Source organism: Collimonas antrihumi (assembly GCF_018304965.1).
GTDB classification, from domain to species: Bacteria; Pseudomonadota; Gammaproteobacteria; order Burkholderiales; family Burkholderiaceae_D; genus Collimonas; species Collimonas antrihumi.
Map to the genome: position 1 here is coordinate 1 of NZ_JAGQED010000024.1, position 56,665 is coordinate 56,665.

A 56,665-nucleotide genomic window follows, 5' to 3' on the forward strand; every position below is an offset into this window, starting at 1 on the left:
CTGGAAACCGATTCAAGCCGTCACGCTCAATCCAGAACGGGATTCAGTCGTCGCAGCTGAATTGGCCAACCTTTCTATAGATCGATTGGCTGCATAAGTCAGGCGACAACTATCTTGACACGCGCCGATTCCTTCTGGCTTTGACTCTGACATTATCTTAAAACTGCTCGTCCGCCCCCAGGTAACGCCATTGCCCCTCAGGCAAATTCCCTAGTTTCACACCACCAATCCGCACCCGTTTCAACCCCAGCACCTTAAGCCCAACCATATCGCACATGCGGCGAATCTGGCGCTTTTTCCCTTCGCGCAAAGTAAAGCTCAACTGATCCTCATTCTGCCATTTGACGATAGCCGGCTTGAGTTTCTTACCGTCCAGCGTCAGGCCATGATTAAGACGCCGCAACTCAGCATCGGGCAGCTTGTCGCCCTTGGTATAGCGCACCCGCACCAGGTACTCCTTGTCGACGCTGGTTTCTTCGCCGATCAGATGCTTGGCGATGCGGCCATCCTGGGTCAGCACCAGCAAACCGACTGAATCGATATCGAGCCGGCCGGCTGGCACCAGGCTGCGCAGCTGAGTGGGGTGGAACAAGGTCGGTGAGCGGTCTTCACTCCAGTGATTGGCTTCCTTGACCAGCGCCACAGCCGGTTGATAACCGTCTTCAGCCTGGCCGCTGACGTAGCCGACCGGTTTGTTGATCAGAATGGTGACGCGTTTCGATTGCTCGGCCGCGGCTTGTCGTTCTACGCTGATGCGCTGGCTCGGCAGTACTTTACTGCCGAGTTCCGATACGACGATACCGTCAACCCGGACCCAGCCGCGAGCTATCCACTCGTCGGCCTCGCGGCGCGAGCATAGCCCGAGTTCTGACATGCGTTTGGAAAGGCGTAATGGTTCGGTCATGGAGTGCAAAAAATAAGAAAAATATAAAAAACAAAACTACAGGGCAGACTAGATATGTATGTAGTTAGATATGTAATGCATCCAGCAAATCCGTTTCAAGCTGGATCTGCAAGCGCGCATGATTAAGCGCATTACCGTCGACCAGGAACACGTCTTCGACCCGCTCGCCGAGCGTCATGATCTTGGCGGTGTGCAAATTGATCTTGTGCTTGGCGAGCACGCTGGCAACCGAAAACAGCAGTCCGGTGCGGTCGTTGGCAGTAATCGACAGCAGGTAATACTGGCCGCGCTCGTCCGGCCGCAGATCGACCGTCGGCGTCACCGGGAAGGTGCGCGACAGACGCGACAGGCGGCCCTTGGATGGCGCCGGCAGGGGAGCGTCGGCTTGCAGCAACAGGGTCAGTTCATGCTCGATCAGATTGATGATGTCGCGATAATGCTTGGCAAACAGCGGTGCGCTGATCAGGAAAGAATCGAGCGCGTAGCCATGCTTGGTAGTCTGGATCTTGGCGTCGAGGATGCTGAAATTCTTGCTGTCGAAATAGCTGCAGATACGGATGAACAGGTCGCTCCGGTCCCTGGTGTAGACCGCAACCTGCAAACCTTCGCCGATCGGCGCCAGGCGGCATTTGACGATCGGCACGGCGCTGTCGGTCTGGTTGTAGAAGGAACGGGTTTGCCAGGCGATGTCGGAGGCGTCGTGGCGCAAAAAATAAGCGACGTCGAGTTGCTGCCACAAATGTTCGTGGGCATCCTGCGGCAAACCGTACAGGCGCAGGGTTTTCAACGCTTCTTCCTGGCGATTTTTCAATTCGCGATCGGCCGACGGCGTTTCACCGCCAAGTACCCGCAACGTCATACGGTACAAGTCTTCCAGCAACTTGCCTTTCCAGGCGTTCCACACTTTCGGGCTGGTGCCGCGTATGTCGGCCACGGTAAGCAAATACAGCGCAGTCAGATGACGTTCGTCCTTGACGGTATTGGCAAAGTTGAGGATTACTTCGGGGTCCGACAAATCCTGCTTTTGCGCCACTTGCGACATGGTCAGATGATGCTCGACCAGGAACACCACCAGCCCGGTATCCTCCGCCGACAAGCCATGGTGCTGGCAGAAATGCAGGGCGTCGGTCATGCCCAGTTTAGAGTGATCGCCGCCGCGGCCCTTGGCGATGTCGTGGAACAAGGCGGCTACATACAGCAGCCAGGAACGCGGGAAATTGGCGATCAGCTGGCTGCAAAACGGGTATTCATGCGCATGTTCGCTCATCGTGAAGCGCCGCACGTTGCGCACTACCATCATGATGTGCTGGTCCACCGTGTAGACATGAAACAGGTCGTGCTGCATCTGGCCGACGATGCGCCGGAAGTTAGGCAGGTAACGGCCCAGGATACTGGTGTCATTCATGCCGCGCAGTGCGTGGGTAATTCCTTGCGGCGCCTGGATGATCTGGATGAACAGCGAGCGGTTCACCGGATCGCGCCGAAAACTGTTGTCGATCTTTACGCGCGCATGCCACAGGGCGCGCCGGGTGCGCGCGGTCATGTCTTTCAGTTCGCTATGCTGGGCCAGCAACAGGAACACTTCCAGCATTGCCGACGGCGTGGTTTTAAACAGGTTGTCGTGGGCGATGTCGATCAGGCCATTAAGCTGGTTGAAACGGTCATTGATGCGTTGCGGCACCATCGGCTGCGGAAACAACTGTACTTCAATGTTCTGCAGCAAGATGGTGTTGAGCTGGGTCACTGCCTTGGCGGCCCAGTAATAGCGCTGCATCAGGTATTCGCTGGCGCGGCGGGTTTCCGTGGTCTCGAAACCCAGCGATTCGGCGATCGGTGTCTGGACATCGAACACCAGGCGATCTTCGCGGCGATTGGTGTAGATGTGGAGGCGAATCCGGATATCCTTGAAAGCGCGCTCCTGGCGCGACAGCTGCCGTGCTTCGGCCGCGGTGATCAGGCCGCGCTTGGCCAGCTTGGGCCACGATTCGCCAAGGCCGGCAGCCTTCGCTACCCACAGGATGACTTGCAGGTCGCGCAAGCCGCCCGGGCTTTCCTTGCAGTTCGGTTCCAGGCTGTATGGCGTATCTTCATACTTGACGTGACGCTGGCGCATTTCCAGGATTTTTTCCTGGAAAAAGGCGCAGGGATCCATGGCGGCGTTGCAGCGTTCCTGCAGTTGCGAGAACAGCGGCTGATTGCCGCTCACCAGCCGGGCTTCCAGCAAGCTGGTCTGGACCGTGATGTCGATAGCGGATTCGCTCAGACATTCGTCCACGGTGCGGATACTATGGCCGATTTCGAGGCCGATATCCCAGAACAGCTGTACCAGTTGTTCCAGTGTTGCGCGTAATTCGGCGTCAGGGCTGGCATCCAGCAGTATCAGGACGTCAACGTCAGAATGCGGGAACAATTCGCCGCGGCCATAACCGCCAACTGCTACCAGCGCCGCGCTGGGCGGCATTTCCAGCATTTTCCAGGCTTGTGTCAGGGCGATGTCGACGCTGCGCCGTAACGCCGTTAACAGCTCACCTGGTTTGCCGTCTGCCAGGAAGGTAGAGATGATGGTTTGCCGCTCGGTCTTAAGCTGATTTTTGAGAGTCGCGGCAAGGGTCGTCATGTCTTCTTTGGCTTAGGCGGCGGTTGCTTGTTGGATAAAGGCAGGCGGTGGCGGCGTACCCGCGGATACGGTCAGTATTTCGTAGCCGGTTTCGGTGACCAGCACGGTGTGCTCCCATTGCGCCGACAGGCTGCGATCCTTGGTCTTGATGGTCCAGCCGTCGCCCATTTCGCGAATGTCGCGGCGGCCGGCGTTGATCATCGGCTCGACCGTGAAAATCATGCCGGCCTCAAGTCGTTCCAGCGTGCCGGGACGGCCATAGTGCAATACCTGCGGCTCTTCGTGGAATACCTTGCCGATGCCGTGGCCGCAGAATTCGCGAACCACGCTGTAGCCGGCTTTTTCAGCGTGCTGCTGGATCACATAGCCGATATCGCCCAGATGCGCGCCCGGTTTGATCTTGGCAATACCCAGCCACATGCACTCATAGGTGATGTCGCCCAGGCGCTTGGCCATGATCGATGGTTCGCCGACATAAAACATGCGGCTGGTGTCGCCGTGATAGCCGTTCTTGATCACGGTGATGTCGAGATTCACGACGTCGCCGCTTTTCAGTACCTTGTCGCCAGGGATGCCGTGACAGATGACGTCATTGACCGAAGTGCAGATGGCTTTCGGATAAGGCGTATAGCCAGGCGGACAATAATTTAGGGGAGCGGGGATGGTATTTTGCACATTTGTCATGTATTCGTGGCACAGGCGGTCCAGCTCGCCGGTGGTAACGCCGACTTTGACAAAGGGCGTGATGTAATCGAGCACTTCCGAAGCAAGCCTGCCGGCGACGCGCATGCCGGCGATATCTTCAGCAGTTTTTATGGAGATAGAGGTCATAAGATAGGGAAATCGAGAAAATTCGGTGAATTCTTTAGCAAAAGGCGCTGCAAAAGCGGCAAAAACGCCTGGATTCGGTCAGGAGACGATTATAAACGACGCCAACAAGATGCGCTTAAAGATATGCCTCGCGGCGCTTGAAGAAGTCCGGGGTTTTAGGGTACAATCTTGGGTTAGCTCGAATTGTTGTTGGGCTATATCGTTGTTTGTGTTGTTAATTCTATGTTTTAAAAGCGCGAATCCGCTCGAAAAGGGTGCTGTTTTTTGCCAATGTGTAATACGGCAACTACGGTGACTGGGCGGGTTCCAGACCTAACCCTGGAGAAAATTATGTCGTCAGTAACAATGCGTGAAATGCTGGAAGCCGGTGTCCATTTCGGTCACCAAACTCGTTTCTGGAACCCAAAGATGGCGCCGTTCATCTTCGGTCACCGCAACAAAATTCATATCGTCAACCTGGAAAAGACCCTTGGCATGTACCAGGAGGCGATGAAGTACATTCGCCAATTGTCATCCAACCGTGGCAACATCCTGTTTGTCGGCACCAAGCGTCAAGCGCGCGAAATCGTTGCTGCCGAAGCAGCACGTTCGGGTTCGCCTTTCGTTGACCAACGCTGGTTGGGCGGCATGCTGACCAACTTCAAGACCATCAAGACATCGATCAAGCGCCTGAAAGAAATGGAAGCTTCGATTGAAGACGGTTCGGTTGAGAAGCTGAGCAAAAAAGAAGGCCTGATGTTCCAGCGTGAGCTGATCAAGCTGCAAAAAGCTATCGGCGGCATCAAGGACATGGGCGGCATTCCTGACGCAATTTTCGTGATCGACGTCGGCTACCACAAGGGCGCAATCACTGAAGCCGCCAAGCTGGGCATCCCGGTTATCGGCGTGGTCGATACCAACCACTCACCAGACGGCGTGACTTACGTTATCCCTGGTAACGACGACTCGTCCAAGGCAATCGCCTTGTACGCTCGCGGCGTTGCCGATGCGATCCTGGAAGGTCGTGCCAATGCAGTGAACGACGTGGTCGAAGCTATCAAAGGCGCGGCAGGCGACGAATTCGTTGAAGTTAACGATCAGGCTTAAACCCTGAATCTGAGGTCTTGGAACCTGTTTAGGATCTGTAGCGAGCGGGCGTCAGTTGGTGATAAACGGCGCGGAGAAACCGGAATGTACATCAGTACATGAGGATTTCGAGCACCGTTTAGCGCCAAATCACGTCCGCGCAGTAAGATCATGAACAGGTTCTTATACTTCAGAATAAAAAGGGGGCGTTGCCCCTTTTTTTGTATCAGCATTACAGCATTACTTGCTTATTTTTTACCCGAATATATTTTGAATGATGGTGCTGGAAAACTGATGATTGGGCGCACTGTACAGCGGTGACCAGGTCGGCAGAACAGCATCAACTGAGCTAGGAGAATAGTATGGCGGCAATTACAGCAGCACTGGTAGGCGAACTGCGCGCAAAGACTGATGCGCCTATGATGGAATGCAAAAAAGCGCTGACCGAAGCTGGCGGCGACATGGACAAAGCAGAAGAAATTCTGCGCGTAAAACTGGGTGGCAAGGCTTCCAAGGCTGCTTCCCGTGTTACAGCTGAAGGCGTAGTTGCAGCTTATATCGCCGGCGGCGTTGGCGCCCTGGTCGAAGTTAACTGCGAAACCGATTTCGTTACCAAGAACGACGATTTCCTGGGCCTGGCAAATGCTTGCGCCAAGCTGGTCGCAGAAAACAACCCTGCAGACGTAGCTGCCTTGTCGGCTCTGCCACTCGACGGCAGCACCGTTGAAGCAACCCGTGCTGCCTTGATCGGCCGTATCGGCGAAAACATGTCGATTCGTCGTTTCACACGTTTTGACACTACTGCCAAGCTGGTTTCCTACCTGCACGGCACACGTATCGGCGTGATGGTTGAGTTCGACGGCGCTGACGAACAAGTCGGTAAAGACGTAGCCATGCACATCGCTGCGATGAAGCCGGTTTCGTTGTCGTCGGATCAAGTACCTGCCGATCTGATCGAAAAAGAGCGTTCGGTAGCAACCTTGAAGGCAGCTGAATCCGGCAAGCCGGCAGACATCGCAGCCAAGATGATTGAAGGTTCGGTACAGAAATTCCTGAAGGAAGTTTCCCTGCTGAACCAGACTTTCGTCAAGAACGACAAGCAAACTGTTGAGCAAATGCTGAAGGCAACTAACACCAGCGTTAAATCGTTCACCATGTTTGTAGTCGGTGAAGGCATCGAGAAGAAACAAGATGACTTCGCTGCAGAAGTTGCAGCGACGGTTGCTGCGGCCAAGCAGGCGTAAGCAAGAATACGGGCCGAAAGGCCCGTTTTTTTGGTTCTGAGGAATTTTCTTCCCAGGCCAAAGACTAAGGAATGCCCTGAATCTCCGCTCCATATCCGGCGCGGGGGAAGTCGCAGGAATCGGCGCCGATTATTCTAAATCGCGCTGATAGTGGATTTTGCTGCGGTTTGGCCTGACAATGGCGCTGCAGTCCAGGCATTGACCAATACAAATGTGAATCAATCGGAAAGCCACAAGGGGCCCAGACCATGACAAAACCAGCTTATAAGCGTGTTCTCCTGAAACTCTCCGGTGAGGCCCTGATGGGCGATGACGCCTATGGCATCAATCGGGCGACGATCGACCGTATGGTTGCCGACGTCGCCGAAGTGGCCGAGTTGGGCGTTGAACTGGCGATCGTGATCGGCGGCGGTAATATTTTCCGCGGCGTAGCGCCGGGCGCCCAAGGCATGGATCGCGCCACCGCCGACTATATGGGAATGCTGGCAACCGTGATGAATTCGCTGGCATTGGCAGACGCCATGCGGCAAAAAGGCCTCACGGCCCGTGTCATGTCGGCGATCAGCATCGAACAGGTAGTCGAGCCTTATGTGCGGCCTAAAGCCCTGCAATATCTGGAAGAAGATAAAATTGTCATCTTTGCAGCGGGTACCGGCAATCCGTTTTTTACAACCGATACTGCAGCGGCATTGCGCGGTTCGGAAATCGGCGCGGAAATCGTCTTGAAGGCGACCAAGGTTGATGGCGTGTATAGCGCAGATCCAAACAAGGATCCAACGGCAACCCGCTATTCGCACATCACTTTCGATGAGGCGATCACCAAGCATCTGCAAGTCATGGATGCCACCGCATTTGCCCTGTGCCGCGACCAGAAACTGCCGATCAAGGTATTCTCCATCGTCAAGCCGGGCGCGCTGAAGCGGGTCATCATGGGTGAAGATGAAGGTACTTTGGTGCACGTTTAAATTATTTGTGTAATTTATAATGTTTACGTAAATAAGTTACGTAAATGAGTTACGCAAATAAGTACGAAGTAATTAATTTTTAAAGTTTGTTTTAAAGTTTCGTTTTAAAGTTTTCGATTAGGAGAGCAGCATGAGTATTGCTGATGTTAAAAAGAATACCGAATCAAGAATGCAAAAGTCGCTTGAGACTTTGCGCGCCGATCTGGCAAAAGTACGTACCGGCCGTGCCCACACCGGGATTCTCGACCACATCACCGTGGAGTACTACGGCAGCCCGACCAACCTGAGCCAGGTTGCCAATGTGACGCTGATCGATGCGCGTACTATCGGCGTGCAGCCATTTGAAAAGAAAATGATCGCAGTGGTCGAGAAGGCCATCCGTGAATCCGATCTGGGCCTTAACCCATCGACCCAAGGCGAGATGATCCGGGTACCGACACCGCCGCTGACAGAAGAGCGTCGCAAGGAAATGGTGAAATTGGTCAAAGGCGAAGCGGAAGATGCAAAAATTGCAATTCGCAATATCCGGCGCGATGCCAATGAAGGCTTGAAGAAACTGGTCAAGGACAAGGAATGTTCAGAAGACGACGAGCGTCGTGCACAGGACGAAATCCAGAAACTGACTGACAAGGCCGTGGCGGAAATTGACAAGCAAGTGATCGATAAAGAAAAAGAGATCCTGACGGTGTAGTCGGAGCTGCGCTGCCGCTCTCCACGTCGTTCTCTATTTTTTTACTTCATTATTTATGGCCCACACAAGTTCAACGCAAGCGCTGCCAGCCAGCCCGACGGTGCCACGGCACGTTGCCATTATCATGGACGGCAACGGCCGTTGGGCGACCAGTCGCTTTTTGCCGCGTGTTGCCGGTCACGGCAAGGGCGTCGAGGCAGTGCGCGCGGTGGTCGAAGCTTGTGCCGTGCGCGGTGTCGAATACCTGACGCTGTTCGCTTTCAGTTCTGAAAACTGGCGCCGGCCCGCCGACGAAGTATCGTTGCTGATGCGTTTGTTCATGGTGGCGCTGGAGCGCGAAGTCGGCAAGATGCACGCCAATAGCATTCGCCTGAAAGTCGTCGGCGATTTAAGCCGTTTCGATACCAAGCTGCAGGCAATGATCGACAACGCCGAACGTAAAACCGCCGGCAACACCGCAATGACAGTCACAGTCTGCGCCAACTACGGTGGCCGTTGGGATGTGATGCAGGCGGTGCAAAAAATGCTGGCCGCCCGTCGTGCAGCAGGTGCAGCAGGGACTGCCGCCGCCGAACAAGATCCCGATGTGTTTTCCGAAGACGAACTGGCGCAGCACCTGGCCATGGCCTATGCACCTGAGCCGGATCTGTTTATCCGTACCGGCGGCGAGCAGCGTATTTCCAATTTCCTGCTGTGGCAGCTGGCGTATAGCGAGCTGTATTTCACCGATACCTATTGGCCGGATTTCGGCGCTGAAGAGCTGGACAAGGCAATAGCCTCTTATCAGCAACGGGAGCGCCGCTTCGGGCGCACCAGCGCGCAATTGCTGGAACAGGCTTCCTGATGCTGAGGACGCGTGTCATCACGGCCTTACTCTTGTTGGCAGTCTTGCTGCCGATTTTATACTTCAATTATTTTCCGGCATTCGCCGTCGTCTCGACGCTCTTTTTTGCTGCGGCGATCTGGGAAAGCGCCAGGATCTTCGGCGCTTCCGGCAAAGCGGCTCTCGCCTGGGGACTAGCTGGCCTGGCCTTGTTCACGGCTATCATGGCCTTCGGCAGCGGCCCCGATATTCGTTTATTGTTTGTACTGTGCGTGGCCATCTGGTGCTTGCGCTTTGTGCCGTCGTTAGGCCTGGGCTTGCCGCCCCTGGCGAGCGTGGGCAACCGGCTGGTCGCCGGCAGTTACGCCATCGCGATTTTTGGCTGTTTCCTGGCGATTGTGGTGCTGTTTCATCATTCGCCCATGTATTTGTTGTCAGTCCTGGTGATTGTCTGGGTGGCTGATATCGGCGCCTATTTCTCCGGCAAAGCCTTCGGCCGCCATAAGCTCGCGCCTTCGATTTCCCCAGGCAAGTCCTGGGAAGGGGCGCTTGGCGGCTGGATTCTGGTATTGCTCATGGCGTTCGGCTTCAGCCTGGCGCCGGCGCTGGCAGAGACTTTCCCGATGCGTTTGCTGGCAACCTGGGGCTGGGCCGGATTACTGGCAGCGATGACCGTATTGGTGGCTGCCAGCGTGGCCGGCGATTTGTTCGAATCCCTGCTGAAGCGGCGGGCCGGCATCAAGGACAGCAGCAATCTGTTGCCTGGCCACGGCGGCGTGCTGGATCGCGTCGATGCATTGATCCCGGTGCTACCCTTGGCCGCGTTATTGAGTTTTTGGTTTTAGGTCAGTATGCAAAATATTACTATTCTCGGCTCCACCGGATCGATCGGCATGTCGACGCTGGATGTGCTCGCGCGCCATCCCGAACGCTATTCGGTGTATGCCCTGACTGCACACAGCCGGGTCGAGCAGCTGGCGGAGCAATGCCTGCAGTTCAAACCGCAGGTAGCGGTGGTCGGCAGCGCGGCAGCGGCCCGGCAGCTGAGCGCCTTGCTGCGCACAAAGGCGCCTGCGATTGAAGTGCTGTATGGCGAAGCCGCGCTATGCCAGGTTGCCAGCGCCGAGGCTTGTCATTCTGTGATGGCCGCTATTGTCGGCGCTGCGGGTCTGGCGCCTACGCTGGCCGCTGCCAGGGCCGGAAAAAAAATCCTGTTGGCCAACAAGGAAGCCCTGGTCATGTCCGGCCAACTGTTCATCGATGCGGTGACGCAGAGCGGCGCTTTGTTGTTGCCTATCGATAGCGAGCACAATGCGATATTCCAGTGTTTGCCGCATGGCTATCAGCGCCAGCCGGCCGCGCTCGGCGTCGAGAAAATCCTGCTGACTGCATCTGGCGGCCCGTTTTTGAACAGGGCGGTGGAGACCCTGGAATCAGTTACGCCGGCGGAAGCGATCGCCCATCCGAACTGGGTCATGGGGCGCAAGATTTCAGTCGATTCGGCGACCATGATGAATAAAGGCCTGGAAGTCATCGAGGCGCATTGGCTGTTCGGCGCCACTGCCAGCCAGATCGAGGTGGTGATCCATCCGCAAAGCGTGATCCACTCCATGGTTTCTTATGTTGACGGCTCGGTCCTGGCGCAATTGGGCAATCCCGATATGCGCACGCCGATTGCCCATGCGCTGGCCTATCCGGAGCGGATGGCGTCCGGCGTCAGTCCGCTCGATCTGACCGTGATCGGCCAGTTACAATTTTCCCGTCCCGACTTGCAGCGTTTTCCTTGCCTGAAACTCGCGTATGATGCGTTGCAAGCCGGCGGTTCTGCCGCAACAGTATTGAACGCGGCGAATGAAGTTGCTGTCCAAGCTTTTCTAGATGGAAAAATCGGCTTCCGCATGATCGATCAACTGATAGCGCGTACCATGGATATGGTGCCGCTGTGTGCTGTAAGCGATATTGATTTGTTGCTTGAGCAGGATCGTCTTGCACGCCAAACGGTACATTCCCTGATTTCCTGATTTCGTAGCAACTACCTGGCAACTCATAGTAATTAATGGCCTTCCTGCAAACAATCCTCGCATTTGTCGTCGCACTTGGCTCTCTGGTCATCATCCATGAGCTGGGCCATTACTGGGTCGCACGTTTGTGCGGGGTCAAAGTGCTGCGTTTTTCGGTGGGCATGGGGAAGATCGTTTACTCGCGCCGTTTCGGTCCGGATCAAACCGAGTGGGCCGTTTCCATCCTGCCTTTGGGCGGTTATGTAAAGATGCTCGATGCTCGCGAGCAAGACGTAACCGGCTTGTCACCGCAAGAGCTGAAGCGCGAATTTACCAACCAGTCGGTATGGCGGCGCATGGCGATCGTGGCAGCCGGGCCTTTGGCCAATTTTGCCCTTGCCATTTTGTTATTTGCCGGTTTGTACATGTATGGCGAGATGGAGCCGACGCCAAGAGTACGCGCCGTTGCCGAGCAGACCGCGGCCTACCAGGCCGGTTTGCGCGGCGGCGAATTGATTACCGCCGTGAACGGCGAACCGATCCAGGCCTGGTCCGATCTGCGCTGGAAGGTGTTGCAGGGAGTGATCGACAAGACGCCGATCAAACTCGACGTCCGCCGCTCAAATCCCGGCCCTTCGGGCGGCGAACTGCTCGACACGGTCAGTTTGCCGATAGATGCTCTGGCGGCGCAAGATCTTGAAGGCGATTTTCTCGGCAAGCTAGGCATCAAGCTGGCGCGCGCCAAGGCGGTTTTGGGCAAAATCATCCCGGACGGCCCTGCCATGAAGGCTGGTTTGCATGAAGGGGACCTGATCACCAGCGTCGATGGCGAGCCGGTTGCCGATGGCATCGCCTTCATCGACAAGGTGAAGGCAGCGCCGGGCAAGGCGCTGAGCCTGACAGGTTTGCGCAACGGCGCTAGCTTCACCCTGAGCGTGACGCCGCAAGCGCAAGCAGGCAAAGATGAGCAAATCGGCGTGATCAAGGTCGAAATGCCTATGATGCCGGAAATGATCCTGGCCAGCAGTCCGCCGCTGCAAGCGCTTGCCAAGGGAGCAATGAAGACCTGGGATAGCAGTATCTTGACCCTCAAGATGCTGGGTAAAATGGTGATTGGCGAGGTTTCCTGGAAAAATATCACCGGTCCCATTACCATCGCCGACTACGCAGGCCAGACTGCGCGTATCGGTGCATTCAGCTATCTGAGCTTTATCGCCTTCATCAGCATCAGTCTGGGCGTCATGAATTTGCTGCCCATTCCGGTTCTAGATGGTGGCCATTTGCTGTATTATTCGCTGGAAGTTTTGACTGGACGTCCCATTCCCGAGCGAGTTGGTGCAATTGCACAGCGCGCGGGTATCGGTATTTTGATGACGTTAATGATAGTCGCCATGTTTAACGACATCGTTCGGCTCATATTTTAAGTTCCGCTCTCTTGTCTGACAATCGTGGCAGACAAGGACATTGATAAAAAACGATCGCTAATGAAATTACATTCCGAGCACTTCCCTTTGTCGATTCTTCCCCGTCGTTTGATTGCTGCTGCAGCCTTTGCCGTGTGTTCCGGCCAGGCGCTCGCGGTGCAACCGTTTGTGGTCAAGGATATCCGCATTGAAGGTATTCAACGTACCGAGGCAGGCACCGTTTTCAGTTACCTGCCAGTGCGCGTCGGTGAAACCTTCACCGACGAAAAAGGTACCGCGGCGATCAAGGCTCTGTATGCAACCGGCTTCTTCAAGGATGTCCGGGTCGAGTCTGAAGGCGACGTGCTGGTGGTCATGGTGGAAGAGCGGCCGTCGATTGCCGGTGTCGATTTTTCCGGCATCAAGGAATTCGATAAAGACCAGCTGACCAAGGCCCTGAAAGAAATCGGCGTTGGCGAATCGCGTATTTTCGATAAGGCGCAGGTTGATCGCGCTGAGCAGGAATTGAAGAAGCAATACCTGTCACGCGGACTGTACGGCATGAAAGTGACCACTACCGTCACGCCTATCGAGCGTAACCGGGTCAATGTGACGTTTGCGGTGGATGAAGGCGAAGTATCGCGCATCAAGGAAATCCGCTTCGTCGGCAACAAGGCATTTTCCGATAGCACCCTGCGCAACCAGATAAAATTGCGTTCGCCAGGCTGGTTTACCTGGTACACCAAGGCCGACCAGTACGCTAAAGAAAAACTCTCGGGCGATATCGAAACCCTGCGTTCGTATTACCTGAACCGCGGTTATATCGAGATGCAGGTGGAGTCGACCCAGGTCTCGATTACGCCGGACAAGAAAGATATCTACATCACCGTCAATATCAATGAAGGTGAGAAATACACGGTTTCCGACATCAAGCTGGAAGGCGAGATGTTTGGCCGCGAAGCTGAACTGCGGTCGCTGCTTATGCTGAAAAAGGGCGATACCTTCAACGGCGAAAAACTCAACAACAGCACCAAGAAGATGTCGGAACGCCTGGGTAATTTCGGTTACGCATTCGCCAACGTCAACGCCAATCCGGAATTGAACCGGGAAAAGAAAGAAGTGGCGTTTACCATTCTGGTCGACCCCGGCAAGCGCGTGTATGTACGCCATGTCAACGTTACGGGTAACACCAAGACGCGCGATGAAGTAGTGCGCCGCGAATTCCGTCAGTTTGAAGATTCCTGGTACGACGGCTCGAAGATCAAGCTTTCGCGCGACCGGGTTGACCGCCTTGGCTATTTCAAGGATGTGGCGATTGAAACGCCTGAAGTGCCAAACACTTCCGACCAGGTCGATATCAACATGGCGGTCACCGAGAAACCGACGGGCAATATCCAGGTTGGCGCCGGCTTCTCACAGACAGATAAATTGAGCTTGTCAGGTTCGATCCAGCAACAGAATGCTTTCGGCAGCGGCAACACCATTGGCCTCGACGTCAATACCAGCAGCTACTCGCGGGTGATTGCGCTGTCGCAGACCAATCCGTACTTTACCGATGACGGCATCAGCCGTACCTACGACGTTTACTACCGTACCGTGCGGCCATCGCAATACACGACCGGTGACTACAAAGTACGGACCATCGGTAGCGATATCAAATTCGGCGTGCCGTTCTCGGAACTGGATACGGTATTCTTCGGCGTCGGTGTGGAAAACACCAATGTCAAGGCCGACGCGACCAGCCCGCTGCTTTACCAGCAATTTGTCACCGACTTCGGTAACGGACATCTGGTCCCGAGCGGTTTGGGTTATAACGTGCTGGCCAACCCGGCATCGGCATCCACCAACAGTTTCCCGCTGACGGCAGCGTGGCAGCGCGATAGCCGCGACAGTGCGCTGGTGCCGACCAAAGGACGTTACCAGCGCGCCTCTCTCGAAGTTTCCGCAGTCGGGACCTTGCGCTATTACCGCGCCAGTTATCAGCACCAGTACTTCCAGCCGTTGTTCAGCAACGCCGTGACATTGGCGATGAACGGCGAACTCGATTATGGGCGCGGTATAGGCGGCAAGCCTTACCCTGTGTTCAAGAACTACTATGCAGGCGGCATTGGCACCGTACGCGGATTTGAAGGCTCGACACTGGGCGTCGGCACCAACGTCGACCAGTACGGCGATTCGATGGGTGGCGCCTCGCGGGTATTCGGTAACCTGGAAGCGCAATTCCCGTTCCCGGGTTCCGGCACCGATCGTACCTTGCGCTGGTTCACCTTCCTCGATGGCGGCCAGGTGTATGCCGACAAGGCCCCGATGAAGTTGAACGAGTTGCGTTATTCTACCGGTATCGGTTTGAGCTGGGTGTCGCCTATCGGTCCTTTGAAGATCAGTTACGGTAAGCCTTTGAATGCAAAGCCGACTGACAAGCAGCAGTCGTTCCAATTCCAGTTAGGCACGGGCTTTTAAATCGTCGGGATGCTGCACAATTGCAGATCCCGGCAAGCGTGGCATAATGCACAAGTTGCATCATTTGAATTGCGGAGAATAGTGTTGAAATCTCTAATAAAACCATTTATTAAATTATTACCATCGGCCGGTTTGATGGCGATGTGCTTATTGTCGGCAGCGCCGGCGCATGCAGATGAAGGTTCAAGAATCGCCTTCGTCAGCAGCGAGCGCATTTTGCGCGAAGCGATTCCAGCCAAGACCGCACAAACCAAGATCGAAGCCGAGTTTTCCAAGCGCGACAAGGATCTGCAAGATCAGGCTACCCGCCTGAAAAGCATGGCAGACAAGCTCGACAAGGATTCGGCCGTGATTTCGGAATCCGAGCGGATCAAGCGTCAACGCGAGTTGAGCGATCTGGACAAGGATTTTCAACGTAAGCAACGTGAGTTCCGCGAAGATCTGAACCAGCGCCGCAACGAAGAACTGGCGATTGTTCTGGAGCGCTCGACCAAGGCGATCAAGCAGATCGCTGAAGCCGAGAAATACGATATGGTGTTTCAGGAAGGCGGAGTGTATGTCAGCCCGCGTATCGATATCACCGATAAAGTATTGAAAATCCTCAATAAATAACCATTCTGAAGTGAGTTAATCAGGGCCACTATATGACCATTCAGCTAAAAGAACTGGTCGAAAGCTTGGGTGGCCAACTGATCGGTGATGCGGATACCCAGGTATCCGGCATCGCGCCGTTAAGCGACGCCAGCGCATCACAGATCACCTTCCTGTCCAATCCCAAGTTTCGCCCCCAGGTGTCGCAAACGCAGGCGGCAGCTATCATTTTGTCTGCGGCGGATGATGCCGTGGTCGGCGCCGACTTTCATGGTGTACGTATTGTTGCGGCCAATCCCTATGCGTATTTTGCGCGGGCGGCGCAGTTTTTTGCTGCAAAAAATGCAATTCCTGTGATTCCCGGCATTCATCCCGCAGCCAGTGTCGATCCTGCCGCCCGAATTGCCGCGACCGCCTATATCGGCGCCAATGCGGTTATCGGCGCTGGCGCCTCGATAGGGGAGAACGTCCGGATCGGCGCCGGGTGCGTGATCGGCCGCGATGTCAGCATCGCTGCAGAAAGTTGTCTGTATCCTAACGTCACCATTTATGACGCTTGTCAGATTGGCCAGCGCGCCATCATCCACTCGGGCGTAGTGATCGGCGCCGACGGCTTTGGCTTTGCCAACGACGGTGGAACCTGGGTCAAAATTCCTCAGACCGGCCGGGTACTGATCGGCGACGACGTCGAAATCGGCGCCAATACCACCATCGACCGCGGCGCTTTAGCCGATACCGTGATTGAAGAGGGCGTCAAGCTGGATAATCAAATCCAGATCGCTCACAATTGCCATATCGGCGCGCATACTGCGATTGCGGCGTGCGCCGGCATTGCCGGCAGCGCCCGGATCGGCAAATATTGCTCGATAGGCGGGGCTGCCATGATCCATGGCCACATTACCATCGTCGATCATGTGCACGTGTCAGCGGGTACGCTGGCGTTGCGCTCGATCTCCGAGCCGGGCCAATACACCGGCTTTTATCCGATCGCGAAACATGGCGATTGGGAAAAATCTGCCGCTTTGGTACGCAATCTGAATACAATGCGTGAGAAAATCCGGTCTCTGGAAAAATCCGTCAAACAATTGTCGCAACCGCTTACCCAAAAAGATAATGAATAGTCCAAACCAAACGCTAGATATCAATCAGATCAAAACCTACCTGCCGCATCGTTATCCGCTGTTGCTGGTTGATCGCGTATTGAATTGGGAAAGTGGCAAGTCGATCACCGCGATCAAGAATGTCACTATCAATGAAGAATTTTTCAACGGCCATTTCCCCAACAAACCGGTAATGCCTGGCGTCCTGACCATCGAGGCGTTGGCGCAAACTGCCGCTTTGCTGTCGTTTCTGACCGAAGGCCGCAAGCCGGATGAAAATACCGTGGTGTACTTCCTTGGCATCGACAAAGCCCGTTTCCGCCGACCGGTCGAACCTGGCGACCAGATCAAGCTGCAGGTCGAGATCGTGCGCGTAGTGCGCGGCATCTGGAAATACAAGGCGGTCGCCAGCGTTGACGGCGAAATGGCGGTGGAAGCCGAGTTCATGTGCACCATGCGTAGTGCTGTCAGCCCCGGCGCGGCACCGTCTGTCGTGGATGCCCCTCCGTCAGCGTGATTCGATGACGCGCATTCATCCTACCGCAGTCATCGATCCTAAGGCGGCCCTCGACAGTTCAGTGGAAGTCGGCGCCTATGCGGTGATCGGACCGCATGTCGCCATCGGCGCCGGCAGCAAGATCGGTCCGCACGCCGTGATCGAAGGCCACACCACGATCGGACGCGATAACGCGATTTTCCAGTTCGGTTCAATTGGCGCCGCGCCGCAAGACAAGAAATATGCGGGCGAACCAACACGGCTGGAGATCGGCGACCGCAATACCATCCGCGAGTTCGTCACGCTCAATCTCGGCACCGTGCAGGATGCCGGCGTCACCCGCATCGGCGACGATAACTGGGTGATGGCCTACGTCCACGTGGCGCATGATTGCCAAATTGGCAACAGCACCACCATCGCCAACAACGCAACGCTGGCCGGACATGTCCATATAGGTGACTGGGTGCTGCTTGGCGGCTTTACCACCGTGCACCAGTTTTGCCGTATCGGCGCCCATGCGATGACGGCGTTCACCGCTGCGGTCAGCCAGGATGTGCCACCGTTCGTGACTGCTGCCGGCAACCGTGCCGAGCCCGCAGGGATCAATAGTGAAGGCCTGCGGCGTCGTGGCTTCAGCAGCGAGCAGATCATGGCGATCAAGCGCGCTTACCGGACCATTTATCGTTCCGGCCTGGCGCTGGAAGACGCCATGGCCGCGTTGGCGCAGGAAGAGCTGAAAGTGCCTGAATCCGCTGCCTATCTGAAGCTGATGCGCGATTTCATCGCGGCCTCTTCGCGTGGCATCATCCGCTAACGTGGCTAACGTAGCAGCCGTGGCCGACAACAATCCCGATATGGCAATCGCAATGGTCGCCGGAGAAAGCTCCGGCGATCTGCTAGCCAGCCGCCTGCTGTCCGGCTTGCGTCCGCACCTGCCAGATGCGCGCATGTATGGCATCGGCGGCGCCAAGATGGCGGAATACGGCTTTGTCAGCGGCTGGCCGATGGAAAAATTGTCGGTCCACGGTTTCTTCGAAGCGCTTGCCAACTATCGCGAGATCAAAGGCATCCAGATCGCATTGCGCGACAGGCTGCTGGCGGAAAAGCCGAGTGTGTTTATCGGCGTCGATGCGCCTGATTTCAATTTCGGCCTGGAAGCGCAATTGCGCGAGGCCGGCATTCCAACCGTGCATTTCATCGGCCCGTCGATCTGGGCCTGGCGCGGCGGCCGTATCAAAAAGATCGCGCGGGCGGCATCGCACATGCTGGTCATCTTCCCGTTTGAAGAAGAAATCTATCGCAAAGCCGGGATTCCGGTAACTTATGTCGGCCATCCGCTGGCGCAAGTGATCCCGATGGTGCCGGATGTTGCCGCGGCGCGTAGCGCGCTTGGTTTGCCTGCCGCTGGCAGGGTGGTGGCGATCTTGCCCGGCAGCCGCATGGGTGAACTGAAGCACAACACGATCGCCTTTGTGCAAGCCGCAAAGATGCTGGCGCAGCGCGATCCCGGCATGCGTTTCGTGGCGCCAATGGCGGGAGAGAAACAGAGCAAATTCTTTAGCGAGCTGGTCAGCCAGGCCGGCTTGCAGGATCTGCCGATCCAGCTGTTGAACGGCCAGTCGCACACCGCAATGGCGGCCGCCGACGGGGTACTGGTTGCCTCTGGCACCGCATCGCTGGAAGTCGCGTTGTACAAGAAACCGATGGTGATCGCCTACAAGATGATGCGCGCCAGTTGGGAAATCATGCGCCACATGAGTTACCAACCGTGGATAGGCTTGCCGAATATCCTGGCGCGTGAATTCCTGGTGCCGGAGCTTTTACAGCACAACGCAACGCCGCAAGCGCTGGCGGATGCGCTCTGGACGCAACTGGAAGATCCCGCCCGCCAGGCTATGCTGCGGCAGCGCTTTACCGAGATGCACCATACTTTGCTGCGCGATACCGCCGGTGAAAGTGCGCAAGCCGTTTTGCAGGTTATTGAGCAACATAGTAAAAAGCATCAGCGCTGATTTACAGCCTCTCGTGCTTCCATTTTGCCCCCATTTTCCAAGCCGCCGTGACCATGTCTGATTCCAATTTTTCTCTTTTTAACTACGACGGCGAGATTATCTGTGGCGTCGATGAAGCCGGCCGCGGTCCGTTGGCCGGCCCGGTGTTTGCCGCCGCGGTGATACTCGATCCGGAAAAACCGATCAACGGCTTGCGCGATTCCAAGAAGCTGACCGCCGAACGGCGCGAAGCACTGGCCGGGCAAATCAAAGCCAATGCGCTGGCATGGGCCATCGCCGAATGCTCCGAAGCAGAAATCGACACCCTGAACATTTTGCAGGCAACCATGCTGGCAATGCGGCGTGCGGTGGAAGGGTTGGCCATGACGCCGACGCTGGCGCTGATTGACGGTAATCGCTGTCCGCAGCTCAGCATCCGTTCCGAAGCCATCGTCAAGGGCGACGACAAGGTACAAGCCATTTCGGCGGCGTCGATTCTCGCCAAGACGGCGCGCGACGCCGCGCTGCAAGTATTGCACGCACAATATCCGCATTACGCTTTCGACCAGCACAAAGGCTATCCGACCGCATTGCACATGGAACGGCTGCGCCTGCATGGCGTGTCGCCGGTGCATCGCAAGTCGTATGCGCCGGTGCGGGCTTTGCTGGCAGCGGGCACCGACGGAGCAGCGACATGAAAAGCATCACCTCGTCAGCCAATCCTTTGTACAAGGAGTTGAAGCATCTCGCGACCAACGCGCATGCGCGGCGCAAGGCTGGCCGCACCTTGCTGGACGGGATTCATCTGACCGAAGCGTATTTGCAGCATGGCGGCAAGCCGGTGTTGTGCGTCGCCAGCGAAACTGCGCTGACGCATGCCGAGGCTGCCGTAGTGATCCGCCAATGCCAGGCCGATGCAGTGCAATGCATCGTGCTGCCGGATGGCCAATATCACGCGCTGAGCCAGGTTGAGCATGGTGTCGGCCTGATGTTCGTGATTGAAACGCCGAAAACGGTCGCGCCGCCGGTGTTGACGCAATCCGCCGTGCTGCTCGATAACTTGCAGGATCCTGGAAATCTCGGCTCCATCTTGCGCAGCGCCGCCGCGGCCGGCATCAGGCAGATATATTGTTCCGAAGGCAGCGCATCGGCGTGGTCGCCGAAAGTTCTGCGGGCAGGGATGGGCGCCCATTTCATACTGGACATTTTTGAAGGTGTCGATCTCGCCGCGTTGATGGCGACGACACAGATCCCGGTGCTTGCCACCAGTTCCTATGCAACGCAAAGCATCTATCAGGCCGACTTGAGCGGGCCGCTGGCGTGGCTGTTCGGCCATGAGGGCCAGGGCGTTGCGGAGGATTTGCTGCGGCTGGCCAGCCAGCAAGTCGTGATCCCGCATCGCGGACAGATGGAATCATTGAACGCTGCCGCAGCGGCGGCGGTATGCATTTTTGAGCAGCTGCGCCAGTCGCAAGCAAAATGAGTGCACACGTGGGCACAAAAGCGTGCCCACCCTACCGATAAAATTTTGTTGCCCGCGTTGACAGTAACGCCAAAAACAAGAAAGAAGGGTGGGCATGTATGCCCACGCGGAACCTGAAAGCGCCTAGAAAGTCCGTATATCCGGCTTGATATCCTGCAAAATCGTTGCAGCGATTTCTTCAATCGATTTCGTCGTCGACGACATCCAGCGAATCCCTTCGCGCCGCATGATCTTTTCCGCTTCATTCACTTCATAACGGCAATTTGCCAGCGCCGCATATTTACTGCCCGGACGACGCTCATTGCGGATTTCCGACAAACGGTCGGCGGCAATCGTCAGCCCGAAAATCTTTTGCTTGAACGGCAACAGGCCGCTTGGCAATTTGTCACGCTCGAAATCTTCCGGAATCAATGGGTAGTTGGCCGCTTTGACACCGAACTGCATCGCCAGGTAAAGACTGGTCGGGGTCTTGCCCGAACGCGATACGCCAACCAGGATGACGTCGGCATCGGCCAGGTTCTTGTGCGACTGGCCATCGTCATGCGCCAGTGAAAAGTTGATCGCTTCGATCCGGTTCTTGTATTCGTCGGTGTTGGCGGTGTTATGGCTGCGGCCGATAGTGTGGGTCGATTTGACCCCCAGTTCTTTTTCCAGAGGTTCGACAAAGGTCTGGATCAGATCCATGTGCATCGCCTTGGCGTGCTGGATGACTTTGGACAAGTCGGCTTTTACCAGCGTCGAAAAAACGATAGGCAATTTGCCGTCCGCGGCAAAAGCTTCGTTGATCTTGCGGGTTGCGTCGTATGCCTTGTCCAGGGTATCGATAAAGGGCAGGCGTACTTGTTTGAAGCGCAACTCGAACTGCGTCAGCACCGAGTGGCCGAAAGTCTCGGCGGTAATGCCGGTGCCGTCGGAAACAAAGAATACCGTGCGATTGGCAGGGACCAGTTGGACAGGAGCAGCATCTAGCATGGTGTTATCAAAAAATTAAATAATTAAAATAAAGGAGCAAAAGCGAGGTGGCGCACTAAGGTGGAGTGCCAAAGTGGAACACAAGAACCTTGCGCGCGGCTATGCAGGTGCCCATAGCACCACAGAGCTTTTAACAGAGCGCCAACTCTGGCAAGAGTATCGCTTGTTTCCGTATACGCCTTTTAACGCCAAATTGGCATAAAATGGCAGCCAACTGAATATTTGAAGCTACCTGACGAAGAATAACAAAAAGCAAAGGGCGGCGATGGCAATTGTGAAGATTTCTTATCATCAAACTAGAGGTTGTTATGTCCAATGCAATACAGATGGGTGCTACCCAGGGGGCGGCTTACGTCATCTCCTTTGAAAATCTGCGAATGACGGATGTCGATTCCGTCGGCGGCAAAAATGCATCACTGGGTGAAATGATCAGCCAGCTGGCCGGCGCCGGAGTACGGGTGCCGGGCGGCTTTGCTACAACTGCGCAAGCGTTTCGCGATTTCCTGTCGCACAGCGCCGATGGCGGCCCGGCCCTGGCCGACCGGATTGCCGATCGTCTGGCAACCCTGAACGTTGAAGACGTACGGGCACTGGCGCAAGCCGGCGCCGAGATCCGTCAATGGATTGTGGAAACACCGTTCCAGCCGCGTCTGGAGCAGGAAATCCACGCCTTCTACAAACGCCTGGTTGAAGATTCTTCCAGCGAGATGTCGTTCGCCGTGCGTTCCTCGGCTACGGCTGAAGATTTGCCGGATGCGTCATTCGCCGGCCAACAGGAAACCTTCCTCAACGTGGTCGGCATCGACAACGTGCTGGAAGCCATGAAACACGTGTTCGCGTCGTTGTATAACGACCGCGCCATCTCTTATCGCGTGCACAAAGGCTTTACCCACGCCGAAGTGGCATTGTCGGCCGGCGTCCAGCGCATGGTCCGTTCCGATGTCGGCGCCGCCGGCGTCATGTTTACGCTGGATACCGAATCCGGCTTCCAGGATGTGGTCTTCATCACGTCCAGCTACGGCTTGGGCGAAACAGTGGTGCAGGGCGCGGTCAATCCGGACGAATTCTATGTCCACAAGCCGATGCTGGAACAAGGCAAGCTGCCTATCATCCGCCGCAATATCGGCTCCAAGCTGATCAAGATGGAATTCACCGGCGAAGCCAAGGCTGGCCGTTCGGTCAAGACTGTCGACGTCCCTATCGAGCTGCGCAACCGCTATTCGCTCAACGATACCGAAATCGTCGAGCTGGCCAAATACGCCACCATCATCGAGAAACATTACGAGCGCCCGATGGATATCGAGTGGGGCAAAGACGGCCGCGACGGTAAGTTGTACATTTTGCAAGCGCGTCCGGAAACCGTTAAATCGCAGGAAAAATCGACTGACGCTCAGCAACGTTTCAAACTCAAGGGTATCGGCAATGTGTTGACCCATGGCCGCGCCATCGGTCAGAAAATCGGCGCCGGCCGGGTCCGCGTGATTCATGACGCGTCCGAAATGGAAAGAGTGCAGCCGGGTGACGTGCTGGTGGCCGACATGACCGATCCTAACTGGGAACCGGTAATGAAGCGCGCTTCGGCGATCGTCACCAACCGTGGCGGCCGTACCTGCCACGCTGCGATCATTGCGCGCGAACTGGGCGTGCCGGCGGTAGTCGGTTGCGGTGATGCCACCGATGTGCTGAAAGACGGCACGCTGGTGACCGTATCCTGCGCCGAAGGCGACGAAGGCAAGATTTACGACGGCCTGCTGGAAACCGAAGTCACCGAAGTGGCGCGTGGCGAACTGCCTAAGCTGCCGTTGAAGATCATGATGAACGTCGGCAACCCGCAACTGGCATTCGATTTCCAGTCGATTCCAAATGGCGGTGTCGGTCTGGCGCGTCTGGAATTCATCATCAACAACAATATCGGCGTACACCCGCGCGCGATCCTGGAATATCCGAACATCGATGCCGACCTGAAGAAGGCAGTAGAGTCGGTAGCCCGTGGCCATGCGTCGCCAAAGGCATTCTACGTCGACAAGCTGGCCGAAGGGATCGCCACCATCGCCGCCGCATTCTGGCCGAAAAAAGTGATCGTGCGCTTGTCCGACTTCAAGTCGAACGAGTACAAGAAGCTGATCGGCGGTTCGCGTTATGAGCCGGATGAAGAAAACCCGATGCTGGGCTTCCGTGGCGCTGCCCGTTATCTGGCGAGCGACTTTGCCGAAGCATTCGAAATGGAATGCCAGGCGATGAAGCGCGTGCGTAACGACATGGGCTTGACCAACGTCGAGATCATGGTGCCTTTCGTGCGGACCCTGGGTCAGGCAGAGAAGGTCATCGGCCTGCTCGGCAAGAACGGCCTGGTACGCGGCGAAAACGATTTACGCGTGATCATGATGTGCGAAGTGCCATCGAACGCGATCCTGGCTGAGCAATTCCTGGAACACTTCGACGGCTTCTCGATCGGCTCCAACGATCTGACCCAGTTGACCCTCGGCCTGGACCGCGATTCCGGCATGGAGTTGCTGGCTGCCGATTTCGACGAGCGTGATCCGGCGATCCTGGCATTGCTGGAGAAGGTCATTGCGACTTGTATCGCCAAGGGCAAGTATGTCGGTATTTGCGGCCAGGGCCCGTCGGACCATCCGGATTTTGCCGAATGGCTGATGAAGCAAGGAATCGAATCGATTTCACTGAATCCTGATTCGGTGATCGATACCTGGCAGAAGCTGGCGGCTGCGCAATAATCTGGTGATTCTGCGGCACTCAAAAATCCTCCCCCGTTTGTAATCAGGGGGAGGATTTTTTATTTGAGAGGTTGGATCAACGCTATGCCTAACGTAACTGTAGCACTCGTTCGCGTGACGTTCGGACTTGCTATTGCAAGCATGACCCCGCTTGGTCACGCGCATGCCATCGCAGGTAACCGAATCTTTCCGGCTACTATGGCAGTCGACGATCCTGGCGTCGGCGACGAACTGGATTTTCAGTTCGGCCACGTCAGGATATCCAACGATGACGGCAACGCTGTCAGTGTGAATACCTGGTCGGCCAACTATTCCAAAACCATCACGCCGAACCTTGCGTTCAGCGTCGGCGACAATTACACCACCCAGCGCGTCACCGGCAATCCTGCCGTCAAGGGTTTCGATAATGCCGGACTCGGCATCAAGTATCTGGTGTACGTTAATCCCGTACACGAATTCATGTTATCGGTCGGCGTCAATGGCGCCGTCGGCGGCAGCGGCAGCAAGGCCATCGGCAGCAGCTATTCGACCTATACGCCAACGGTCTATGCAGGCAAAGGCTTTGGTGATCTGCCGGATGCGTTGGGCTGGCTCAAGCCATTCGCGATTACCGGCACAGTTGGCCAGCAATACGCAAGCGACAGCAGTGTTTCGAATACCCTGAACTGGGGTATGACGCTACAATACAGCTTGTCGTATTTGCAATCGTTCGTCAAAAACGTCGGGTTGTCGAAGCCTTTCTCAAACCTGATTCCGGTAGTGGAGCTGGCGATGAGCACCTGCACCAGCGGCAGTTGCTCGGGCCGCACCACGGGTACTATCAACCCTGGGATCATCTGGGAATCGCGTACCGCCCAGATCGGACTGGAAATGCAAATCCCCGCCAATCGCGCCAGCGGCCGCGGCATCGGGGTGTTGCTGCAAACTCACTTTTTCTTCGACGACATTTTCCCCAAGTCGATTGGGAAACCAATTTTTTAAAAGCCCATATTTTTTAAAGCCCTTATTATGCGTAAATCACTTTTTCACGGCTCTGTCATCCATGCTTTTTTGCGTTTGTCCGTCATCGCCGGCGTACTCAGCTTAGGCAGCATCGGCCAGGCATGGGCACACGCACAGCCTGAAACGCAGACTCCCGTCGCCGGTGCGGTAGTGAGTGCGCCGCAGGAAGTCCGCATCACCTACAACGAAACACTCGAACCGGCATTTAGCAGCCTGGTCGTCAGCAATGCGCAGGGCAAGCAAGTCAACGGCGCCAAAGCCGAGGTCGACACCACCACTCACAAGACCATGCGCGTAGCGCTGCCAACCCTGCCAGCTGGCGAATATCAAGTGAAATGGATCGCAGTCGCAAGCGATGGCCATCGTACTCAGGGGAGCTATAAATTCACGGTGAAGTGATGAGCCTGGCCGCCGGCTGGATGCAACCGCTATTTGCGGGATTGCTGAATATGGCGCTGGCAGCGGCCGTCGGCGTCGCCGTGCTGCAAGGGGGAGTGTCGTCGGCAGCTGCCTCGGTGCGACTCGCCGGCATTGCCCGGATGGCTTGCGTGTTTCTCGGCGTCGGACTCGCGGCCTACTTGTGCGCCGGCGCCGTTGCCATGACCGAAGCCAGTATCGTCGAGCTGCCTGCGGCTCTCTGGTTGGTACTTACGCAGTCACATTTTGGCGGCATGGTCTGGGTCGCGTTGATTGCGTGGATCATGTTGATGGTGTCCACGGCCAGCTTTGCATCGCCAGTTAGAAGCGCCCTGTTCGTGACTGGCCTGGTTGGATTCGCGCTGGCACGGGCAGCAACCGGGCACGCGGCAGATCAGGGCTTCGCCAGCTTTTCCGTATTGATACACACTGCACATGTGCTGGCAGCCACAGCCTGGGCTGGCTCAGTCGGAATCTGCGTGCTGCTGACATCTGACTGGTCCACCTGGCCGTTGCAGCAGCGCAGCGCATTGGCACATCGCGTATCGAAAATCGCTACGCTGGCGCTGCTGTTGGTGGTCGGTAGCGGTATGTTTAATGTGGCACGAACGCTTGGGCATGCCAGCAATCCCTGGGCTTCAGCCTATGCCTGGATATTGCTGGCGAAACTTTGTGCAGTTGGCATTGCTGCCGGGCTAGGGGCACGAAATCGCTGGCATTGGTTAGCACGGCTGGATCATGATCAGGCGGCCGGCGCCAACGGGTTCAGGCTGGTGTTGCTGGTTGAAGCTGTGGTGCTGTTGGTTGTGCTGGCATTAGCCGCCAAGTTGGGGACTACCATGCCGGCGTAGGATGGAATACATTTCAATTCAACAAAGCGAGACTGGCGATGGCTAAACGGCTGACGATAGAAGGACGAGTGCAGGGTGTCGGTTATCGCGCTGCCTTTGCCGACAAGGCGGTTGCCCTGGGCCTGTCGGGCTGGGTGCGCAATCTCCGGGATGGCTCAGTGGAAGCCTGCGTTCATGGCGAAGTGGCGGCGGTTGAGGCCATCATCCTTTGGGCACGGCAGGGGCCAGCCGCGGCCCGGGTACTTGATGTGACCATCGAAGACGTGGTAGAGCCGGCTCCTTCGGATGGGGCATTCAAGATTCGCTGACGCGGTGAATCATTCAAATCAAGAACCGGGCCGCACGATCAGGCAGGCTGAGTCATTAGCCCAAGTATGGCTACGTTGTTGCTTTTCAATGAGCAGTGGGAACGATCGCGATTCTTACGCCGAGTGAGTTGATCAGTTTCGCGATGGTTTCAAAACGCGGCTTTGCACCCGGTGCGAGTGCCTTATACAAGCTCTCGCGGCCAAGTTTGGCATCCTTCGCAATTTGCGCTATCCCGCGTGCTTTCGCCACGTCACTTAGCGCAGCAATGAACACATCAGGATTGGCGTCCGCCAGTGCTTCTGTAAGATAGGCTGCGATGATCTCATCGCTGTCCAGAAATTCAGCCGCGTCAAATGGCGAAAATGTTTGTTTCATGTTTCACTCCTTTAGTGATTTCGCCATTTGCCTGGCAAGCTTGATGTCCTTTTTCTGCGAGGATTTATCGCCGCCCACCAGCAGTAATATCAACGTTTTGCCGCGCCTGGTGAAATAGATGCGGTAACCTGGGCCGCAGTGAATGCGTAGTTCGCTAACGCCTTCGCCGACCGGTTCAACATCTCCAAGATTGCCGAGGCCGGCTGATCTGATGCGAGTCAGGATTTTAGCTTTACCTTGAACATCACGTAAATCAAGAAGCCAGTCTTTGAAGACGTTCGAGAGCGAAATCTCAAGCATGTCATGATTGTATCCAATCGGATACTTAAGTCAAGGATATTTCACTTTCTCGTGATCTTTGATGGTTGTCAAATTATTACTTTTCCTTGACTCTATTTTGAGGTGATACTTAAAAAATCATTCAGTGCACCGGTCACGCGCTCAATCACCCCCTGCCAGTCCCCGGTCTGGTACTGCCTGAACAATCGCGCGCTCGGATACCAGGGACTGTCTTGGCGATCCAGCAACCAGCGCCAGTCAGGCGCCCACGGCAGCAGAATCCAGACTGGCGTGCCCAGAGCGCCGCTCAGATGGGCGACGGAGGTATCCACGCTGATCACCAGATCCAGGCTGGCGATGATGGCTGCCGTGTCGTCGAAATCTGCAATGTCATTTGCCACTTGCCTGAGCTTTGATGCTTGCAGCAAATATGCCTGATCCGTCTCCCTGATATCCTTTTGCACCAGAAAAAATTCCGCGCCGTCCAATTGCAGTAACGGTGCAAATTCCTGCAGCGGCATGGAGCGCCGGTGATCGTTGGTATTGCCCGCATTGCCGGAACACGCAAGGCCGATTTTCAGTTTTCCGCTGGCGAAATTCTGGCGGCTTTTCCAATTTTCCTTTTTCTTGCTATCGGCCTTGAAATAAAAGGGCGAGGCCGGAATGGTTGCCAAGTCGGTTTTGAATACCAGCGGCAGGCTCATCAACGGCGTTTGATAATCGACCAGTGGAATTTTTTCACCGATGGCGATGACCTTGAAATCCCCCATGGTCCGGGCGATTGTTTTCAGCGCGGGATCGACTTCCAGCACCACCTCAGCCCCTGACGCCGCGACCAGTGCGGCATAGCGGCAAAACTGGATAGTATCGCCCAGGCCCTGTTCCGACCAGAGCAAAATCCGCTTGCCGCTGATAGTTTGCTCGCCCAGCCACAATGGGATGTCGGTATGGCGCGGAAAGTCGGCATTACCTTTCTTCCACCGGTACTCGTAACTTTGCCAACCCGCTTCAAATTGCCCCAGCACCAGTTGCGACAGCGATTGATTCGAGAACACATCCGCGTAATCGGCGCGCAGGTCGAGAGCCCGCCGATAGCTGCCGAGTGCTTGCTCATGGCGTTTCATGCGGCTCAGGGTCAGACCGTGATCGCCCCAGGCTTCGGCATTGCCAGGAGCCAGCGCCAGCCCCATTTCATTGTCGATCAGAGATTCGGCATAGCGTTCCAGCTTATGCAGGATGACGGCGCGGTCCAGCAGGTAGGTGGCGGTTTTTGGCGCTATCGCCAAGGCGCGGTCAATGCTGGTGAGCGCATCCGCATAGCGTTTCAGCTTATCCAGCGCCAGGCTCTTTTTATACCAGCTGTCGGCCGCTGCCGGCTGCAGCGATAGCGCCTTGTCAAAGCAAGCCACGGCCTCTTCAAAATGCCCCAGCTGGTACAAAATGCTGCCTTTGTGCGACCAGCCATCTGCGTACCCGGGCCATTCGGCCAGTGCCTGTTCGATGCAATCCAGCGCTTCCCGGTGGCGCTGCAAATTGATCAGGGCGGCAGTCTTGGCCAGCAGGATCTCCGGTTTGATATAACCCAGGGCAATAATTTTTTCATAGGCACGCAAAGCGGCCTCGAACTGACCCGATTCAAACTGTACCCGCGCAAGTTTGTAATGCAGCGATACGTTCTTGCCATCCAGCGCCAGGGCTTGCCGGAACAGCTGCGCAGCTTCGTCCCTTTGCCCGGTGGCGGCGCAGATTACGCCGAGAATATGCAAGGCATCGAAATTGTTCGGCTGGCTCTTCAAAATATCCTTGAGCGACCGTTCGGCGTGGCCGACATTTCCCTCTTGGAAATTCTTGTATGCTTGTTGGATAAGATTGATCGTGTTCATGGTTGTCTGGCTGGAAGGGGTGCAATAGCCCGCAGCCTATGGAGAAGTGGGGAGGATAGCACTGGATTGAATCGGTTTCAGCAGTTGGCGCTTTGAACGCGAGTTAAATGAGAAGCAAGTTATTGCAACATCAGTTGTCAAATAGATTACACTAGGTGCTCTACATAACGGAGAATGGCATATGGCCGGATGGGTGATGTGGATGTTGGCAGCTGGCGTACTGGTGATGGCAGAGCTATTCACTACTACCTTGTACTTGTTGATGGTGGCGATTGGCCTCGCCGTCGGCAGTGTCGTCGCGCTGCTGGGCTTTGGCGTGGAATGGCAATTGCTGGCTGCTGCCGTGGTAGCTTTGGCCGCCACCTATGTGTTGCGACGGAGTAAGTTCGGCCGCCGCACGAGAGTCAAGGCTGAGCGCGATCCCAATGTCAATCTGGATATCGGCCAGTCGATCACGGTCGAACAGTGGCAGCACGATGCCGGTACCAATGGTGCGGGGGCATATACAGCGCGCGTCAAGTATCGCGGCGCGATGTGGGATGTCGAGCTGGCGCCGGCGGCAAATGCCGATGCCGGTCTGTTTTTTATTCACGAAATACGCGGCAGCCGGCTGATTGTAGGTAACAGCCCGGATCAGCACTAGCACGTATCCTGTCTTTCGCTCTGCAGTAGTGTGGCGATCGATCCTGCTTCGACTCTATTATCAATTCATAAGGAAAAAAATCATGTTTGGAAGCGTCTCGTTAATTTTGCTGGTGATTGTTGTCATATTTATAGCCAAGACGATCAAAGTGGTGCCGCAGCAGCATGCGTGGGTAGTCGAACGTCTCGGTAAATATCATGCAACCTTGGGGCCGGGGCTGAGCATTGTGGTGCCGTTCATCGATCGCGTCGCCTACAAGCACATCTTGAAAGAAATCCCGCTGGATGTGCCGCCGCAGGTTTGTATCACCCGCGATAACACGCAGTTGCAGGTGGACGGCATCTTGTATTTCCAGATTACCGATCCGATGCGCGCTTCCTACGGTTCCTCCAACTATATTGCCGCTATCACGCAGCTGGCGCAAACCACCTTGCGTTCCGTGATCGGCAAAATGGAACTCGACAAGACATTTGAAGAGCGCGATCACATCAACACCACGATCGTCAACGCGATTGATGAATCAGCCGCGAATTGGGGCGTAAAGGTGCTGCGTTATGAAATCAAGGATCTGACGCCGCCTAAGGAAATCTTGCATGCGATGCAGGCGCAGATTACCGCCGAGCGTGAGAAGCGGGCGCTGATTGCTGCATCCGAAGGCCGCAAGCAGGAACAGATCAATATTGCGACCGGTGAGCGTGAAGCGTCGATTGCCAAATCGGAAGGTGAGAAGCAGGCTTCCATCAACCGCGCCCAAGGCCAGGCTGCAGCGATCCTGTCGATTGCCGAAGCCAGCGCCGAAGCGATCCGCAAGACTGCGGCTGCGATCCAGTCGCCAGGTGGCTCGGACGCTGTCAATCTGAAAGTGGCGGAGCAGTATGTGGCTGCTTTCGGCCAACTGGCGAAGACGAATAATTCGATTATCGTCCCGGCCAATATGGGCGATATCAGCGGCTTGATTGCCACTGCCTTGCAGGTGGTCAAGTCCCAGACCAAATCGTAATACTGGTACAAAAAAAACGCGGCCCCGGCGAAATTCACATTTCGCCGGGGCCGTTTTCTATTGTGTCTGACTTAACGGATTAGCGCCGATGCTGCTTCATCGCAGCCTGCACTTCACGTTCACCGTCGCGCTGACGCTCGGTATCGCGCTTGTCATGCTGCTTTTTACCCTTCGCCAGGCCGATTTCGCATTTGATGCGCCCGCGCAGATAGTGCAGGTTGATCGGCACCAGCGTGTAGCCGGAGCGCTCGACCTTCATGATCAGCTTCTTGATTTCCTCCGCGTGCAGCAGCAGCTTGCGGGTGCGCACTGCCTCCGGATGGACGTGGCTGGATGCGCTGAGGAGGGCGCTGATATGGGCGCCAAACAGGTAGATTTCGCCATTGCGGACAATGACATAGGATTCTTTCAGATTGGCGCGGCCGGCGCGGATGGACTTCACTTCCCAGCCGTGCAACTCCATGCCTGCCTCGAAACGCTCTTCGATGAAGTAGTCGTGGAAGACTTTTTTGTTGTCAATAATGCTCATGTATAAGGAAAATCGCGCAGGTCGGTTAAAATTTCAAGTTGTGATTCTATCAAACGGTTGATACTCAATGGCAGTAGTGCATAAAACGGTACTTTTGGGATATAGCGCTGAACAGATGTTTGCGCTGGTCGATCGGGTCGAAGACTACCCGCAATTCCTGCCGTGGTGCGGCGGGGTGGACGTACGTGAACGGGCTGCCGGCAAGCTGGTAGCGACGCTGAACATACATTACCACGGTATCAAGCAATCGTTTACTACTGAAAACAGCAACGCGCCGCCCAGCGCGATGCAGATGCGCCTGGTCGAAGGGCCGTTCAAGCATCTCGACGGCAACTGGAGTTTCAAGGCGCTGCGGGCCGATGCCTGCAAGATCGAATTCGATTTGCATTACGAATTCTCCAGCAAGATCCTGGAAAAACTGATCGGACCGGTATTCAGCATGATCGCCAACAGTTTCGTCGATTCCTTCTGCAAGCGCGCCGACGCGGTATATGGCCATCATGACTGACAAGGCCGCCCCCGAAACACTGATACGTATCCAGGTCTGTTACGCCAGCCCCGGTGTGCAGGCTCTGAAGCAGTTGTCGGTACCGGCTGGGACGCTGCTGCATGACGGCATCAAACGCAGCGGCTTGCTGGAGGAGATACGTGAAATCGACCTCAGCTGCTGGCGGGTCGGCATCTATGGCAAGCTGAAGACGCTGGATACCGTATTGCGCGATCAGGACCGGATTGAAATCTATCGTCCGTTGATTGCCGATCCGATGGAGTCGCGCCGCAAGCGCGCTGATAAAAAAGCCCGCTGAGTGGCGCGGGCCTGTTCTCCGGTTATCGCGGTCCGCGTGGGCATTCGTGCCCGCCCTACGGCGGCGATTTCACGTCATATTCCATTGACAATCGTTCAGCGCCTCTTGAAAAAATGCCGCTGAACGACGGGTACGTAAATACCCGTAGGGTGGGCACGAATGCCCACGCGGAATTCTCTCCATGCACATACCTGTTTCGGTGCTACGCAAGCCCACCCTGCGGCGGCGGTGGCAGGTTTACTTCACTTCTTATTTCATTGGCAGTCGTTCAGAGCCTCTTGGTTCTGCGCGTTTTGCTGCGCTCGCTGCTGATCGGTCATATATGAGCGATCGCCGTTGGCATCGGTCTGGGCAATCCGTGCACCGGAATCCAGGGCGCGCTGGTTAGCGCGGGCGCGGGCGCAATTTTCTGCCTTGTTAGAGGCCAGTTTGGCGTCCTGCTCGGCTTTCTTGCTCTTCTCTGCCAGATCAGCTTTGCGTTTTTGGAATGCGGCATTCTGCTCGGCGACGGTCGGCGCTGCTTTTGTATCCGGTTTGCTGTCGCCGGTAGCGTCCGCAGTCGCTGCGTTAGCTGCCGCATCTTCCGAGCCGACATAACCGGCATTGCGCGGCAGGGTCTGACCCGGTGCTTTCAGGATGCGCTTGTTCGGGACAGAAGGCGGCGGCGGCTGGTCTGAATATTGTTTGACGCCTTTATCATCCAGCCACACGAATTGCGCCAGGGCGGAAGTCGCCAGGCTGAGCAAGACCAGTGCCGCAGTGGCGGAGAAAACCTGTTTCAGGCGAGGTGCATTCATTGCTTGTCCTTGGTGGCGCATTGGAAGTGGAAAAAGTCAAAGGTGGAAAGGTAGAACTAAAAACAGTGCGCAGATTTCGCCATGTTTTACCAGCCATGTCAATTGATGGATAGTGCTTTGTGGAAATATTTTACTTGTTGCGGCTAAAATCGCGCGGCGTTAGGCGACTTGCCTGGATTTCTGTATAATTCGCTTTTGCGCCTATAGGAAAAACTATGCGTCTACTTCAAAAAGCACTCACGTTCGATGACGTGCTGTTAGTCCCCGCTTATTCGGACGTCCTCCCCAAAGACACTACTCTCAAGACACGCCTGAGCCGTAATATCGACCTCAACATTCCGTTGTTGTCGGCGGCAATGGACACCGTGACTGAAGCCCGGCTGGCGATCGCCATGGCGCAAGAGGGCGGCATCGGCATTATTCACAAGAACCTGACCGCGCAAGAACAAGCGCGCGAAGTGTCCAAGGTCAAGCGTTTTGAATCCGGCGTGGTGCGTGATCCGATCACGATTCCGCCGAACATGCGCATCCGTGAAGTGATGGCATTGTCAGAACTGCATGGTATCAGCGGTTTCCCGGTGGTCGACGGCAACCGCTTGGTCGGCATCATCACCAACCGCGATCTGCGTTTTGAAGAAGAGTTGGATGCGGAAGTCAGCGCCAAGATGACCCCGCGCGAAAAGCTGGTGTACGTCAAGGACGGCGCCGATCTGTCGGAAGCCAAGCGCTTGATGAACAAGCACCGCCTGGAGCGCGTGATGGTGGTCAACGACGCCTTCGAGCTGCGCGGCCTGATCACGGTCAAGGATATCCAGAAGTCCACCTCGCACCCGCTGGCATCCAAGGATAGCCAGGGCAAGCTGCGGGTTGGTGCAGCAGTCGGCGTCGGCGCCGATAACGAAGAACGGATCGAGTTGCTGGTGAAAGCCGGCGTCGACGTCATCGTGGTCGATACCGCGCACGGTCACTCCAAAGGCGTGCTGGATCGCGTCAAGTGGGTCAAGCAGAATTTCCCGCAGGTTGAAGTCATCGGCGGCAATATCGCTACCGCTGCCGCCGCCAAGGCGCTGGCTGATCATGGCGCTGACGGCGTCAAGGTCGGCATCGGCCCAGGCTCGATCTGTACTACACGGATCGTGGCTGGTGTCGGCGTGCCGCAGATTTCCGCCATCTCCAACGTCGCGCAAGCACTCAAGGGCACAGGCATTCCATGTATCGCCGACGGCGGCATCCGTTTTTCGGGTGACATCGCCAAGGCACTCGCAGCTGGCGCCTCCACCGTGATGATGGGCAGCATGTTCGCCGGTACTGAAGAAGCGCCGGGCGAAGTGATCCTGTTCCAGGGCCGCAGCTACAAATCGTATCGCGGCATGGGTAGCCTGGGTGCGATGTCGGACGGTTCTGCCGACCGCTACTTCCAGGATTCCGCCAACAAGGCTGACAAGTTCGTACCGGAAGGCATTGAGGGCCGGGTGCCTTACAAGGGCAGCGTGTTGACCATCTTGTACCAGCTGGTCGGCGGCGTACGTTCCTCCATGGGCTATTGCGGTTGTGCGACGATCGACGAGCTGCGCGAAAAAGCCGAGTTTGTCGAAATCACTTCAGCCGGCATGCGCGAGTCGCATGTCCATGATGTGCAGATTACCAAGGAAGCGCCAAACTATCGTACCGATTGATTTGGTGCAGTGTTTCGCAAATGGTGAAACCATATAAGCGGCACCTTTTAGTGTCAGGCGTTGTTGCAAATCCTCGCGATAGTTCCACTATCGCTCCGGTTTACGCCTAGCCTGACACTAAAATGCACCACTTCTATGGCTCCTCCATTCACGAAGCACTACACACGGTCTTGACTCTGTCTCATGAACGCGCCACCTGCGGCATAGTCGCAGGTGGCGCGTGCAGTTTAAAAATTCTCATTTTTTGCTAAATCAGCTACCAGGCCTCCACCATGCACTCAAAAATCCTCATCCTCGATTTCGGCTCCCAGGTAACCCAACTGATCGCACGGCGCGTGCGCGAAGCTGGCGTGTTTTCTGAGGTTTATCCTTACGACGTGTCCGACGAGTTCATCCGTAACTATGGTGCTGCCGGCGTGATCTTGTCGGGCGGCCCGAATAGCGTCACCGACGGCGATACCCCACGTGCACCGCAAGCAGTATTCGAGCTTGGCGTGCCGGTGTTCGGCATCTGCTACGGCATGCAAACCATGGCCGAGCAACTGGGCGGCAAGGTCGAGATGGGCAAGGTCCGTGAATTCGGGTACGCCGAAGTCCGTGCGCGGGGTCATACAGCGCTGCTGAAAGATATCAGCGATTTCGTCACACCCGATTCGCACGCCATGCTGAAAGTCTGGATGAGTCACGGCGACAAGGTCAATGAAATGCCGCCAGGCTTCAAGCTGATGGCATCGACCCCGAACTGCCCGGTCGCCGGCATGGCCGACGAAGAGCGTAAATTCTATGCGGTGCAGTTCCATCCGGAAGTCACCCACACCGTGCAAGGCGAAGCGATCCTGACGCGCTTTGTCATCGATATCTGCGGCTGCACACCAGACTGGAACATGCCGGACTACATCGCCGAGGCGGTTGAGTCGATCCGCAAGCAAGTCGGTAGCGACGAAGTAATCCTGGGTTTGTCCGGCGGCGTTGACAGCAGTGTCGCCGCAGCCCTGATCCATCGCGCCATCGGCGATCAGCTGACTTGCGTATTCGTCGACCACGGCCTGTTGCGCCTCGACGAAGGCAAGATGGTCATGGAGATGTTTGCCAAGAATCTCGGCGTCAAGGTGATTCATGTCGACGCCACGGCACAATTCATGGGCCACCTGACCGGCGTCACCGATCCGGAAGCGAAACGCAAGATCATCGGCCGTGAATTCGTTGAAGTGTTCCAGGCCGAATCGGCCAAGCTGAAGAATGCAAAATGGCTGGCGCAAGGGACGATTTATCCAGACGTGATCGAAAGCGCCGGCAAAGGCAAGAACGCCGCGCACACCATCAAGAGCCACCACAATGTCGGCGGCCTGCCGGAAACCCTGAACCTGCAATTGCTGGAACCGCTGCGCGAATTGTTCAAGGATGAAGTGCGCAAGCTGGGCGTCGCACTCGGTTTGCCGCATGCGATGGTGTATCGCCATCCGTTCCCTGGTCCGGGTTTGGGTGTGCGGATCCTGGGGGAAGTCAAAAAGGAATTCGCCGACCTGCTGCGCCGCGCTGATGCCATCTTCATCGAAGAGCTGCGCAATACCAAGGACGACGAGGACGAGTCCTGGTACGACAAGACCAGCCAGGCGTTTGCGGTGTTCTTGCCGGTCAAATCGGTTGGTGTGATGGGCGATGGCCGTACTTATGAATACGTGGTTGCCCTGCGTGCAGTGCAAACGCAGGATTTCATGACCGCGCATTGGGCGCATTTGCCGCATGAGTTGCTGGGGCGGGTGTCTAACCGCATCATCAATGAGGTGCGTGGCATCAATCGTGTGGTGTACGATATTTCCGGTAAGCCGCCGGCGACGATTGAGTGGGAATGATTTGATGTCTGGCAACTGCTGGCACTCATAGGTAGTAAACTACACATAAGCCCGTGATTTAGCGGGCTTTTTTGTTGTTTTGTTTGGCATTGACTGGCACGAGTTGGCAACGGCAAGCAACATTTTTTCATGGCATTCTTGATGGTATGATAGCGAAGCGATGCCATGATCGGCACTCGATACCATGCCATGTGTCTCATGTGGCGCATGGTATCAAAATTCAATAAACTGTTTGTAATCAGTAAGTTGCATTGTTTTGTCGTGCGATTTTCGATCATGGTATTTCTTGCCTAAGAGGAAGGAAGCCATGCTCACTGATACCAAGTTGCGCAACCTGAAGCCGACAGAGAAACTTTACAAAGTGAACGACCGCGACGGCCTTTATGTAGCCGTCACCACCGGCGGGTCGATCTCCTTTCGCTACAACTACTCGATCAACGGCAGGCAGGAAACCATCACCTTCGGGCGCTATGGCGTAGGCGGTATTACCTTGGCGGAAGCCCGCGAGCAGCTGGGCGAAGCCAAGAAGATGATCGCCGGCGGGAAGTCGCCGGCGAAAGAGAAGGCGCGGGACAAGGCGCGCACCAAGGACGCCGAGACGTTTGGAGCCTGGGCGGAAAAATGGCTGCGTGGCTACCAGATGGCCGACTCCACCCGCGACATGCGCCGGTCGATTTTCGAGCGCGAGTTGAAGCCGAAATTTGGCAATCAAAAGTTGATCGAAATCACCCACGAAGACTTGCGAGCATTGACCGATGCCATTGTGGAACGGGGCGCTCCGGCGACAGCAGTACATGCTCGTGAAGTGGTGTTGCAGGTCTATCGCTGGGCCATCGAACGGGGCCAAAAGGTCGAGAATCCGGCCGAGCTTGTGCGCCCGACGACCATAGCCAAATTCGAGCCGCGTGACCGTGCGCTGACGCCTGATGAAATCGGGCTGATGTACCAGTACATCGAGCGCATTGGCACCACGCCATCGATCCGTGCGGCGGCGAAGTTGCTGCTGTTGACGATGGTCCGCAAAAGCGAGCTGACAAATGCGACGTGGAGCGAGATCAATTTTAGCGAGGCGCTGTGGACGATCCCAAAGGAGCGGATGAAGCGGCGTAACCCACACCTGGTATTCCTGTCGCGCCAGGCGCTGGACATCTTCATTGCGTTGAAGACTTTTGCCGGCGGTTCGGAGTATGTGCTGCCGTCTCGGTACGATTCTGATACGCCAATGAGCAGCGCGACACTCAACCAGGTGCTGACGCTGACGTACAGGCTGGCGCAGAAGGAAGGAAAACCACTCGCCAAGTTTGGGCCGCACGATTTGCGGCGAACGGCCAGCACGCTACTGCATGAGGCCGGCTATAACACCGACTGGATTGAGAAGTGCCTTGCGCACGAGCAGCGGGGAGTGCGGGCGGTTTACAACAAGGCCGAGTACCGGGAGCAGCGCACAGCCATGCTTCAGGATTGGGCCGACATGATTGACGAATGGGCGATCAAGCGGCCACGGCCGGCGGAGTGAACCCTGGACGTATTGGCTGGGCGCTTGATGACTTTCTCGACTCGATCCATTCCTCGATTTCGGCCAAATCCCAGGCTACGTTCCGGCTGGTGAGCACGATACGACGCGGGAAGTCGCCACGCTGTTCCATGTTGAAAATGGTTCGCTCCGAAAGCGGAATCATCGCCAGCAGCTTTTTTCGATTGATCAATGTCTTTTCTTTCCGCATTTCGTCTCATCCTTCCTGTTGATGCCAGAGGATGCCAAGGGATGCGGCATGCTTAAACTTATTAAGTTTTCAAAATGGTTGACATGAAGATTGCAGCGCAAAAGCGATGCGTGTACACGCATCGTAATGAACTCTGCCAGGAGCGATTACACCTCAGTTGGCAACTTGGCAGTGAAGATCTAGCCGATAGTCTGCATGAATGGATTGAAGGGCTTTGGAAATTGCTTGGCGCGACTTCAGTCCAAGTTGTTTCGCTGCTTCAATCTGAGTTATTCCTGAACATAAGAGCGCAACAATTTCCTTTTTCCGATCAGTCATGCGTCGATCTACCATCATGCGGGCTTCCCATCGTAACTTTGTTTCGAGCGTGCCTAACTTTTCTGAATGTTGCTCATGAGTTAAGCGACGATGTACTGACAGTCGCCAAATAAACTCATCTACCAGTGGATTCCCCGATTTTGCGTATGCTGATTTGATTCCCGCCCAGCTTTGGAAATCGAGTCGCTCCAATTCTTGGTCGAAAGCCCCTTGGCTCCGCCTCGCCTTTTGGTATTTTCCGCCAACCGCGTCAGAAAGCACCTTCTTGGGCTTATGTGCGCTGCAATAGAGCGAACTACGACCCAAGCCTGAGTCGTCGTCATTGGCGAGGGCTACTGCAAGCTCCGTCAGCTGGTCGCAGTACCGGCACTTTTCCTTGCCCGGTAATAGCCTCACTTTTCCCAGCCGCTTGGGCTGCTTCGTTCTGCAAGCAATCGCCAGCTCGCGCAGGCTGTCTAGTGTCGGGATTAGGTCGATATCTCTCTCTGCGGCATTGCGTGCGACCGTTTTGAGAAACCAATCAAGCTCGTTGAAGCCAAGATATTGTGCCAGCAGGCTTGGTGGAGATGCTCCCTTCAAGGGCAATTCCTGGCAACTCTGTTGGCCGCGGAAAGCTCGCCCATTCTGGTATCGCGCCCAAGCCTGATTCAATTTTTCGCAACTCAATGCAGATGTGCGCTGGCAGAAGTCGAACCACACAGGGTCGAGCTGCTCGCGTAGTAGCCGAAAAATCGAAAAGCGACGCGATTTTGCCGAGTACGGCCCCCACGCCTGTATGACGGCGTTGATAGCTTCCTCCACATCAGAATCACAGCCCGACCAGATCGTGATTGCTGTCGTCTTCGTCATGTCAACCATTTTGAAAACTTAATAAGTTTAAGCATACCGCATTCCTCGGCATCCTGCAGCAATCGACCGCACGTTACGCAATCTTACGCAAGGGATGGGAAATCATGACTATGGAAGAGAGTTTGGTTGAGCGTTTTGGGCCTTTGATCCCGCTGTCAGGGCTTGCCGTCCTGCTTGACCGCTCGCCGGAAGCCGTGCGGATGTTTCTCCGCACAAATAGCGAACTGGCACAGCACATCAACACTGCCAAGGTGAAAATCGGTCGCCGGTTGTTTTTTCGGACATCGGACATCGCTCAGTTCTTGAGCCGCGACTTCAAGCAATAAGCGAGCGCTACTCATGACCTTGCGTTCGGTAGGCGATGCTTTGCCTTCAAGTCGCACCGACCTTCTGGCGCTTGTCCAGGGCATGGCGGAGCGTGCGAAGGGTAAGCCACGGGCACAGGAGCCGCCGAAGCAACCTATCGCCGTGCAGCTCCCTCTGTGGGGCGACGAAATCCGCTGCATGCCGAACGAAATCCTGCGTTCCGCGCTGTTCAACGCGAGGAATCGCAATCAGCCCCGGCGCTACTTCAAAAACGAAACGATTGCGATCATTGACCAGTCGGCGCGCATCAGCTTCACCGGGGAAGAGCTGCGCCAGACCGATGAATCGGTATGGCTGCAACTGATTCACCTGGCAAAAGAGGTGCCAATCGGCCGTCCGGTCGAGTTCACCGCGTACAGCATGGTCCAGGCGCTGCGGCTCACCAGGTCAAAGCCGAATCCGGGTCACATCGAGCGCTTGTGCGAGAGCCTGCGGCGCATGCAAGCGACATCCCTGGCGATCCATTCCAAACGCCTGGCGCGTGGCGTGAGCCTGTCCATGATCCCGAAATTCGAGTGGCAGGACGAGGCGACCGGCGCTCGATTGCCGAAGTGGCGCGTATTCATCGCACCGGAAATGGTCGAGCTGTTCGGCGACGTGCATTTCACGCATCTGCAATGGACGCAACGGCTCGCGCTGCCCACCGGCGTCGCCACCTGGTTACACGGCTACCTGGCCTCGCACCGCGAGCCGGTGCCGGTCAAGTTGGGCACCTTGCAGCGGGGATGCGGCTGCACTACCGAAACGCCGCGCAAATTCAAACAGCTGGTTGTCACAGCCCTGGCCGAGCTGGTCCATGTTGGCTTCCTCAAGCATGGCGAAATCCGGGGCGAACTGGTGCATACGGAGCGGCTATGAACTACCGACCTATGGAGTACGCCCGCGCACCGCCACTACCGACCTTTGGAGTACGCACTACCGACCTATGAAGTACGGACTACCGACCTATGGAGTACGCCCCAAATCGCCGAAACCCGCATCAGGCTTGTCTTTCCGGCGAATTCGACGGGTCGTTAACCATGTTTTAACCATATATTTAACCCCGGCACCTGTGGACAACCTTCAGCCGAACCACAAGCCGGATGACACCAAAAAGGAAAAGCAAATGATCCAAACAGCAAAGCGCAGGGCGGTGATTGCCGCCTTGGCATGCACCATGATTGTCTCGAACGCACAGGCCGGCAGCGTGGCCGGCAACGGCGGCGCAACCGAAGTCACGCAGATTCTGAATAACGGCGAGTTGGTCATTCAATCGTCGCAACTGTACACGGAGGTTCAGCAGACGCTGCAGACGATGAACGACGTGCATACGCAGCTGCAAAACCTGATCGCGGCCCCGCAGCAGCTATGGGGCCAGGCGCAGCAGGATTTGACCCAGCTCACGCAACTGGTCAGCCAAACCACAGCCATCAGCTACGCGGCCGGCAACATCGACCAGCAGTTTCGCCAGGCATACCCCGGTTACGCGCAAAGCGCTGGCGCGACCAACTACGGCAGTCAGTACAAGGCCCTGATCGGCAAAGCGTTCGACGGTCTGAATTCCGCCCTGCAGGCGGCCGGCTTGAACGCCAGCCAGTTCACCAGCGAGCGGGCCGCCATCCAGCAGATTCAAGGTATTTCCGCCGGCTCGCCTGGTGCGCTGCAGGCCGTCCAGGCCGGCAACATGATCGCCAGCCAGACCATCGACCAATTGCAGAAGCTACGCCAACTGATCGCCGCGCAGACGCAATCGCAGTCGAACTTCCTGGCCGCGCAGGCGCAAATCCAATCCAACCAGACCGACGCCACGCAAACGCTCATGAAGCAGGGCAACGGCACGGTGCGGCAATCCAACCAAAGCGGCTTCAAGAGCTTCTAACCAGGGGGAATCGACATGATGCACACGCTAAACAATCTGACCCGCAACCTCACGCCACCGCAGCGGAAATGGGGTGCGCTCACCGTCGCGGTTCTCATCGTCGCGCTGTTCTCGCTGCTGACTGGTTGCGATAGCAAAGCGGATCAAGAGGCAAGGCAACGCCAAAAAGAACAAGACGACGCCATGAAACAACTGACGCACCAGGGCGACGGCAAAGTACGCAAGCCCGGCGAGAGCGGCTTTAAGGGGTACTGACATGAAGAAATCCAAATGGCTCCTGATGCTCGCCAGCCTGGTCCTGGTGGCATCGCCGGCGTTTGCGACCGGCGAATACGACCTGGGTTCGATCATGACGCAGTACCAGACGGCGGCCACGCAGTTCGGGCAAAACATCACCTCGATTGCGCTCAAGCTGACCTATACGCTGTTCACGCTCGACATCTGCTGGCTGGCGGCAAGCCGCACGCTCAAGAATGCCGACGCCGTTGAAATCGGCACCGCCGTCATCATGCGCCTGATGTGGGCCAGCCTGGTGATTTGGCTCATCAACAATCCCAGCGTGCCGCTCGCCTTCGTCAACAGCTTCATCCAGATCGGCAAGACCGGAGCCGGCACCACGGCCATCAGCCCTAGCGACGTGTTCTGGCAAGGCGTAGACATGGTGAACCTGATGATGACGAAGTTTTCCGACAATGCCACGGTCGCCGGCGTGCCGGTCCCGGCCGGCATCGCGGCGATGAGCAATCCGTTCGCCGCCATCCTGATCGGCATGGCACTGATCGTCATCATCGTTTGCTATTCGCTGCTGGCTGCGCAATTCGCCGTGGCGTGGGTACAGCTTTGGTTCTATCTGGCCGTGTACCCGATTGTGTTGGCCTTCGGCACGCTCAAATTCACGCGAGACATGGCGATGAAGGTCATCACGACGCCGATTGTGTACGGCGTTCGCTTCATGGCGATCTATTTCATCATCGCGGTCGGCACCACGCTCGCGGCTGCCTTCGGCACCGAGATCGGCAACCTATCGTTGACCAACCTCTCGCCAATTTGGACCGTGCTGGCCGGCTCGGTGCTGTTGTTGATGCTGACTTTGAAGGTTCCCACTTTGGCGTCGGACCTGTTGGGCGGGACCGCTTCCTTGTCGGCCGGCGACGGCGTTGGCGCGGGCCTGGTCGCCGGCGGCGCAATCGGAGCGGTGGCGGGTGGCGCATACGCCCTCGGGACCGGCGCGGCCAATGGTGTCGCCGGCGCGATCAAAGCAGGCCAATCCGCTATCGCCCAGGCGCGAGAAAAGGGTGCGACCGGCATGATGGCGACCACGGCCGGCGCTGCCGGCGCGATTGGCAGCGCGGTCGGCGAGGCCGCGATGGACGGGATCAAGGGGTTGGGTGCGGAATCCTCCGGCGGCAAGCTGGCGAACCGGATGGACGCCAAGACGGCAAGCATCCGAGAAGCGAAGGCGGCCGGAAGTCCGGCGGCATCCGTGCCGGGTGGTCAACCGCCAGCGCCGGCGTCGCCTGCAGGGCCAACAAGCCAGGTTCCGCCGGCGACCGATAGCGCCCAACCACAGGCCAGCGACGACACACCGCCGACACCAACCCGCGACACGCCACCAGCGCCAAACAGTGACGCAACCAGCGGGGCTACGCCGGTCGCCGCACCCGCTGCGTCTGAATCGGACAAATCGGCCGCCGCGCCGACCGCGCCGGTGCCGACGACCACGAGCGCTGCAGCATCACCACCCGCACCAGTAGCCGACGCTACCAAGGGGACCGAAGGCGTAAATGCAAGTCCTGCGCCCGCTACGACAGCTTCGACAGTCACACCAGCAGCGGATGCAGCTAAAGGCCCTGAAAGCGCGAACTCTGGACCCGCTGCGCCGGCGGCATCGAGCAAAGCCACCGATGCGGCAAAACAGGTACTGACCGAGATGGAGAAAACCGGCGGCGCTGCAGGCGGTTCGATCCAGACGCACCACGGCGACGAGTAGGCAATTCCGATTGCTGAGTCATCGGAATTGAAAAAATAACGATTACTCAGTCATCACAATTCACGAACAGGAGTCAGAAAAAATGAGCAAAGCACCAAAAATTGACGGGTTCGCCGTTGAAGTCATCCCCACCTTTCGCCGTGGCAGCACCGTCTGGGCGGCCTGGCTGACCGAGCAGCCAACCGCCAAGGCGGAAGGTGGTGGCTACGACGAGGCATTGAAGGCACTGTCCGCCAGATGGGACGAAATCAAAGCCGCGCATCGAGCAGCGGGTCAGCCAATCCCGACGCCAGCGCGACGCAGAGGTAACAAGCGAATTCTCGATACGATCCGCCGGCTTGGGGAGCGGAAGACAGCGCCGATTTTTTGAGGCGCACATCGGTATGTCGCGCATCCGATACGTGTACACGCATCGGAATTCCGTGTGTTGGCAATATGAATCCGCTATGCGTCCAATGTGCATCCATTTTGTTCATTTTCTGTTTCGACCTGTTGCGCTTTGTTCCGTTCTTGTTCCGATTTCGGTCCAAAGTGCATCCAGGTTGCATCCGTTTTGTTCATTTCCTGTTGCGCTTTGTTGTCATCTTGTTGCGGCGATAGTGCGGACTGTAGTGGATTCTCGCGTAAGCACAGCGTGGAATCAGATATTTGGCGTAGCGGGAAAATCGTACTGCACAACCCCTCATGATTTTTCTTAGTGGAACATAAAGGGGGTGTTGCGCTGCGCTGCTGTTTTTGTAGTTTTACGTTGCAGCATGCGGCCTTGCCGCGTACTGCGTTTATCAAAAATGTATTGCGATTGCATGGCGCATTTGCAATACGAGTATCGGAGGTGCCTATGGCAGCAAAACGGACATATTCCGTGCGCCTGGATGATGAGCAGCGACAACAGCTCGAAGCGAGGGCCGGCGGAAAGCTCGCGGTCGGGAATCTCATTCGCTGCGCAATCGACGCCTATCTGCGGCAGGAAGAGGAACGGGATTACCTGGCGGATGTGGAGGCGCGAATAGCTGCGACGATCAATCGGCTTGCGCGCCAGGTCGAGAAGGACCGCGCCGAGCAGCAGATCGTCGTTGCCATGCTGGACGGGTTGCGGGAATGGCTGGCCTTCACGCTACCGACGCCGGCCGACAAGCAAAAGGCGACCGAGCTGATGACGGAACGCAACGCGATGTTCCTGGATCGGCTGCCGGCGCTGTTCACGACCTCCACCAAGGCCAAGGTCACGGCGTATATGGAAGCCAGCGACCGGACGGCGGAACCTTGCCCGCAATGCGGCACAGGGACGCTCAGGCGCAAGGAAGGACGAAAGGGCACGTTCTGGTACTGCACCAACTGGAATGCGACGCCAAAGTGTGAAGCGACGTTCAAGGACGACGGCGGCCGTCCGCTCATGCCGAGCGAGGAAGGGGCCGACGCATGAAGCTGCCGACTACAAATTTCAACAGCAATGGAGAACGGGATATGAATGATCGAAGCAACGAGCTTACCCTGGCGCTGGCAGCTATGACGGAAGCCACGTCAGTCCATCACGTATTCGATGACTCGCTGTCGGAACGCGGCGCGGGGACAGTACGGTATGTCCTGGAGGCTGACGGCAGGCTGTTTTTAGCCTGGTGCGATGAGGATACGGCCGATATGGTGGTATCGCCGATTGACCTTTGGGATTTCGACAATCTGCTGGATGTCCTGGGCGATCCGCTGGCGGTATTGTCGTTCCGGGAAATCGACAGCGCGACCTTAGCGAAGGTGGCAGCGAGGACGTTTGCGGCGTCCGCACTGCCTGTCACGAAAACCCATTGAGAGAGCAACCATGACATTGCAAAGATACACCAAAGGCGGGAATTTGGGCCAACTTCACCAGCGCGGAGGGCAATAACGATGTTCTACCTTGCCTATGTCCGAACCGATGCCCAAGGCGTAATCGGCGCGACGCTGCCGGATTTCGAGCTATCTGCGATGGCCGATTCTGTGAGCGAGCTGCCCGACCGGCTGGAAGAAACGATTGCAGCGCACTATCGCGGCAACGCCCCAAAAACCTCCTATCTTGAAGACCTTCAAGATGACGATGCCTACCAGGGCGGCTGGTGGCTCTTCCTTAATCTCGACGTAGCCTTCCTTACCAGCCGGCGGGGACAGCAGCGGGGGCGTGCGCAATGAGCGCCAGGCGGCCGCTGTTGGTTGCCGGCGGGGCTCTATGCGGCTTCGCCTGGGGACATGAAGGCTTTACCTGGCTGATCGGCCTGGCGGCCGTTATGCCGCTCCTTTGGCATTGGTCTACATCGAGGCGATGGGCAGGCGTTACCGTGCTGGCCTATTACCTGGCCGGCAGCCGGGGCCTGCCTTTCGGTGCCGGCATTTTTTTCGCTGAATCGGCCCCGGTCTGGTTTAGCTGGGCGCTTTGGCTGGCCGCCGGCTCGATCAATGCCTTGCCCTGGTTTCTCCTTTGGAGTCAAAACCCACGCCGACAGGCGTGGACCATGCCGGTTGCCCTGGCGCTGACGGCATTGCCTCCCCTTGGCTTTATCGGCTGGACTCATCCTCTGACGACCGCCGGCGTCGTTTTCCCTGAGCTGGGCTTCGTTGGCCTGGCGCTCCTGGTTATCGGTCTGGTGGCCGTGGTGTTGAGTAGCTGGCCTGTGGTGGCAACGGTCGCCGGTGTCGCTGTGGTGGCGAATGTCTGCGCGGCACAGTGGCTCAAGCCTGCGCCCTGGGTGGCTACCTGGTCGGCGCAAAACACACACTTTGCGCGTCTGCAGACGGACGCCAAGCCCGATTTGTTGGGCGACGGAAAGCGCGTCATGCAGATTCTGATGATCGCCGGCCAGGTCGAACCTGGGCGGGTGGTAGTCTTGCCTGAAACGGTCTTGCCGCGTGTCCGCCAGGGCAACGAATTCGCCGCAATGATGCTGGCCGATGTGTCGGCCAGGCTGAAAGCGAAGGGCAGCGCGATCCTGGTGGGTGCCGAAGTGGCCGTACCTGGTCGGCAGCTGCAAAATGCACTGGTTGCTCTGGGCGATGCCAGCGGTCCGCTGGTCCAGCGCGTGCCGGTGCCGATTGGCATGTGGCGGCCGTGGGCTGCGGAATCTATCGCGGCCGATCCGCTGGGCAGTGGTGTCGGCCAGGTCGCCGGCCGCAAGGTAGCTTACTCGATCTGCTATGAGCAGCTGCTAGTGTTTCCGTTCCTGGTCAGTATGACGCACGGCCCTGATTTGATTGTCGGCGCGGCAAATGACTGGTGGGCGCGAGATACCAGCATTCCGACGATTCAAGGGCAGGCACTTGACCTGTGGGGCCGTCTGTTTGATTTGCCTGTGGTCAGTGCTACAAACATTTGAGGTGCATCGTTATGAGCGTAAGTCTGAAATTAATCCTGTCCGATGACCTGAACCGCGAAATTGACCGGGCAGCGACCGAAACCCAATCCAGCAAAGGCGAGATTCTGCGCAAAGCAATGCAGCTTTATCTGACGGCACGACACGGTAGTCGGCAAGGCTTAAAGCTGGGGTTGGTCGATCCCAAAACCGACATGCTGCATTCGGAAATTATCGGCCTGTAATCATCTATGGCAAAACACAGATGATTGGACGGGGAAAATCTTCGGAAAAAGGCCCTGAGCCTTAATCGGCAGCGTGTACACGCATCCTATGCTACGCTTGGCGGATGAAGAAACTGACCTTTATCCGTCATGCTGAAAGCGTGGCGAACGCGGGTGGCGTCACTATGCCACACGACGCTATCCCGCTGTCCGACCTGGGCCGCCTGCAGGCGCGTGAGCTTGCGACCGCGCTTGACGTGACGCCGGCGACTGTACTGGTGTCGAGTTTCATCCGAACGCACCAAACGGCGCAGCCATATTGCGAACGGTTTGACGTATGCCCGAAAGTGTGTCCTCATCTAAACGAGTTTTCCGTAATTGATCCTGCACTGATTGATGGACTGGACGGGGCGCAGCGCAAACCCTTCGTGAAGGCATATTGGGACGATCCTAATATCCATCGACGCATCGGTGCGAATGCTGACACATTTGCAGAATTTGATGCTCGCGTTATTGCGTTCATGGCCGGCATGGATGATTTACCTGATGCGTCCGTTATTTTCGGTCATGGCATTTGGTTCGGGCTGTTGCTATGGCGGTTACTGGGCTATACGGCGGACGACGCTGCAGGCATGCGTTCTTTCCGACACTTTCAGCTCGGCTTTCCTATGCCAAACTGCGCCGCTTTTACCCTGACACAGATCGAACGCGGGCACTGGAGCGTTCGGGCAAGCAGCAGTCTTGCTCTCCGAATTTCAAATGTACGACTGGATATCGGCGCATTTCAGGAAGATGCACTGGCCGAAAGCGACGCTGCAGGAGCGCAGGAAGCCTTGACATCTTGGGCTGCATATCAGGAAACCGGCCGACACCTCACCGGCCAGGAAGTGCGCACCTGGTTGAGTGCCTGGGGCACCGAAGATGAAAACGCGGTGCCTGCGTGCCACCGGTAACCACTATTGATCTAGGTTTGGCGGCTCTACGTTGAACCGTGGTTTCCCGGCTGTTCACAAAACGGTCATTTCTTGGGCAGCTCTGAGAGCTGCCCTTTTCATTGGCTGGAGGCTACCTTGAGTGTTAAAATACCCGTTCAGTTTTCTATGGAGCGAAAACGTATGGGAAAGTTGCGTTTTGGCTATGCCCGAGTGTCAACTGACGATCAAACGACTGCGCTTCAGGCGGATGCCTTGGAGCGCGCTGGGTGTCAGCGTGTCTACCAAGACACCGCGAGCGGTAAGTCCACGGTTGCCCGTCCTCAGCTCGAAGAGTGCTTGGCCGACCTGCGGGAGGGTGACACCCTTGTCGTCTGGCGGTTGGATCGCCTGGGGCGTAGCCTGCCCGACCTCGTGCGCATAGTGACCGAATTGGTCGAGAAGGGCATTGGCTTCGAGTCATTGACCGAGAAGATCGAGACGACGAACGCCTCGGGTAAGCTAATGTTTCACCTATTCGCGGCGTTGGCAGAGTTCGAGCGCAATCTGATTCGAGAGCGCACCCAAGCTGGCCTTGCCGCCGCTCGTGCCCGTGGCCGTGTGGGCGGCAGGAAGCCTAAGCTGGATGCGAAGCAGATTAGGCACATCAAGACGCTTTTGCGTGATCCGAATACCAGTGTCGCTGAGCTGGCGCGTGACTATGGAGTATCGCGCACCACGATCTATAAGCACTGTGGCGTAGTACAGCCGAGCATGGCAATTTGAACCTTGAAGGGATAACAAAAAGATGACCAATAAGACCACCTGCTTCGACGTGTTCGAGCAATGCGTGTTAGCCGTACAAGCCGGGGAGCTGATCGAATCCGTATCCGCCAAGGACAAAGAATTTCACTTCCAAAACTGGTTTCAGCAGCGTCTGCAAAAGCTCGCGCTCCACTTCGAGGGGTCTGGTCGCAATACCTACCCCGACTTCTGCCTGGTCGAGTACACCGAGGGCTACGAAATCAAAGGGCTTGCATGGCCTGGCCGCGAGAAGGATTATGATTCGAACAGTCAGGTGCCGACCGGCTACCACAACGGCCGCCAAATCTTCTACGTGTTTGGCCGATACCCGGCTGACCTCTCTGTCTATGCCGACCAGAGCAGCGGTCGAAAGCAGTATCCTGTCGTTGACCTCGTGGTGTGTCACGGCGATTTCCTCAACGCCGACCATAACTATGTCCACAAGAACAAGAGCGTGAAGGGCTTTGGAACCTACGGGGACATCATGATCCGTGACCGGAAGATGTATGTCGCGCCCACACCATTTGCGTTGACTGAAGGCACCACGGGCCTGATGACCCTGATTCTGCCGGAAAACTTCGACACGGATGAACGCTACCAGGTGGTGGGCAACCTCACTCGTGTCGAGGCCGAGACACTGGTGGTTGGCTACAACTTCGACCTACGCACGAACGAACTGCGTGCAGAGCGCGTGCCAAATCCCAGCGCAGGTACTCAGCACCGATTCGTGGCGTACCGTCTCAAGGGCCAGACCAGCAAGCCTGTCGCAATGACCGGCACTCCTGTTCTGCCCGATGAGAACAACCAGCCGGACGAAGAATGAACACCATCACCGATAAGATCGGGCTTTCTCATGCGTCCGTCGCGACTGCACTGGAGTGCGACTTCCCACTGGTCGAGATTAGTCAGATCGCCGAGCAGGAAAGCTGGCGAAAGGAGATCAACCGGCCGATTTACCACATCCACAAGTGGTGGGCGACCCGGCTCGGGTCGGTGTTTCGGGGCATCACGCTCGGGGCGTTGAGTCAGCCTGGCACGGACACCTGGGCGCAGTTTTATAAGACGCACGACCTGGCCGGGAAAGTGGTGCTCGATCCCTTTATGGGCAGCGGCACCACGCTCGGCGAGGCTGTGAAGCTCGGGGCAAAGGCCATCGGCTGCGATATCAACCCTGTCAGCACCTTCCTTGTCCGTCAGGCGTTCACACCGGCGTCGGAGGCTCAACTTCGGGCCGCTTTCGAGCGGCTGGAGCGCGACGTGGCCCCGGAGATTCGCCGCTACTACCAGACCCGCGATCCGCAGACTGGAGAGTTGATTCCCGTGTTGTACTATTTTTGGGTCAAGACAGTAACGACTTCAGAAGGCGAGGTGATCCCACTCCTGTCGCGCTACGTTTTTTCCCAGGACGCTTACCCGAAGAAGAAGCCGCGAGCGCAGATTGTGTGCCCTGGCTGCTGGGGCGTGCTGGAGGATCGCTACGACGCAACCGAACTCCAGTGCCAGCACTGCGGCCATCAGTTCAACCCGCAGGAAGGTCCAGCCGCTGGACAGTACGTCACGACTAAGGGAGGCCAGCGCTACCGTATCAAGGAGCTGCTGCCCAAAGACGGCGCGCCGCCGCATCGTATGTACGCAATGATGGCGCTGCGCGCAGACGGCTCGAAGGTCTATCTACCTGTGCGTGACGAGGACTTGGCGCTCAACGAGGCAGCACAGGAACGACTTGCCAGCGAGACATTACCCTTGCCAGAAACTGGCGTTCGATCTGGTCACAACACTGACCAAGCGCGTGGTTACGGCTACACGCGGTGGCGTGACTTCTTCAATGCACGTCAATTGCTGTGTCTCGGCCTACTGCTGCGGGAAATCCTCCGCATCGACGACCTTATGGTGCAAGAGCAAATGCTTTGCCTATTCTCCAGCACCTTGGAGTTCAACAACCTGTTTTGCAGTTTCAAGGGTGAGGGCACTGGAGCTGTCCGGCATATGTTCTCGAATCACATCCTGAAGCCCGAGCGCACGCCGCTTGAAAACTCAGTGTGGGGCACCGACAAGAGCAGCGGCACTTTCTGTACCTTATTTGAGTCGCGGCTGTTGCGCGCCAAGCGCTATCTTGATGAACCCTTTGAGATTGAATTCGTGTACGACTTAATGGGTGACCGTGTAGGCTCTCGCAAGACAATAGCCAGCAACCCAATCAAGGCGCGCCGCGTCGAGACATGGGCTGAACTGAACGCGGCCGATCATGGTCTGCTGATCCTGAACGGCGATAGCTCCAAACTGCCAGTGCCTGCAGGGTCGGTGGATGCGGTTGTGACCGACCCGCCGTACTTCGACTTCGTTCATTATTCCGAGCTGAGTGATTTTTTCTTCGCTTGGCTGTCGCCAGTGCTGCGCGACCGCTACCAATGGATGGCCCGCGAGGACTCGTCAGACCAAGGCGAAGTACAGCACAAAGACCCCCGCGTGTTCGCGCGACAGCTTGCCGCCGTGTTCACCGAGGCGTGTAGGGTGCTCAAGGACGATGGTGTACTGGCGTTCAGCTTCCATCACTCGCGGGCCGAGGGTTGGGCTGCGATCTACGAGGCGATTAACAAGTCGGGGCTGGCTGTGGTGGCTGTACACCCTGTACATGCCGAGCTGCGCGCAGCGAGTCCCAAGACGGCCGCGAAAGACCCAATCAGCCTCGATGCGATCCTCGTCTGTCGCAAAAGGGCTTTTGCACTCCACAAGCCGCCTGTCGTTCGGGATGTTCGCACGGCCGTCGATGCAATGTCGGCCCGGCTGCAATCCGCTGGCATGTGCATCTCGGCCGGTGATCGCTTCGTGATTGGCGCGGCGCTGACTTTGATCGCTCGTGCGGCCGATGACCTGAGCTTCGACGGCATTAAGATGGATCTCGACGCCATCCGCCTAGCCGTTGGGCCAAAAGCTGGCGAAGCTGACGACGAGTCGGTGATCACGGACGCCGAACTGGTGACTGTGTGAGGACCGGTTGATGCTAGACATCTTCTGCAGACGCGAACGCTGGAAACCGGAAAAGCTGCTCGGTATGGGTAGCGGTTACGCGCTGAATTTCTCCGACCACATGGGCTAATCATGAAGCTACGTGCAATCCAGATTCACAATTTCCGTTCGGTACTTGATGCGGACGTGGAAGCGCACGACTACATGCTGTTGGTCGGTGCAAACAACGCGGGCAAAAGCACAATCCTCAACGCGCTGCGCGCCTTCTACGACGACGCCAAATGGTCAACTGAGGATTTTCCCAAGGCTGGGGCGACTGACAATGAATCATGGGTGCAACTCAAATTCCACCTTGACGGTGACGAGTGGGCTGGCCTGGCCGATGAATACAAGGAGGGTGTGACCGACCAGAGTCTTATGGTTCGTCGCTACTTCAAGTCCGATGACAAGGCTCGAATTCAGAAAGATCAAAGCAATATCTTTGGTTTCGTAAAAGGACAGCTCAACGACGCTCTGTTCTATGGTGCGAAGAATGTAGGGACTGCCAAGGTCGGGCAGGTGCTTTACGTGCCAGCACTGACCACGCCAGCCGAGCAGACGAAGATGAGCGGCCCTTCACCGCTTCGCAATATGCTCAACTTTCTGTTGAAAAAGGTGGTGTCCAAGAGCGATGCCTATAAGGAAATCACTACGGCGTTTGAGAAACTGAACGTCGAGGCCCGCAAAGATGATGGATTCCTGAGCGAGATTTCCAAGCCGCTCAATACGGCAATTTCAAGCTGGAGTATCAAGATCGACCTCTCGGTGAACTCGGTCGCGCCCGAGGATATTTCGAAGTCCCTGGTCAAATTTGCTTTTGTCGATTCGTCGCTGGGAGATATTAGCTTTGATCTTGAGCGCTACGGGCACGGCTTCCAGCGCTCGGTGATCTATGAGCTGATCCGTTTGGCGCCGACCTTCAAGGATGAAAAGAAGGCCGACAAAAAGGAATTCAACCCGTCGTTTAACCTTGTGCTGTTTGAGGAACCCGAAGCGTTCTTGCATCCGAGTCAGCAGGAAAGTATGGCATACCATCTGCGCCGACTCGGGGCAGAAGAGGGGCAGCAGGTCATCATAACCACCCATTCGCCAACATTTGCTGGGAAGGCCGCCGAACAGATTGGGCAAATTGTCCGTGTCCAGCGCTCTAACGGTGCAACGCTGACCTTCCAGCCCAAGGGAGTCAAGATCAAGGAAGTTTTCGACCAAGGCGGCGATCTGTTGGCGGCGTTGCAAGCCTTTGTCGCCGATGTGGGCATACAGGATGACCGGAAAAAGAACGCCAGGAAGATGATCGCTAACCCGCCGCAGGGCGATATCGCGACTCAAGAAGAGCAGTTCCGCTTCCAGCTCTGGCTTGATGGTGAACGTGCATCACTGTTCTTTGCCGATAAGGTGCTCTTGGTCGAGGGGGCTACGGAGCGCGGGCTGTTCAATTACCTGCTGGCCAACGACTGGCACGACCTAAGTGCGCAGCACATCTGTCTGGTTGATGTTCTCGGTAAGTACAACTTCCATCGCTATATGGCACTAATGGAAGCTTATGGTATCCCGCACGGCGTCATGCTGGACGATGACAACGGCAAGGAACACCAGGGTGCTGTGAACGATCTGGTAGAGGCATGCGCGAACGGTCATACGCTCGCCGCGCCTGTGAAGTTCACGGATTGCTTGGAGACGTTCTTAGGTTTGCCGGTGCCTGCGAAGGAAAGGAAACCCATCGAAATTCTCAAGGCAATCATTGGCGGGCAAATTGCGGCCGACAAGTTACAAGCCCTCCGAGCCGAGTTCTGTAAGGCATTAGCAATCGCTTGATGCGGCGGATGAGGGGTTAGAACCAGGGATGAAATCACGGCAAATTATACGTAACATGCTGATTTGTAATATAATTCCGCGTTTTGCCGTCGACCTATTGTGACCATCAACCGATCGCGAATTACCCCAAACGGGCTAATGACTGAACATGGTATTTTTCATGGCATCACATGGGGCGGTAAGTGCGAAAGCCCCGCCGTTATTGGTTTTTTTTCGGTAATTGATAATTGAGTGGGAGTAGCGGACTTTGAGTAATTACCCACCGGTTTTGCGGAGGGCATGATTACTCGCTCTGCTGCGTGAGATCCTGAATCAGCAACTCAGCCACCAGTTCCTCGTCAATTGCCTGTTGCTCTGTGCGCATCGCTAAGGCAAGCATTGCATCCCACGACGGCTCGTCCTCAGCGCCTTGCAGCGGGCGACCTGGCCGTGGTGCGATGCCAAGTGCAGCCAGGTAGTCGGCAGCGCCGAAACGCCACGGTTGAGTACCATGTTCGCGCATCACGTGATTACCAATACGTATGCCGGGCCAGTCAAAATCGCCGTGGTAGCGCAACGTGGCGCCTGCTTGCGCGAGTTGGGTTAACAGGGTGCGCTGCGCTGCGGCCGGCATGCCGTCGGTGCAGACCATCGGCGCGCAGTTTTCGCCCAGATGATCGGCTGCGATGGCGATCAGGTTGGGGTTCTCACACACGAAGACCGTTTGACCCTGCACGGCAAACTCGGGCGGTGAGCGCAGCAGGTTGCGCAGGGATAGGTAGGCGGGTTCGCCAAGCGTTGCGACACCTGGCAGGTTGAGCACCAAGGCCGGTCGCGCCAGTTCGTTCACCAACACACCTGCACTGGCCCAGAGTTCGCGATCGCTTGCTTCCTCGAACTCGGCATCTTCCGGATCGGGTGAAGGTTCTCGATTCAGGGTAGACCTCAACACGGCCAGTACCAACGTCGCAACTGCGCAGCCATTGTCGAGTGCGTGTGCGTCACCAAGCTCTTGGGCTGCGAGTTGCGCGCGTGTAAGTCCACGGGCAGGCAATCGGTTGAGAACGGCTTGGGCACCTTCTAGAAAATGTGCCGCTGTTGCATGGTTACGCCCGGCAAGGCGTTTCAACAAACCGAGGTTGCTTGGCATCTGAAGCAGAGAGGCGAGAGCCGGGTGCACGCATGTGTCTCGCAGTTGCTGCCATTGGGTCTGTAAGGCCTCGCGCTCTACGGCGCGGTAGACGATGCAGCCATCAAGCTGTTCGAGTGCGGCGCGCAAGGAATCGGCCACGCCGGCTTGCCGCAAAACGGCATCAATCGCGGCTATGTCGATCTGCATCGAAGCGGCGAAGCGCGAAGACTTGCCTTGCAGCGCAGCTAACGCGGCGTGCTCGACGGCCGTCAATCGCTCGATGCGAAAAACTTGCAATGGCGCTTCTGTGGCTGCGCGCTCATAGCGCTGGCGCAACCGTCGCCGCAGAGCGGCAAGCGGCTCACCGCCGAGCAAGCGTTGTAGGCGATTGTCAGTGGTCATTGCTCAATGTGGCCAAGCCATCGGGTTGTTGCTCAACGTTGCCCAGCGGTTGGAAGCGTCGGTCCGGATCGTTATCTTGACGTCGCGCACGGCCGTCCCAGGTCCAGCGCGAAACATGCACGGCATCGATGCCCTCACGCCGCTGAAGCTGGCAGATCGCCACGCCGGGTAGTTCGGCATAACAAGCCCATTCGCGCTCGCTGGTGATGACAAAGTCAAGATCGAACTCGTCAATCAAACCCATGCAATGTGCCCGCGCAGCATCGTCGATGCCAGCGAAGGCTTCGTCGAGCAGCACCAGGCGAGGTGCGTGGGCATAGCCGCTTTGGGTATAGTAGCTTGACACGGCGGCAAAGAGCGGCACCGTCAAGCCTAAAGCACGCTCGCCGCTCGATGCGGGACCCGACAGCGGGCGCCATTGCCCATCCTGCCAGCGCTGTACGCGAAAGCGGTGCCAGCGCCGATAATCCAGCGCCCGAGCGAGCTGATCGAGCAGGCTGCCGCCGCCAGCTACATCAGCTCGGTTGCGCTCGATACCGATGCGCTGGTGCAGCATCTCACCAACGACGCGCCGGTCCTCAGCCGACCACAGATCGGTGCTGGTGTTAAGCAGCCGTTTGCGTGCGGCCTCCAAGCCGATCGGTGCGCCCTCGACGCCTTCGGGCAATGGCTGCCATTGCAGCCGAAAGCGCACACCCGTCGAGGTCGGGCGTTTGTCCAGCTCGACATTGATTGCGGTGACTTGCCGTTCGGCGTCTTGTAGCAACTTCTGCACTGCCGAAGCGATTTCGGCTTGAAGGTGGTTTTCGAGCACCTTGCGCTCACCAGCCGTCAGCAACTCCCGACGCTGCGCGATCTCTCCAGCCAGCCTCGCACTGAGCTGATCTGGTCGTTCGGGGCGGTTCTGGTAGACGATGGTGACAACGAGGCCATAGTCGTTGGTCTCGGCCTGCGCCTGGTGGTTGAGCGCGGCAAGTGCGCGGCCGAGCTCGTTATAATCCTGCGAGATCTGGTTTTGCATGCGGGTCCAGGTTTCGTCGTCATCCTTCACGTTGGCAAGTATCTGGTCGGCGCGGCGCGCGAGGGTCAGTGCAGGTTCGATGGTCCAGGGCGTGCGCAGGTCCGGGATATCTGTCTCAGGCATTGCAGACGTGAGGAGCCCGGTAGCGGCGAAGCCCTGAA

Annotated in this window: 57 protein-coding genes (1 of these 57 cut by a window edge); 44 read left to right on the top strand and 13 right to left on the bottom strand. The window is 56.8% G+C overall.

The annotated features are described in order from the left end of the window. Positions 1-157: 157 nt before the first annotated feature. From KHU29_RS17270 to map, 3 genes are all read right to left on the bottom strand, one after another. On the bottom strand, positions 158-904 hold the full coding sequence (locus KHU29_RS17270; protein ID WP_211454155.1) for a pseudouridine synthase: 747 nt from the start codon (positions 902-904) through the stop codon (positions 158-160). Positions 905-968: 64 nt separating this feature from the next. Further along, positions 969-3,521, bottom strand: a complete 2,553-nt coding sequence (locus KHU29_RS17275) for a [protein-PII] uridylyltransferase (protein ID WP_211454157.1) — start codon at positions 3,519-3,521, stop codon at positions 969-971. Positions 3,522-3,533: 12 nt separating this feature from the next. Then, the gene (gene map, locus KHU29_RS17280) at positions 3,534-4,352 is read right to left on the bottom strand and encodes a type I methionyl aminopeptidase (protein WP_211454159.1); all 819 of its coding nucleotides are present in this window, start codon (positions 4,350-4,352) and stop codon (positions 3,534-3,536) included. A gap of 330 nt (positions 4,353-4,682) precedes the next feature. Between map and rpsB the strand changes: the two genes are divergently transcribed. The 16 genes from rpsB (at position 4,683) to KHU29_RS17360 (ending at position 20,664) form a co-directional block, all read left to right on the top strand. Next, a complete protein-coding gene (rpsB, locus tag KHU29_RS17285) occupies positions 4,683-5,438 on the top strand; it encodes a 30S ribosomal protein S2 (RefSeq protein ID WP_211454161.1) in 756 nt (251 codons plus the stop codon). Positions 5,439-5,779: 341 nt separating this feature from the next. After that, complete coding sequence (gene tsf / locus KHU29_RS17290; protein ID WP_211454162.1) at positions 5,780-6,661, top strand: translation elongation factor Ts; 882 nt, start codon at positions 5,780-5,782, stop codon at positions 6,659-6,661. Between the two features lie 248 nt (positions 6,662-6,909). Then, positions 6,910-7,626 carry a UMP kinase gene (gene pyrH / locus KHU29_RS17295; RefSeq protein ID WP_211454164.1) on the top strand — a complete coding sequence of 239 codons (717 nt, stop codon included), beginning with the start codon at positions 6,910-6,912 and terminating at the stop codon, positions 7,624-7,626. 130 nt (positions 7,627-7,756) lie between these two features. After that, a complete protein-coding gene (frr, locus tag KHU29_RS17300) occupies positions 7,757-8,317 on the top strand; it encodes a ribosome recycling factor (RefSeq protein ID WP_211454166.1) in 561 nt (186 codons plus the stop codon). A 55-nt stretch (positions 8,318-8,372) separates the two neighbouring features. After that, positions 8,373-9,161 (top strand): polyprenyl diphosphate synthase, encoded by a 789-nt coding sequence (gene uppS / locus KHU29_RS17305; RefSeq protein ID WP_211454168.1) that lies wholly within the window; start codon positions 8,373-8,375, stop codon positions 9,159-9,161. Next, a complete protein-coding gene (locus tag KHU29_RS17310; protein WP_211454170.1) occupies positions 9,161-9,985 on the top strand; it encodes a phosphatidate cytidylyltransferase in 825 nt (274 codons plus the stop codon). The genes uppS and KHU29_RS17310 overlap by 1 nt, the downstream gene beginning before the upstream one ends. Positions 9,986-9,991: 6 nt before the next feature. Continuing rightward, on the top strand, positions 9,992-11,161 hold the full coding sequence (ispC, locus tag KHU29_RS17315; RefSeq protein ID WP_211454171.1) for a 1-deoxy-D-xylulose-5-phosphate reductoisomerase: 1,170 nt from the start codon (positions 9,992-9,994) through the stop codon (positions 11,159-11,161). A 35-nt stretch (positions 11,162-11,196) separates the two neighbouring features. After that, a complete protein-coding gene (gene rseP, locus KHU29_RS17320) occupies positions 11,197-12,564 on the top strand; it encodes an RIP metalloprotease RseP (protein WP_211454174.1) in 1,368 nt (455 codons plus the stop codon). A gap of 60 nt (positions 12,565-12,624) precedes the next feature. Continuing rightward, entirely contained in the window at positions 12,625-15,003 is a 2,379-nt protein-coding gene (gene bamA / locus KHU29_RS17325) for an outer membrane protein assembly factor BamA (protein ID WP_211454176.1), read from the top strand. Between the two features lie 135 nt (positions 15,004-15,138). Then, positions 15,139-15,615: an OmpH/Skp family outer membrane protein gene (locus tag KHU29_RS17330; RefSeq protein WP_211454246.1), complete on the top strand. Its 477-nt coding sequence runs from the start codon at positions 15,139-15,141 to the stop codon at positions 15,613-15,615. 32 nt (positions 15,616-15,647) lie between these two features. Next, positions 15,648-16,715, top strand: a complete 1,068-nt coding sequence (lpxD, locus tag KHU29_RS17335; RefSeq protein ID WP_211454177.1) for a UDP-3-O-(3-hydroxymyristoyl)glucosamine N-acyltransferase — start codon at positions 15,648-15,650, stop codon at positions 16,713-16,715. Then, positions 16,708-17,211, top strand: a complete 504-nt coding sequence (fabZ, locus tag KHU29_RS17340; RefSeq protein WP_211454178.1) for a 3-hydroxyacyl-ACP dehydratase FabZ — start codon at positions 16,708-16,710, stop codon at positions 17,209-17,211. The genes lpxD and fabZ overlap by 8 nt, the downstream gene beginning before the upstream one ends. A gap of 4 nt (positions 17,212-17,215) precedes the next feature. After that, entirely contained in the window at positions 17,216-18,004 is a 789-nt protein-coding gene (gene lpxA / locus KHU29_RS17345) for an acyl-ACP--UDP-N-acetylglucosamine O-acyltransferase (protein ID WP_211454179.1), read from the top strand. Between the two features lie 40 nt (positions 18,005-18,044). Next, positions 18,045-19,202, top strand: a complete 1,158-nt coding sequence (gene lpxB, locus KHU29_RS17350; protein ID WP_425514485.1) for a lipid-A-disaccharide synthase — start codon at positions 18,045-18,047, stop codon at positions 19,200-19,202. Between the two features lie 53 nt (positions 19,203-19,255). Next, positions 19,256-19,879 carry a ribonuclease HII gene (gene rnhB / locus KHU29_RS17355; RefSeq protein WP_211454180.1) on the top strand — a complete coding sequence of 208 codons (624 nt, stop codon included), beginning with the start codon at positions 19,256-19,258 and terminating at the stop codon, positions 19,877-19,879. After that, the gene (locus KHU29_RS17360) at positions 19,876-20,664 is read left to right on the top strand and encodes a TrmH family RNA methyltransferase (RefSeq protein WP_211454181.1); all 789 of its coding nucleotides are present in this window, start codon (positions 19,876-19,878) and stop codon (positions 20,662-20,664) included. The genes rnhB and KHU29_RS17360 overlap by 4 nt, the downstream gene beginning before the upstream one ends. A 123-nt stretch (positions 20,665-20,787) precedes the next feature. Here KHU29_RS17360 and ppsR read toward each other — a convergent pair whose 3' ends face one another. Next, entirely contained in the window at positions 20,788-21,636 is an 849-nt protein-coding gene (gene ppsR, locus KHU29_RS17365; protein ID WP_211454182.1) for a posphoenolpyruvate synthetase regulatory kinase/phosphorylase PpsR, read from the bottom strand. 377 nt (positions 21,637-22,013) lie between these two features. Here ppsR and ppsA point away from each other — a divergent pair, with 377 nt between their 5' ends. From ppsA to KHU29_RS17390, 5 genes are all read left to right on the top strand, one after another. Further along, positions 22,014-24,371 carry a phosphoenolpyruvate synthase gene (ppsA, locus tag KHU29_RS17370; RefSeq protein WP_246542196.1) on the top strand — a complete coding sequence of 786 codons (2,358 nt, stop codon included), beginning with the start codon at positions 22,014-22,016 and terminating at the stop codon, positions 24,369-24,371. Between the two features lie 84 nt (positions 24,372-24,455). Further along, entirely contained in the window at positions 24,456-25,352 is an 897-nt protein-coding gene (locus tag KHU29_RS17375) for a hypothetical protein (RefSeq protein WP_246542190.1), read from the top strand. A 27-nt stretch (positions 25,353-25,379) separates the two neighbouring features. After that, the gene (gene copC / locus KHU29_RS17380) at positions 25,380-25,772 is read left to right on the top strand and encodes a copper homeostasis periplasmic binding protein CopC (RefSeq protein ID WP_211454184.1); all 393 of its coding nucleotides are present in this window, start codon (positions 25,380-25,382) and stop codon (positions 25,770-25,772) included. Further along, entirely contained in the window at positions 25,772-26,641 is an 870-nt protein-coding gene (locus tag KHU29_RS17385) for a copper resistance D family protein (protein ID WP_211454186.1), read from the top strand. The genes copC and KHU29_RS17385 overlap by 1 nt, the downstream gene beginning before the upstream one ends. Positions 26,642-26,679: 38 nt before the next feature. Next, positions 26,680-26,949: an acylphosphatase gene (locus KHU29_RS17390; RefSeq protein WP_211454188.1), complete on the top strand. Its 270-nt coding sequence runs from the start codon at positions 26,680-26,682 to the stop codon at positions 26,947-26,949. A gap of 85 nt (positions 26,950-27,034) precedes the next feature. Here the strand turns inward: KHU29_RS17390 and KHU29_RS17395 are convergent, their stop codons facing one another. The 3 genes from KHU29_RS17395 to KHU29_RS17405 all read right to left on the bottom strand — a co-directional run bounded on the left by KHU29_RS17395 (position 27,035) and on the right by KHU29_RS17405 (position 29,487). Continuing rightward, positions 27,035-27,325 (bottom strand): addiction module antidote protein, encoded by a 291-nt coding sequence (locus KHU29_RS17395; RefSeq protein WP_211454189.1) that lies wholly within the window; start codon positions 27,323-27,325, stop codon positions 27,035-27,037. A gap of 3 nt (positions 27,326-27,328) precedes the next feature. Further along, positions 27,329-27,625 carry a type II toxin-antitoxin system RelE/ParE family toxin gene (locus KHU29_RS17400; protein ID WP_211454191.1) on the bottom strand — a complete coding sequence of 99 codons (297 nt, stop codon included), beginning with the start codon at positions 27,623-27,625 and terminating at the stop codon, positions 27,329-27,331. 92 nt (positions 27,626-27,717) lie between these two features. Further along, a complete protein-coding gene (locus tag KHU29_RS17405) occupies positions 27,718-29,487 on the bottom strand; it encodes a tetratricopeptide repeat protein (protein ID WP_211454193.1) in 1,770 nt (589 codons plus the stop codon). Between the two features lie 181 nt (positions 29,488-29,668). Here KHU29_RS17405 and KHU29_RS17410 point away from each other — a divergent pair, with 181 nt between their 5' ends. Continuing rightward, the gene (locus KHU29_RS17410) at positions 29,669-30,130 is read left to right on the top strand and encodes an NfeD family protein (RefSeq protein ID WP_211454195.1); all 462 of its coding nucleotides are present in this window, start codon (positions 29,669-29,671) and stop codon (positions 30,128-30,130) included. An 82-nt stretch (positions 30,131-30,212) separates the two neighbouring features. Beyond that, positions 30,213-31,130, top strand: a complete 918-nt coding sequence (locus KHU29_RS17415; protein WP_092416891.1) for an SPFH domain-containing protein — start codon at positions 30,213-30,215, stop codon at positions 31,128-31,130. Positions 31,131-31,209: 79 nt separating this feature from the next. Here KHU29_RS17415 and smpB read toward each other — a convergent pair whose 3' ends face one another. Further along, positions 31,210-31,659, bottom strand: a complete 450-nt coding sequence (smpB, locus tag KHU29_RS17420) for an SsrA-binding protein SmpB (protein WP_211454197.1) — start codon at positions 31,657-31,659, stop codon at positions 31,210-31,212. A 67-nt stretch (positions 31,660-31,726) separates the two neighbouring features. Here smpB and KHU29_RS17425 point away from each other — a divergent pair, with 67 nt between their 5' ends. Together KHU29_RS17425 and KHU29_RS17430 are read left to right on the top strand one after the other, a co-directional pair. Beyond that, positions 31,727-32,167, top strand: a complete 441-nt coding sequence (locus tag KHU29_RS17425) for a type II toxin-antitoxin system RatA family toxin (RefSeq protein ID WP_211454199.1) — start codon at positions 31,727-31,729, stop codon at positions 32,165-32,167. Next, entirely contained in the window at positions 32,151-32,465 is a 315-nt protein-coding gene (locus KHU29_RS17430) for an RnfH family protein (protein ID WP_246542192.1), read from the top strand. Before KHU29_RS17425 ends, KHU29_RS17430 begins: the two co-directional genes overlap by 17 nt. A 254-nt stretch (positions 32,466-32,719) precedes the next feature. Here the strand turns inward: KHU29_RS17430 and KHU29_RS17435 are convergent, their stop codons facing one another. Then, a complete protein-coding gene (locus tag KHU29_RS17435; protein WP_246542194.1) occupies positions 32,720-33,262 on the bottom strand; it encodes a DUF4124 domain-containing protein in 543 nt (180 codons plus the stop codon). 215 nt (positions 33,263-33,477) lie between these two features. Here KHU29_RS17435 and guaB point away from each other — a divergent pair, with 215 nt between their 5' ends. The 3 genes from guaB (at position 33,478) to KHU29_RS17450 (ending at position 38,307) form a co-directional block, all read left to right on the top strand. Next, positions 33,478-34,938, top strand: a complete 1,461-nt coding sequence (gene guaB / locus KHU29_RS17440) for an IMP dehydrogenase (protein ID WP_211454202.1) — start codon at positions 33,478-33,480, stop codon at positions 34,936-34,938. Between the two features lie 272 nt (positions 34,939-35,210). Further along, complete coding sequence (gene guaA / locus KHU29_RS17445; RefSeq protein WP_211454203.1) at positions 35,211-36,791, top strand: glutamine-hydrolyzing GMP synthase; 1,581 nt, start codon at positions 35,211-35,213, stop codon at positions 36,789-36,791. A gap of 307 nt (positions 36,792-37,098) precedes the next feature. After that, positions 37,099-38,307: a tyrosine-type recombinase/integrase gene (locus tag KHU29_RS17450; RefSeq protein WP_211454204.1), complete on the top strand. Its 1,209-nt coding sequence runs from the start codon at positions 37,099-37,101 to the stop codon at positions 38,305-38,307. Here KHU29_RS17450 and KHU29_RS17455 read toward each other — a convergent pair. Together KHU29_RS17455 and KHU29_RS17460 are read right to left on the bottom strand one after the other, a co-directional pair. Then, complete coding sequence (locus KHU29_RS17455) at positions 38,282-38,515, bottom strand: helix-turn-helix transcriptional regulator (protein WP_211454205.1); 234 nt, start codon at positions 38,513-38,515, stop codon at positions 38,282-38,284. The genes KHU29_RS17450 and KHU29_RS17455 overlap by 26 nt on opposite strands. A 153-nt stretch (positions 38,516-38,668) precedes the next feature. After that, entirely contained in the window at positions 38,669-39,682 is a 1,014-nt protein-coding gene (locus tag KHU29_RS17460; protein WP_211454206.1) for a hypothetical protein, read from the bottom strand. A 104-nt stretch (positions 39,683-39,786) separates the two neighbouring features. On the opposite strand from KHU29_RS17460, the gene KHU29_RS17465 reads away from it, so the two are divergent. The 16 genes from KHU29_RS17465 (at position 39,787) to KHU29_RS17540 (ending at position 53,970) form a co-directional block, all read left to right on the top strand. Then, on the top strand, positions 39,787-40,008 hold the full coding sequence (locus tag KHU29_RS17465) for a DNA-binding protein (RefSeq protein ID WP_211454207.1): 222 nt from the start codon (positions 39,787-39,789) through the stop codon (positions 40,006-40,008). 142 nt (positions 40,009-40,150) lie between these two features. Then, on the top strand, positions 40,151-40,906 hold the full coding sequence (gene trfA / locus KHU29_RS17470; protein WP_211454208.1) for a plasmid replication initiator TrfA: 756 nt from the start codon (positions 40,151-40,153) through the stop codon (positions 40,904-40,906). 247 nt (positions 40,907-41,153) lie between these two features. Further along, entirely contained in the window at positions 41,154-41,906 is a 753-nt protein-coding gene (gene trbJ, locus KHU29_RS17475; protein WP_211454210.1) for a P-type conjugative transfer protein TrbJ, read from the top strand. Positions 41,907-41,921: 15 nt separating this feature from the next. Continuing rightward, positions 41,922-42,161 (top strand): hypothetical protein, encoded by a 240-nt coding sequence (locus KHU29_RS17480; protein ID WP_211454212.1) that lies wholly within the window; start codon positions 41,922-41,924, stop codon positions 42,159-42,161. A 1-nt stretch (position 42,162) separates the two neighbouring features. Then, entirely contained in the window at positions 42,163-43,896 is a 1,734-nt protein-coding gene (gene trbL / locus KHU29_RS17485) for a P-type conjugative transfer protein TrbL (RefSeq protein WP_211454214.1), read from the top strand. Between the two features lie 82 nt (positions 43,897-43,978). After that, the gene (locus tag KHU29_RS17490) at positions 43,979-44,266 is read left to right on the top strand and encodes a hypothetical protein (protein WP_211454216.1); all 288 of its coding nucleotides are present in this window, start codon (positions 43,979-43,981) and stop codon (positions 44,264-44,266) included. Between the two features lie 468 nt (positions 44,267-44,734). Beyond that, positions 44,735-45,319, top strand: coding sequence for a topoisomerase DNA-binding C4 zinc finger domain-containing protein (locus KHU29_RS17495; RefSeq protein ID WP_211454218.1), 585 nt, complete (start codon positions 44,735-44,737; stop codon positions 45,317-45,319). 41 nt (positions 45,320-45,360) lie between these two features. Next, the gene (locus KHU29_RS17500; RefSeq protein WP_211454220.1) at positions 45,361-45,699 is read left to right on the top strand and encodes a hypothetical protein; all 339 of its coding nucleotides are present in this window, start codon (positions 45,361-45,363) and stop codon (positions 45,697-45,699) included. Positions 45,700-45,777: 78 nt separating this feature from the next. Beyond that, positions 45,778-46,056 carry a type II toxin-antitoxin system HicB family antitoxin gene (locus KHU29_RS17505; protein WP_211454222.1) on the top strand — a complete coding sequence of 93 codons (279 nt, stop codon included), beginning with the start codon at positions 45,778-45,780 and terminating at the stop codon, positions 46,054-46,056. Continuing rightward, a complete protein-coding gene (locus KHU29_RS17510) occupies positions 46,053-47,234 on the top strand; it encodes a carbon-nitrogen hydrolase family protein (RefSeq protein ID WP_211454223.1) in 1,182 nt (393 codons plus the stop codon). The genes KHU29_RS17505 and KHU29_RS17510 overlap by 4 nt, the downstream gene beginning before the upstream one ends. A gap of 11 nt (positions 47,235-47,245) precedes the next feature. Then, the gene (locus KHU29_RS17515; protein ID WP_211454225.1) at positions 47,246-47,455 is read left to right on the top strand and encodes a transcriptional regulator; all 210 of its coding nucleotides are present in this window, start codon (positions 47,246-47,248) and stop codon (positions 47,453-47,455) included. A 104-nt stretch (positions 47,456-47,559) separates the two neighbouring features. Next, positions 47,560-48,387, top strand: coding sequence for a histidine phosphatase family protein (locus KHU29_RS17520; RefSeq protein ID WP_211454226.1), 828 nt, complete (start codon positions 47,560-47,562; stop codon positions 48,385-48,387). Between the two features lie 162 nt (positions 48,388-48,549). Continuing rightward, on the top strand, positions 48,550-49,131 hold the full coding sequence (locus tag KHU29_RS17525) for a recombinase family protein (RefSeq protein ID WP_281416151.1): 582 nt from the start codon (positions 48,550-48,552) through the stop codon (positions 49,129-49,131). Between the two features lie 22 nt (positions 49,132-49,153). After that, entirely contained in the window at positions 49,154-49,972 is an 819-nt protein-coding gene (locus KHU29_RS17530) for a hypothetical protein (RefSeq protein ID WP_211454227.1), read from the top strand. Next, positions 49,969-52,137 (top strand): DNA methyltransferase, encoded by a 2,169-nt coding sequence (locus tag KHU29_RS17535; protein ID WP_211454228.1) that lies wholly within the window; start codon positions 49,969-49,971, stop codon positions 52,135-52,137. The genes KHU29_RS17530 and KHU29_RS17535 overlap by 4 nt, the downstream gene beginning before the upstream one ends. 111 nt (positions 52,138-52,248) lie before the next feature. After that, the gene (locus KHU29_RS17540) at positions 52,249-53,970 is read left to right on the top strand and encodes an ATP-dependent nuclease (protein WP_211454229.1); all 1,722 of its coding nucleotides are present in this window, start codon (positions 52,249-52,251) and stop codon (positions 53,968-53,970) included. Between the two features lie 283 nt (positions 53,971-54,253). Here the strand turns inward: KHU29_RS17540 and KHU29_RS17545 are convergent, their stop codons facing one another. Beyond that, a complete protein-coding gene (locus tag KHU29_RS17545; RefSeq protein WP_211454230.1) occupies positions 54,254-55,483 on the bottom strand; it encodes a TIGR02679 family protein in 1,230 nt (409 codons plus the stop codon). Continuing rightward, positions 55,473-56,665 carry the 3' end of a TIGR02680 family protein gene (locus KHU29_RS17550; protein WP_211454232.1) on the bottom strand. It continues 2,998 nt past the right edge of the window, so 1,193 of the gene's 4,191 nt are visible here — the last part of the coding sequence; its start codon lies off the right edge, out of view; the stop codon is at positions 55,473-55,475. The genes KHU29_RS17545 and KHU29_RS17550 overlap by 11 nt, the downstream gene beginning before the upstream one ends.

Excerpts from the sequence above, each read along its gene's own strand:
- KHU29_RS17270 (WP_211454155.1), bottom strand. The coding sequence starts at position 904 with ATGACCGAACCATTACGCCTTTCCAAACGCATGTCAGAACTCGGGCTA.
- KHU29_RS17275 (WP_211454157.1), bottom strand. The coding sequence starts at position 3,521 with ATGACGACCCTTGCCGCGACTCTCAAAAATCAGCTTAAGACCGAGCGG.
- map (WP_211454159.1), bottom strand. The coding sequence starts at position 4,352 with ATGACCTCTATCTCCATAAAAACTGCTGAAGATATCGCCGGCATGCGC.
- rpsB (WP_211454161.1), top strand. The coding sequence starts at position 4,683 with ATGTCGTCAGTAACAATGCGTGAAATGCTGGAAGCCGGTGTCCATTTC.
- tsf (WP_211454162.1), top strand. The coding sequence starts at position 5,780 with ATGGCGGCAATTACAGCAGCACTGGTAGGCGAACTGCGCGCAAAGACT.
- pyrH (WP_211454164.1), top strand. The coding sequence starts at position 6,910 with ATGACAAAACCAGCTTATAAGCGTGTTCTCCTGAAACTCTCCGGTGAG.
- frr (WP_211454166.1), top strand. The coding sequence starts at position 7,757 with ATGAGTATTGCTGATGTTAAAAAGAATACCGAATCAAGAATGCAAAAG.
- uppS (WP_211454168.1), top strand. The coding sequence starts at position 8,373 with ATGGCCCACACAAGTTCAACGCAAGCGCTGCCAGCCAGCCCGACGGTG.
- KHU29_RS17310 (WP_211454170.1), top strand. The coding sequence starts at position 9,161 with ATGCTGAGGACGCGTGTCATCACGGCCTTACTCTTGTTGGCAGTCTTG.
- ispC (WP_211454171.1), top strand. The coding sequence starts at position 9,992 with ATGCAAAATATTACTATTCTCGGCTCCACCGGATCGATCGGCATGTCG.
- rseP (WP_211454174.1), top strand. The coding sequence starts at position 11,197 with ATGGCCTTCCTGCAAACAATCCTCGCATTTGTCGTCGCACTTGGCTCT.
- bamA (WP_211454176.1), top strand. The coding sequence starts at position 12,625 with ATGAAATTACATTCCGAGCACTTCCCTTTGTCGATTCTTCCCCGTCGT.
- KHU29_RS17330 (WP_211454246.1), top strand. The coding sequence starts at position 15,139 with ATGGCGATGTGCTTATTGTCGGCAGCGCCGGCGCATGCAGATGAAGGT.
- lpxD (WP_211454177.1), top strand. The coding sequence starts at position 15,648 with ATGACCATTCAGCTAAAAGAACTGGTCGAAAGCTTGGGTGGCCAACTG.
- fabZ (WP_211454178.1), top strand. The coding sequence starts at position 16,708 with ATGAATAGTCCAAACCAAACGCTAGATATCAATCAGATCAAAACCTAC.
- lpxA (WP_211454179.1), top strand. The coding sequence starts at position 17,216 with ATGACGCGCATTCATCCTACCGCAGTCATCGATCCTAAGGCGGCCCTC.
- lpxB (WP_425514485.1), top strand. The coding sequence starts at position 18,045 with ATGGCAATCGCAATGGTCGCCGGAGAAAGCTCCGGCGATCTGCTAGCC.
- rnhB (WP_211454180.1), top strand. The coding sequence starts at position 19,256 with ATGTCTGATTCCAATTTTTCTCTTTTTAACTACGACGGCGAGATTATC.
- KHU29_RS17360 (WP_211454181.1), top strand. The coding sequence starts at position 19,876 with ATGAAAAGCATCACCTCGTCAGCCAATCCTTTGTACAAGGAGTTGAAG.
- ppsR (WP_211454182.1), bottom strand. The coding sequence starts at position 21,636 with ATGCTAGATGCTGCTCCTGTCCAACTGGTCCCTGCCAATCGCACGGTA.
- ppsA (WP_246542196.1), top strand. The coding sequence starts at position 22,014 with ATGACGGATGTCGATTCCGTCGGCGGCAAAAATGCATCACTGGGTGAA.
- KHU29_RS17375 (WP_246542190.1), top strand. The coding sequence starts at position 24,456 with ATGCCTAACGTAACTGTAGCACTCGTTCGCGTGACGTTCGGACTTGCT.
- copC (WP_211454184.1), top strand. The coding sequence starts at position 25,380 with ATGCGTAAATCACTTTTTCACGGCTCTGTCATCCATGCTTTTTTGCGT.
- KHU29_RS17385 (WP_211454186.1), top strand. The coding sequence starts at position 25,772 with ATGAGCCTGGCCGCCGGCTGGATGCAACCGCTATTTGCGGGATTGCTG.
- KHU29_RS17390 (WP_211454188.1), top strand. The coding sequence starts at position 26,680 with ATGGCTAAACGGCTGACGATAGAAGGACGAGTGCAGGGTGTCGGTTAT.
- KHU29_RS17395 (WP_211454189.1), bottom strand. The coding sequence starts at position 27,325 with ATGAAACAAACATTTTCGCCATTTGACGCGGCTGAATTTCTGGACAGC.
- KHU29_RS17400 (WP_211454191.1), bottom strand. The coding sequence starts at position 27,625 with ATGCTTGAGATTTCGCTCTCGAACGTCTTCAAAGACTGGCTTCTTGAT.
- KHU29_RS17405 (WP_211454193.1), bottom strand. The coding sequence starts at position 29,487 with ATGAACACGATCAATCTTATCCAACAAGCATACAAGAATTTCCAAGAG.
- KHU29_RS17410 (WP_211454195.1), top strand. The coding sequence starts at position 29,669 with ATGGCCGGATGGGTGATGTGGATGTTGGCAGCTGGCGTACTGGTGATG.
- KHU29_RS17415 (WP_092416891.1), top strand. The coding sequence starts at position 30,213 with ATGTTTGGAAGCGTCTCGTTAATTTTGCTGGTGATTGTTGTCATATTT.
- smpB (WP_211454197.1), bottom strand. The coding sequence starts at position 31,659 with ATGAGCATTATTGACAACAAAAAAGTCTTCCACGACTACTTCATCGAA.
- KHU29_RS17425 (WP_211454199.1), top strand. The coding sequence starts at position 31,727 with ATGGCAGTAGTGCATAAAACGGTACTTTTGGGATATAGCGCTGAACAG.
- KHU29_RS17430 (WP_246542192.1), top strand. The coding sequence starts at position 32,151 with ATGGCCATCATGACTGACAAGGCCGCCCCCGAAACACTGATACGTATC.
- KHU29_RS17435 (WP_246542194.1), bottom strand. The coding sequence starts at position 33,262 with ATGAATGCACCTCGCCTGAAACAGGTTTTCTCCGCCACTGCGGCACTG.
- guaB (WP_211454202.1), top strand. The coding sequence starts at position 33,478 with ATGCGTCTACTTCAAAAAGCACTCACGTTCGATGACGTGCTGTTAGTC.
- guaA (WP_211454203.1), top strand. The coding sequence starts at position 35,211 with ATGCACTCAAAAATCCTCATCCTCGATTTCGGCTCCCAGGTAACCCAA.
- KHU29_RS17450 (WP_211454204.1), top strand. The coding sequence starts at position 37,099 with ATGCTCACTGATACCAAGTTGCGCAACCTGAAGCCGACAGAGAAACTT.
- KHU29_RS17455 (WP_211454205.1), bottom strand. The coding sequence starts at position 38,515 with ATGCGGAAAGAAAAGACATTGATCAATCGAAAAAAGCTGCTGGCGATG.
- KHU29_RS17460 (WP_211454206.1), bottom strand. The coding sequence starts at position 39,682 with ATGACGAAGACGACAGCAATCACGATCTGGTCGGGCTGTGATTCTGAT.
- KHU29_RS17465 (WP_211454207.1), top strand. The coding sequence starts at position 39,787 with ATGACTATGGAAGAGAGTTTGGTTGAGCGTTTTGGGCCTTTGATCCCG.
- trbJ (WP_211454210.1), top strand. The coding sequence starts at position 41,154 with ATGATCCAAACAGCAAAGCGCAGGGCGGTGATTGCCGCCTTGGCATGC.
- KHU29_RS17480 (WP_211454212.1), top strand. The coding sequence starts at position 41,922 with ATGATGCACACGCTAAACAATCTGACCCGCAACCTCACGCCACCGCAG.
- trbL (WP_211454214.1), top strand. The coding sequence starts at position 42,163 with ATGAAGAAATCCAAATGGCTCCTGATGCTCGCCAGCCTGGTCCTGGTG.
- KHU29_RS17490 (WP_211454216.1), top strand. The coding sequence starts at position 43,979 with ATGAGCAAAGCACCAAAAATTGACGGGTTCGCCGTTGAAGTCATCCCC.
- KHU29_RS17495 (WP_211454218.1), top strand. The coding sequence starts at position 44,735 with ATGGCAGCAAAACGGACATATTCCGTGCGCCTGGATGATGAGCAGCGA.
- KHU29_RS17500 (WP_211454220.1), top strand. The coding sequence starts at position 45,361 with ATGAATGATCGAAGCAACGAGCTTACCCTGGCGCTGGCAGCTATGACG.
- KHU29_RS17505 (WP_211454222.1), top strand. The coding sequence starts at position 45,778 with ATGTTCTACCTTGCCTATGTCCGAACCGATGCCCAAGGCGTAATCGGC.
- KHU29_RS17510 (WP_211454223.1), top strand. The coding sequence starts at position 46,053 with ATGAGCGCCAGGCGGCCGCTGTTGGTTGCCGGCGGGGCTCTATGCGGC.
- KHU29_RS17515 (WP_211454225.1), top strand. The coding sequence starts at position 47,246 with ATGAGCGTAAGTCTGAAATTAATCCTGTCCGATGACCTGAACCGCGAA.
- KHU29_RS17520 (WP_211454226.1), top strand. The coding sequence starts at position 47,560 with ATGAAGAAACTGACCTTTATCCGTCATGCTGAAAGCGTGGCGAACGCG.
- KHU29_RS17525 (WP_281416151.1), top strand. The coding sequence starts at position 48,550 with ATGGGAAAGTTGCGTTTTGGCTATGCCCGAGTGTCAACTGACGATCAA.
- KHU29_RS17530 (WP_211454227.1), top strand. The coding sequence starts at position 49,154 with ATGACCAATAAGACCACCTGCTTCGACGTGTTCGAGCAATGCGTGTTA.
- KHU29_RS17535 (WP_211454228.1), top strand. The coding sequence starts at position 49,969 with ATGAACACCATCACCGATAAGATCGGGCTTTCTCATGCGTCCGTCGCG.
- KHU29_RS17540 (WP_211454229.1), top strand. The coding sequence starts at position 52,249 with ATGAAGCTACGTGCAATCCAGATTCACAATTTCCGTTCGGTACTTGAT.
- KHU29_RS17545 (WP_211454230.1), bottom strand. The coding sequence starts at position 55,483 with ATGACCACTGACAATCGCCTACAACGCTTGCTCGGCGGTGAGCCGCTT.